The 57,671-nt window shown below is 57.6% G+C and carries 52 protein-coding genes (2 of these 52 cut by a window edge); 28 read left to right on the forward strand and 24 right to left on the reverse strand.

Features of this window, described 5'->3' with window-relative positions:
* From MHM37_RS09375 to MHM37_RS09390, 4 genes are all read left to right on the forward strand, one after another.
* Positions 1-775, forward strand: the 3' portion of a protein-coding gene (locus tag MHM37_RS09375) for a NarK family nitrate/nitrite MFS transporter (protein WP_139525252.1). 578 nt of this gene lie to the left of the window's left edge; only the last 775 of its 1,353 coding nucleotides appear in the window; its start codon lies off the left edge, out of view; its stop codon occupies positions 773-775.
* Between the two features lie 78 nt (positions 776-853).
* Positions 854-2,119, forward strand: coding sequence for a nitrate regulatory protein (locus MHM37_RS09380; RefSeq protein ID WP_153842220.1), 1,266 nt, complete (start codon positions 854-856; stop codon positions 2,117-2,119).
* 76 nt (positions 2,120-2,195) lie between these two features.
* Positions 2,196-2,882 carry an SDR family oxidoreductase gene (locus MHM37_RS09385; protein ID WP_239296438.1) on the forward strand — a complete coding sequence of 229 codons (687 nt, stop codon included), beginning with the start codon at positions 2,196-2,198 and terminating at the stop codon, positions 2,880-2,882.
* Positions 2,883-2,992: 110 nt separating this feature from the next.
* Positions 2,993-3,985 carry an LLM class flavin-dependent oxidoreductase gene (locus MHM37_RS09390; RefSeq protein WP_239296440.1) on the forward strand — a complete coding sequence of 331 codons (993 nt, stop codon included), beginning with the start codon at positions 2,993-2,995 and terminating at the stop codon, positions 3,983-3,985.
* Between the two features lie 10 nt (positions 3,986-3,995).
* Here MHM37_RS09390 and MHM37_RS09395 read toward each other — a convergent pair whose 3' ends face one another.
* Positions 3,996-4,628 carry a LysE family translocator gene (locus MHM37_RS09395; RefSeq protein ID WP_153842218.1) on the reverse strand — a complete coding sequence of 211 codons (633 nt, stop codon included), beginning with the start codon at positions 4,626-4,628 and terminating at the stop codon, positions 3,996-3,998.
* Between the two features lie 109 nt (positions 4,629-4,737).
* On the opposite strand from MHM37_RS09395, the gene MHM37_RS09400 reads away from it, so the two are divergent.
* Positions 4,738-5,241 (forward strand): GNAT family N-acetyltransferase, encoded by a 504-nt coding sequence (locus MHM37_RS09400; RefSeq protein ID WP_239296442.1) that lies wholly within the window; start codon positions 4,738-4,740, stop codon positions 5,239-5,241.
* A 187-nt stretch (positions 5,242-5,428) separates the two neighbouring features.
* Positions 5,429-7,084 (forward strand): diguanylate cyclase, encoded by a 1,656-nt coding sequence (locus MHM37_RS09405; protein ID WP_239296444.1) that lies wholly within the window; start codon positions 5,429-5,431, stop codon positions 7,082-7,084.
* On the opposite strand, the gene MHM37_RS09410 is transcribed toward MHM37_RS09405, so the two are convergent.
* On the reverse strand, positions 7,062-7,628 hold the full coding sequence (locus MHM37_RS09410; protein WP_239296446.1) for a DUF1415 domain-containing protein: 567 nt from the start codon (positions 7,626-7,628) through the stop codon (positions 7,062-7,064). The genes MHM37_RS09405 and MHM37_RS09410 overlap by 23 nt on opposite strands.
* Positions 7,629-7,718: 90 nt before the next feature.
* Entirely contained in the window at positions 7,719-8,387 is a 669-nt protein-coding gene (locus MHM37_RS09415; protein ID WP_139525242.1) for an FCD domain-containing protein, read from the reverse strand.
* 188 nt (positions 8,388-8,575) lie between these two features.
* On the opposite strand from MHM37_RS09415, the gene MHM37_RS09420 reads away from it, so the two are divergent.
* The 9 genes from MHM37_RS09420 to MHM37_RS09460 all read left to right on the forward strand — a co-directional run bounded on the left by MHM37_RS09420 (position 8,576) and on the right by MHM37_RS09460 (position 19,548).
* Positions 8,576-9,133: a chromate transporter gene (locus tag MHM37_RS09420; RefSeq protein WP_139525241.1), complete on the forward strand. Its 558-nt coding sequence runs from the start codon at positions 8,576-8,578 to the stop codon at positions 9,131-9,133.
* Positions 9,130-9,660, forward strand: coding sequence for a chromate transporter (locus MHM37_RS09425; protein WP_139525240.1), 531 nt, complete (start codon positions 9,130-9,132; stop codon positions 9,658-9,660). The genes MHM37_RS09420 and MHM37_RS09425 overlap by 4 nt, the downstream gene beginning before the upstream one ends.
* A gap of 124 nt (positions 9,661-9,784) precedes the next feature.
* On the forward strand, positions 9,785-10,765 hold the full coding sequence (locus tag MHM37_RS09430) for a tripartite tricarboxylate transporter substrate binding protein (protein ID WP_239296448.1): 981 nt from the start codon (positions 9,785-9,787) through the stop codon (positions 10,763-10,765).
* Positions 10,766-10,834: 69 nt separating this feature from the next.
* The gene (locus tag MHM37_RS09435; RefSeq protein WP_239296450.1) at positions 10,835-11,305 is read left to right on the forward strand and encodes a tripartite tricarboxylate transporter TctB family protein; all 471 of its coding nucleotides are present in this window, start codon (positions 10,835-10,837) and stop codon (positions 11,303-11,305) included.
* A 16-nt stretch (positions 11,306-11,321) separates the two neighbouring features.
* Positions 11,322-12,827 (forward strand): tripartite tricarboxylate transporter permease, encoded by a 1,506-nt coding sequence (locus tag MHM37_RS09440; protein WP_239296452.1) that lies wholly within the window; start codon positions 11,322-11,324, stop codon positions 12,825-12,827.
* Between the two features lie 32 nt (positions 12,828-12,859).
* Positions 12,860-14,467 (forward strand): gamma-glutamyltransferase family protein, encoded by a 1,608-nt coding sequence (locus MHM37_RS09445; protein ID WP_239296453.1) that lies wholly within the window; start codon positions 12,860-12,862, stop codon positions 14,465-14,467.
* Positions 14,468-14,573: 106 nt separating this feature from the next.
* The gene (locus MHM37_RS09450; RefSeq protein ID WP_219862998.1) at positions 14,574-16,415 is read left to right on the forward strand and encodes an ABC transporter ATP-binding protein; all 1,842 of its coding nucleotides are present in this window, start codon (positions 14,574-14,576) and stop codon (positions 16,413-16,415) included.
* Positions 16,416-16,548: 133 nt separating this feature from the next.
* Entirely contained in the window at positions 16,549-18,231 is a 1,683-nt protein-coding gene (locus tag MHM37_RS09455; protein WP_153842209.1) for a methyl-accepting chemotaxis protein, read from the forward strand.
* Between the two features lie 165 nt (positions 18,232-18,396).
* The gene (locus MHM37_RS09460; protein ID WP_153842208.1) at positions 18,397-19,548 is read left to right on the forward strand and encodes an EAL domain-containing response regulator; all 1,152 of its coding nucleotides are present in this window, start codon (positions 18,397-18,399) and stop codon (positions 19,546-19,548) included.
* Between the two features lie 78 nt (positions 19,549-19,626).
* Here MHM37_RS09460 and MHM37_RS09465 read toward each other — a convergent pair whose 3' ends face one another.
* The gene (locus tag MHM37_RS09465) at positions 19,627-21,882 is read right to left on the reverse strand and encodes an ATP-binding protein (RefSeq protein WP_239296454.1); all 2,256 of its coding nucleotides are present in this window, start codon (positions 21,880-21,882) and stop codon (positions 19,627-19,629) included.
* A gap of 25 nt (positions 21,883-21,907) precedes the next feature.
* The gene (locus MHM37_RS09470; protein WP_239296455.1) at positions 21,908-22,414 is read right to left on the reverse strand and encodes a molybdopterin-dependent oxidoreductase; all 507 of its coding nucleotides are present in this window, start codon (positions 22,412-22,414) and stop codon (positions 21,908-21,910) included.
* Between the two features lie 155 nt (positions 22,415-22,569).
* Here MHM37_RS09470 and MHM37_RS09475 point away from each other — a divergent pair, with 155 nt between their 5' ends.
* Positions 22,570-23,286, forward strand: coding sequence for a response regulator transcription factor (locus MHM37_RS09475; protein ID WP_139525230.1), 717 nt, complete (start codon positions 22,570-22,572; stop codon positions 23,284-23,286).
* Between the two features lie 99 nt (positions 23,287-23,385).
* On the opposite strand, the gene arfA is transcribed toward MHM37_RS09475, so the two are convergent.
* The 3 genes from arfA to MHM37_RS09490 all read right to left on the reverse strand — a co-directional run bounded on the left by arfA (position 23,386) and on the right by MHM37_RS09490 (position 27,410).
* Positions 23,386-23,715 (reverse strand): alternative ribosome rescue factor ArfA, encoded by a 330-nt coding sequence (gene arfA, locus MHM37_RS17180; protein WP_239296456.1) that lies wholly within the window; start codon positions 23,713-23,715, stop codon positions 23,386-23,388.
* 127 nt (positions 23,716-23,842) lie between these two features.
* Positions 23,843-24,727, reverse strand: a complete 885-nt coding sequence (cobA, locus tag MHM37_RS09485; protein WP_139525229.1) for a uroporphyrinogen-III C-methyltransferase — start codon at positions 24,725-24,727, stop codon at positions 23,843-23,845.
* A complete protein-coding gene (locus MHM37_RS09490; RefSeq protein WP_239296457.1) occupies positions 24,687-27,410 on the reverse strand; it encodes a nitrate reductase in 2,724 nt (907 codons plus the stop codon). Before MHM37_RS09490 ends, cobA begins: the two co-directional genes overlap by 41 nt.
* 634 nt (positions 27,411-28,044) lie before the next feature.
* Here MHM37_RS09490 and MHM37_RS09495 point away from each other — a divergent pair.
* From MHM37_RS09495 to nirD, 3 genes are read left to right on the forward strand one after another with little or no spacing between them, the layout of a single operon-like run.
* Positions 28,045-29,352 carry an FAD-dependent oxidoreductase gene (locus MHM37_RS09495; RefSeq protein WP_139525227.1) on the forward strand — a complete coding sequence of 436 codons (1,308 nt, stop codon included), beginning with the start codon at positions 28,045-28,047 and terminating at the stop codon, positions 29,350-29,352.
* A 17-nt stretch (positions 29,353-29,369) separates the two neighbouring features.
* Entirely contained in the window at positions 29,370-31,895 is a 2,526-nt protein-coding gene (gene nirB / locus MHM37_RS09500; RefSeq protein WP_239296458.1) for a nitrite reductase large subunit NirB, read from the forward strand.
* A 28-nt stretch (positions 31,896-31,923) separates the two neighbouring features.
* The gene (gene nirD / locus MHM37_RS09505; RefSeq protein WP_153842204.1) at positions 31,924-32,298 is read left to right on the forward strand and encodes a nitrite reductase small subunit NirD; all 375 of its coding nucleotides are present in this window, start codon (positions 31,924-31,926) and stop codon (positions 32,296-32,298) included.
* Positions 32,299-32,386: 88 nt separating this feature from the next.
* Here nirD and MHM37_RS09510 read toward each other — a convergent pair whose 3' ends face one another.
* Together MHM37_RS09510 and MHM37_RS09515 are read right to left on the reverse strand one after the other, a co-directional pair.
* Positions 32,387-33,223 carry an alpha/beta hydrolase gene (locus MHM37_RS09510; RefSeq protein WP_058578652.1) on the reverse strand — a complete coding sequence of 279 codons (837 nt, stop codon included), beginning with the start codon at positions 33,221-33,223 and terminating at the stop codon, positions 32,387-32,389.
* Between the two features lie 46 nt (positions 33,224-33,269).
* Positions 33,270-33,824 carry a GNAT family N-acetyltransferase gene (locus MHM37_RS09515; protein WP_239296459.1) on the reverse strand — a complete coding sequence of 185 codons (555 nt, stop codon included), beginning with the start codon at positions 33,822-33,824 and terminating at the stop codon, positions 33,270-33,272.
* A gap of 129 nt (positions 33,825-33,953) precedes the next feature.
* Between MHM37_RS09515 and MHM37_RS09520 the strand changes: the two genes are divergently transcribed.
* Positions 33,954-34,892 carry a cation diffusion facilitator family transporter gene (locus MHM37_RS09520; RefSeq protein WP_058578654.1) on the forward strand — a complete coding sequence of 313 codons (939 nt, stop codon included), beginning with the start codon at positions 33,954-33,956 and terminating at the stop codon, positions 34,890-34,892.
* A 44-nt stretch (positions 34,893-34,936) separates the two neighbouring features.
* Here MHM37_RS09520 and MHM37_RS09525 read toward each other — a convergent pair whose 3' ends face one another.
* The 4 genes from MHM37_RS09525 to MHM37_RS09540 form a co-directional block, all read right to left on the reverse strand.
* Positions 34,937-36,433, reverse strand: a complete 1,497-nt coding sequence (locus MHM37_RS09525; RefSeq protein ID WP_058578655.1) for an alanine/glycine:cation symporter family protein — start codon at positions 36,431-36,433, stop codon at positions 34,937-34,939.
* Between the two features lie 90 nt (positions 36,434-36,523).
* Positions 36,524-37,291 (reverse strand): metallophosphoesterase, encoded by a 768-nt coding sequence (locus MHM37_RS09530; protein WP_054641358.1) that lies wholly within the window; start codon positions 37,289-37,291, stop codon positions 36,524-36,526.
* Positions 37,292-37,334: 43 nt separating this feature from the next.
* Positions 37,335-38,138 (reverse strand): alpha/beta hydrolase, encoded by an 804-nt coding sequence (locus tag MHM37_RS09535; protein WP_139525221.1) that lies wholly within the window; start codon positions 38,136-38,138, stop codon positions 37,335-37,337.
* Positions 38,139-38,201: 63 nt separating this feature from the next.
* Positions 38,202-39,914 (reverse strand): thiamine pyrophosphate-dependent enzyme, encoded by a 1,713-nt coding sequence (locus tag MHM37_RS09540; RefSeq protein ID WP_239296460.1) that lies wholly within the window; start codon positions 39,912-39,914, stop codon positions 38,202-38,204.
* A 574-nt stretch (positions 39,915-40,488) separates the two neighbouring features.
* Between MHM37_RS09540 and MHM37_RS17105 the strand changes: the two genes are divergently transcribed.
* Complete coding sequence (locus MHM37_RS17105) at positions 40,489-40,611, forward strand: hypothetical protein (RefSeq protein WP_255303821.1); 123 nt, start codon at positions 40,489-40,491, stop codon at positions 40,609-40,611.
* A 54-nt stretch (positions 40,612-40,665) separates the two neighbouring features.
* On the opposite strand, the gene speG is transcribed toward MHM37_RS17105, so the two are convergent.
* Together speG and MHM37_RS09550 are read right to left on the reverse strand one after the other, a co-directional pair.
* Positions 40,666-41,220: a spermidine N1-acetyltransferase gene (gene speG / locus MHM37_RS09545; RefSeq protein ID WP_139525219.1), complete on the reverse strand. Its 555-nt coding sequence runs from the start codon at positions 41,218-41,220 to the stop codon at positions 40,666-40,668.
* 124 nt (positions 41,221-41,344) lie between these two features.
* Positions 41,345-42,703 carry an FAD-dependent oxidoreductase gene (locus MHM37_RS09550; protein WP_231125514.1) on the reverse strand — a complete coding sequence of 453 codons (1,359 nt, stop codon included), beginning with the start codon at positions 42,701-42,703 and terminating at the stop codon, positions 41,345-41,347.
* Here MHM37_RS09550 and ltaE point away from each other — a divergent pair.
* Positions 42,702-43,712 carry a low-specificity L-threonine aldolase gene (ltaE, locus tag MHM37_RS09555; RefSeq protein ID WP_239296462.1) on the forward strand — a complete coding sequence of 337 codons (1,011 nt, stop codon included), beginning with the start codon at positions 42,702-42,704 and terminating at the stop codon, positions 43,710-43,712. The genes MHM37_RS09550 and ltaE overlap by 2 nt on opposite strands.
* 40 nt (positions 43,713-43,752) lie before the next feature.
* On the opposite strand, the gene MHM37_RS09560 is transcribed toward ltaE, so the two are convergent.
* On the reverse strand, positions 43,753-44,364 hold the full coding sequence (locus MHM37_RS09560) for a LysE family transporter (protein ID WP_054645171.1): 612 nt from the start codon (positions 44,362-44,364) through the stop codon (positions 43,753-43,755).
* A 117-nt stretch (positions 44,365-44,481) separates the two neighbouring features.
* On the reverse strand, positions 44,482-46,461 hold the full coding sequence (gene fhuB, locus MHM37_RS09565; protein ID WP_239296464.1) for a Fe(3+)-hydroxamate ABC transporter permease FhuB: 1,980 nt from the start codon (positions 46,459-46,461) through the stop codon (positions 44,482-44,484).
* 161 nt (positions 46,462-46,622) lie between these two features.
* Here fhuB and MHM37_RS09570 point away from each other — a divergent pair, with 161 nt between their 5' ends.
* From MHM37_RS09570 to fhuF, 3 genes are all read left to right on the forward strand, one after another.
* Positions 46,623-47,183 carry a cytochrome b/b6 domain-containing protein gene (locus MHM37_RS09570; protein WP_239296466.1) on the forward strand — a complete coding sequence of 187 codons (561 nt, stop codon included), beginning with the start codon at positions 46,623-46,625 and terminating at the stop codon, positions 47,181-47,183.
* 62 nt (positions 47,184-47,245) lie between these two features.
* Entirely contained in the window at positions 47,246-48,013 is a 768-nt protein-coding gene (locus tag MHM37_RS09575; RefSeq protein WP_239296468.1) for an ATP-binding cassette domain-containing protein, read from the forward strand.
* A 110-nt stretch (positions 48,014-48,123) separates the two neighbouring features.
* Positions 48,124-48,897, forward strand: a complete 774-nt coding sequence (fhuF, locus tag MHM37_RS09580) for a siderophore-iron reductase FhuF (RefSeq protein ID WP_239296470.1) — start codon at positions 48,124-48,126, stop codon at positions 48,895-48,897.
* 8 nt (positions 48,898-48,905) lie between these two features.
* On the opposite strand, the gene MHM37_RS09585 is transcribed toward fhuF, so the two are convergent.
* Positions 48,906-50,561, reverse strand: coding sequence for a multidrug ABC transporter permease/ATP-binding protein (locus MHM37_RS09585; protein WP_239296472.1), 1,656 nt, complete (start codon positions 50,559-50,561; stop codon positions 48,906-48,908).
* A gap of 156 nt (positions 50,562-50,717) precedes the next feature.
* On the opposite strand from MHM37_RS09585, the gene MHM37_RS09590 reads away from it, so the two are divergent.
* Together MHM37_RS09590 and MHM37_RS09595 are read left to right on the forward strand one after the other, a co-directional pair.
* Entirely contained in the window at positions 50,718-51,584 is an 867-nt protein-coding gene (locus tag MHM37_RS09590; protein WP_239296474.1) for a LysR family transcriptional regulator ArgP, read from the forward strand.
* Between the two features lie 160 nt (positions 51,585-51,744).
* A complete protein-coding gene (locus tag MHM37_RS09595; RefSeq protein ID WP_239296476.1) occupies positions 51,745-53,541 on the forward strand; it encodes a diguanylate cyclase in 1,797 nt (598 codons plus the stop codon).
* 12 nt (positions 53,542-53,553) lie between these two features.
* Here the strand turns inward: MHM37_RS09595 and MHM37_RS09600 are convergent, their stop codons facing one another.
* The 3 genes from MHM37_RS09600 to MHM37_RS09610 form a co-directional block, all read right to left on the reverse strand.
* The gene (locus MHM37_RS09600; protein WP_239296477.1) at positions 53,554-54,285 is read right to left on the reverse strand and encodes a hypothetical protein; all 732 of its coding nucleotides are present in this window, start codon (positions 54,283-54,285) and stop codon (positions 53,554-53,556) included.
* Between the two features lie 42 nt (positions 54,286-54,327).
* Positions 54,328-54,885, reverse strand: coding sequence for a cytochrome b (locus MHM37_RS09605; protein ID WP_239296478.1), 558 nt, complete (start codon positions 54,883-54,885; stop codon positions 54,328-54,330).
* An 88-nt stretch (positions 54,886-54,973) separates the two neighbouring features.
* Positions 54,974-55,846 (reverse strand): LysR substrate-binding domain-containing protein, encoded by an 873-nt coding sequence (locus MHM37_RS09610; protein WP_239296479.1) that lies wholly within the window; start codon positions 55,844-55,846, stop codon positions 54,974-54,976.
* Between the two features lie 134 nt (positions 55,847-55,980).
* Between MHM37_RS09610 and MHM37_RS09615 the strand changes: the two genes are divergently transcribed.
* Positions 55,981-56,859, forward strand: coding sequence for a DMT family transporter (locus MHM37_RS09615; RefSeq protein ID WP_239296480.1), 879 nt, complete (start codon positions 55,981-55,983; stop codon positions 56,857-56,859).
* On the opposite strand, the gene MHM37_RS09620 is transcribed toward MHM37_RS09615, so the two are convergent.
* Both MHM37_RS09620 and MHM37_RS09625 read right to left on the reverse strand, forming a co-directional pair.
* A complete protein-coding gene (locus tag MHM37_RS09620; RefSeq protein WP_239296481.1) occupies positions 56,842-57,321 on the reverse strand; it encodes a hypothetical protein in 480 nt (159 codons plus the stop codon). The two genes, MHM37_RS09615 and MHM37_RS09620, sit on opposite strands and share 18 nt — an antisense overlap.
* A 138-nt stretch (positions 57,322-57,459) precedes the next feature.
* Positions 57,460-57,671: the end of an RsiV family protein gene (locus tag MHM37_RS09625; protein ID WP_139525662.1), read on the reverse strand. It continues 577 nt past the right edge of the window; 212 of the gene's 789 nt are visible here — the last part of the coding sequence; its start codon lies beyond the right edge, outside the window; the stop codon is at positions 57,460-57,462.

Raw genomic sequence — 57,671 nt, forward strand, 5'->3', positions numbered from 1 at the left:
GTTCTTTACCGGTATTGCCTACTGGCTGTTCACACAAGACGCCCCCAATGGCAACTTCAGCGAGCTGCGCGCACGCGGTGAGCTGCCACCCGCTACCGGTGAGCACGGTGCCGCCCAAAGCTTCCTGGCGGCGGCGAAGGATATCCGCGTATGGGCACTGTTCGTCGTGTATGGGCTCTGCTTTGGCGTCGAGCTAACGATCAATAACATTGCCGCCATCTACTTCTTCGACAAATTCGATCTGACCCTGGCGACCGCTGGGCTCATTGCCGGACTCTTCGGCTTGATGAACATCTTCGCTCGCACACTGGGCGGCGTGTTTTCCGATCTGTTCGCCAAACATGGTGGGCTCAAAGGGCGCGTTCGCTGGCTTTTCATAGCGCTGGTGTGCGAAGGCATTGCCCTAGTGGCGTTTTCCCAAATGCACGTGCTCAGCCTAGCCATTGGCATCATGCTGGTATTTAGCCTCTTCGTGCAAATGGCCGAAGGCGCCACCTTTGGCGTCGTGCCCTTTATCAACAAAAAAGCCCTGGGGGCCGTGGCCGGTATCGTAGGGGCCGGCGGCAACGTGGGCGCGGTGTCTGCGGCGTTTCTGTTTCGTAGCGAAAGCTTGAGCTACCAGCAGGGCCTTTTCTACCTGGGCCTGACCGTGTTGGTACTAGCGTCTTGCGTACTGGTGGTGCGTTTTAGCGAGGCCACCGAAGCCGAAGAGGCCAGCGCATACCGTGATGCCGTCGGCGACGATACGGGGGCAGGTGCTCTCTCACTACGCTAATATCGATGAACACTACCCCTGCAGGCGCGCCACTGCGGGGGCGTTTGACTTTTGGCGGCGAGTATCAAGGAAATCACCATGTCTTCTGCCCAACAGCTTCTCTTTACTGCCCTGCGCTGCGACATCGATAACCTTCACCATCTCGCTACGACCGTGGATATCGTGAGCGATATCAGCCAGTTCATTCATGTGCTGCAGCGCGAACGCGGCGCCTCGACGATTTACCTGGCCTCACAAGGTAAGCGTTTCAAAACCCGCCGAACGACCTACGTTCAACATAGTCAATCGGCCGAAGCCTCGATGCGCCTGCGTTTAGAAACGTTCAGCCAGGAAGCTCGACCTCAAGCCACCGCACGCTTGCTGCGCCGCATTGCCAGCGTTTGGCTAGCGCTGGATGAGCTCGATGCCCTGCGTCGAGCCATCGATACCTTTCATATTTCACCGGACGCGGCCACGCAGGCATTCAATCACCTGATTAGCGGTTTATTGGCGATCGTCTTCGAGGCCGCAGACACGGCTGTCGATCCAGACATCACCCGCGCTCTGGTAGCCACGTTCCACCTCATGCAAGGCAAGGAGCTTGCCGGACAAGAGCGTGCCTGCGGTGCCTTTGGGTTTACCCTAGGCCATTTCGATGACGCTCATCGCACGCTGCTCAACGAACTCGTCGAGTCCCAGCAACGCTGCTTCGATACGTTTGCCGAATTCGCCACCCCAGAAGCACTGAGCGCTTGGGAACAGTCGCTTTCGCCCCGAACGCTGGCCGGTATTAGCCAGCTACGCGACATCGCCTGCCAACGCTCGGAACATCGAACGGCGTCGGGCAACACCTTGGGGGAAACCTGGTATGAGCTGACGACCCTACGAATCGATACCATCAAAACGGTGGAAGACACGCTCAACACGCAGCTCATGGCCCTATGCCACCATAAAATCGCCCACGCACAAGCGGCGCTGGATCACGCCTCGGCCACACCCGACAGACCACTTCCAGCCCCCTGCGAACAGTTGCTGGCGCTTAGCCCCTCTCAACCGCTGGGCGATTTGACCGCCACTGCTCTCCATTCGCCGCTGAGTCGTTCGCTGCTGGAATTGACGCATGCGCAGTCGAGTCGTCTGCAAGGACTCAGCGACGAACTGGAAAACACGCGCAAAGCGCTGCGCGAGCGAAAGCTGATCGAACGAGCCAAAGGCCTCATCATGGCCCATCAGTCGATGAGCGAAGAGGAGGCTTACCGATTTTTACGCAAAACGTCGATGGATCAAAGCAGAAGCATGGCCGATATGGCACGCTCGATCCTAGATCTCTCTGCCATGCTGCAACGACAGCAAGATACGCCCTAGCGCCGGCGCTCGTTTGCAACTCCACTGGGTTTTGGCCATGCTGAAGGTTCATGTATGACAGCAAGGAGAGCCAACGATGCAAGACCGCGTACTGTTAATTACCGGCGCTTCCAGCGGCATTGGCGCGGCCACCGCCCGGGCAGCGGCCCGAGAAGGGTATCAACTGGTGCTGGCCGCGCGTTCTGCCGATAAGTTGACCTCCCTTTCCCAAGAGCTCGGCCCAGAGAACGTGCTCACGTGCGACGTCGATGTCACCGACTTACACCAGCAGCAAGCCATGGTGGAGCACGCCATTGAAACGTTCGGCCGTATCGACGCGGTATTCGCCAATGCGGGCCGCGGGGGCTCGCCCGGCGGTTTTAGCAGCGCCGACCATAACGCTTGGCGGGAGATGATTCTGACCAACATTTACGGCGTTGGCCTAACCTTGCAAGCCTGCCTGCCGGAGCTGAAACGCCGTCAAGGACACGTGCTGCTGACCGGTTCGGCTGCGGGACGCACGACCATCCCCGGTTCTATGTACAGCGCCACCAAATGGGCGGTCACGGGCATTGGTTACAACCTGCGCGAAGAGTTGCGCGGCTCCGGCATGCGGGTCACATTGATCGAACCCGGTATGGTCGACACACCGTTTTTCGACGAGCCGCCCGAGTATGCGCTGCAAGACCGCGATATTGCCAATGCGGTGATCTACGCGCTCGCTCAGCCGCCACACGTGGATGTCAATGAAATCTTGGTACGCCCGACGCCCCCCAAAGAGTGACCCCAACGCCACGGCGGTTGTAATTGCACTTGGCCGCCCACATAAACGCTGCATTATGAAGCGTGCTAACAAAAATAGCCCGCTGACCATGCACGTTTATTAGGTGATTTATGAGCCAACTTGCGAGCACCGCCCTCTCCGTTCTGGATCTTGCGCCCATTCGTCAAGGCGGAAGCGCAGGCGAAACGTTCCGTGACAGCGTATCACTGGCCCAGCATGCAGAATCGCTGGGCTATCGGCGCTACTGGCTAGCCGAGCACCACAACATTGCCGGTATCGCCAGCGCCGCCACCTCGGTCTTGATTGGTCACGTGGCGGGGCAAACGTCCACGATACGCGTGGGTAGCGGTGGCATCATGCTGCCCAATCATCCACCGCTGGTCATTGCTGAGCAGTTTGGCACGCTTGAGACGCTCTATCCTGGGCGCATCGACCTGGGCCTTGGCCGAGCCCCTGGGTCGGATGGGGCGACCATGCGAGCAATGCGCCGTCACGCCCATGCAGGTGTCGACGACTTCCCGGAGCGGTTAGAAGAGTTGCGCCGCTATTTAGACGACGAGGATCCCCGCCAAACCGTCAAAGCCGTGCCCGGCCAGGGCACACACGTACCCATTTGGCTACTGGGTTCTAGCGGCTACAGTGCCCAGCTTGCGGCGAAGCTGGGCCTGCCCTTCGCATTTGCCGCCCAGTTCGCCCCGGGTTATCTGTTCGAGGCACTCCGCCTCTATCGAGACAACTTCCGCCCCTCCGCGCATTTAGAGTCACCCTATGCCATGGTCGGCTTGCCGGTCATGGCGGCTGATAGCGACGAGATGGCGCACTACTTGGCCACCACCGCCCAGCAAAAATTCTTGAACCTGATCCGGGGGAAGCCGACACAATCGCTGCCACCGGTCGATGCCTTGGATTGGTCACCCATGGAACGCGCCCAGGTGGAGCAGTTTTTGGGAGCAGCCATCATCGGTGGCCCAGAAACGATCAAAGCACAGCTAGCCGCGTTTCAAGAACGCACGGGGGCCAACGAGCTGATGATCAATAGCGATTTTTACAGTCACGCGGATCGCTTGCGGAGTTATGAGATCGTCGCCGAAACAGTTCGTTAAACTGTCTGCCTTAACCTTTAGCGACCAGAAAAGCGCCTGCTGCGAACATCAGCGAACCGGCCGTGCGGTTGGTGCCTTTTTGTGCGCGCTCGGACTGAAAGAAGCGGCGTGCGGAAGACGCACATGAGGCGACCAACATCAATCCCATCATCAGCCCCACCAGCGTCAACCCGACCGCCAACACCATATCGCTGCGGTCGAGCGCGGTGAGATCGATAAAGGTCGGTAAGAAAGCGATATAGAACAGAATGACTTTCGGGTTGGAGGCCGAGATCATAAAACCTTGCAGAAAACTCTTTGCAGCATCACGACGCCAAGCGCCACGGCTGGCTGGGAGGGCGTCGAGCGTTTGCGGGGATACCTCGGCGGTCCACATTTTCCAGCCCAAATAGAACAGGTAGATGGCGCCAGCGTAGCGCAGTAGAGTAAAGGCGTCTCCCCAGTGTTCCGCCAGCGCCGCCAAACCGTAAAACGCCAGCAGCAGGTAAATCACATCGCTGACCGTCATTCCCAAGGCTAACGGGATACACGAGCGCGCTCCCGATGCCATTCCCTTCGCCAGCAGGGCAAAAATACCCGGTCCGGGGGTCACGGCGAAAACGAAAATCGCCAGAAAATACGTCAGAGCACTCTCAACGGTCATGGTCTTGCCCTCTTGCGGTCCAGTGGTTCACTTATCAACGTACCCGTCGCGCAGATACGCATTAGAGTGTGCTAACGTTGCGCATGACGACACCCATGGAAGACACCTTATGTCCAGCCTTCAGTTTTCGCCGATGACCGCCAAAGAGTTCGCGCTCTTCTGGCCTACGTTTCAAGCCATTGTAGCCGCCCAGGAAACCTACGCGATAGACCCCCACATTAGCCAAGAGGCAGCGTTTGCGCTGTGGTGTCAAACGCCACGTCTTAGCATGGCGGTAAAAGATGAGCAGGGAACACTGCTGGGCAGCTACTACTTGAAGGCCAACGCCGCAGGCCCCGGCCAGCATGTATGTAACTGTGGTTATATGGTCACACCGCAAGCGCGGGGCAAAGGGGTGGCAAGCGCCATGTGCGAACACTCACAGCAAGAGGCCCTGACGCAGGGGTTCAAAGCCATGCAGTTCAACGCCGTCGTCGCCAGCAATCACGTGGCCGTAGGCTTATGGCAACGCCTTGGCTTCGAGATCGTCGGTACTGTGCCAAACGCCTATCAGCACGCTTCATTAGGGTATGTGGATACCCATGTCATGTACAAAGCACTAACCCCGCACTAACCAAGCGCTTCTACCCTCGATCAACATAGGTTATTTTCTACCCCTTGAAAGAGACCTTCTCATCAGGGATAACGGTTAAGCATGAGCAGGGCATTTTTAATCGAGCCTCCGTTGACCCTATCGATTCGTGCCATAACAAAAATTACGTTAGGGTGACTCTCTTGACGACGACTCGCTTGGCCTATCGATGCCTAATCACCCTTCACTGCTGACGCGTATCTCTTTGCGCACCCGCATCATTGGCTTGATCACCTCGTTAGTGATTGCCATCACGCTCCTGCTGAGCTGGGTCGCTTCCCGCGAGGCGGCGCTACAACTCGAGGAAAATATCGGGTACCGCAGCGCTGATACCGCGTATCAAATGGTGGATAAACTCAGCCGCAGCATGGATGCGCGGGTTAAAGAGGTGCGCCTACTGTTGGGCATCAAAGAGTTTGCCGATCGCACCGATCCCTCCTCGGTGCGCGCCCAGCTCGAACATCTGCAGCGTAACTATGACGTGCCGTCTTGGATTGGCGTAACGAATGCCAGTGGCACGGTGATCGCCTCCACCGGAGGACTTCTCGAAGGATCGTCGATTGCCCAGCGGCCGGTATTTATCGAAGGGCGACAAGCGTTATGGGTGGGGGATGTTCATGATGCCGTCATGCTATCCCAGCTACTCCCCAACCCCACGGGCGAGCCCATTCAGTTCGTCGATATCGCCGCTCCGCTCACCGATTCGAGGGGCATCTTTACTGGTGTGCTCGCCGTCCATCTCAGCTGGGAGTGGGCAAAACAGGTGAAAAACTCAATGCTTTCACCGCAACTGCGGGCCCAGCAAACCGAACTACTGCTGCTCTCCTCGCAAGGCACGGTGATTCTTGGACCCACTGAACTTGTCGGTGAATCGCTGGCGTTCATGGAAGGGACCCTCAGCAGCGCCACGCCCAAATGGTCCATCGAAACCTGGCCAGATGGGCAGCGTTACGTCACGGGAATAGCGCGTAGCCAAGGGTTCGGAGACTTCCCAGGTTTGGGCTGGGTTGCTGTGAGCAGGCAGCCCGTGAGTACTGCTTTCGTGCCGGTAGACCAGCTTTACGAACTGATTCTCGGCACGGGGCTACTGGTGGCCTTGATGTTTTCCATCATCGGCTGGATCGTGGCCGCTCGTTTAGTCGCACCGCTCACGCGGCTGGCGCGCGCGGCTGACAACATCCAGACGGCCACCAGCCGCAGCGAATTGACGCTGGAAACCGGCTCCCCCGAGCTCAAACGGCTATCGACGTCCATGCGTGACATGGTCGAGCGCTTGATCGATCAACGCCGCACCATCAGCCGTTTGGAAGACTTGGCCAATACCGACCCGCTGACGGGGCTGGCTAACCGCGCCTTCCTCAACCACTACCTGCAGCATACGCTGCCCGAGGCACGTCGACAGCACCAAAGCGTCATCGTACTGCTCTTCGATCTCGATGGCTTTAAACGGGTCAACGATGAGCTTGGCCATCATGCGGGGGATTTACTGCTGATCGAGGTCACCCAACGGCTCAAGTCGACGTTGCGCAGCGGTGACGTAGTGGCACGTCTAGGCGGAGACGAGTTCGTGATGATTCTTAAAAGCACCACAGAACAAAGCGCCCATGTGGTGACGGATGTCAGCCAGCGGCTACTGCAGCGTATCGCCAGCCCGGTACTGCTGCCTGGAGGGCACCAAGCGCAGGTAGGTTGCAGCCTGGGAGCAGCGTGGTGGCCGCAACACGGCCACGATATCGAACACGTCATGCAGCTAGCCGATATGGCGCTCTATCAGGCCAAAAGCAAAGGTAAACACCGATTGGTCATTTACGGGGAATCGTCTTGAAACATTCCTGCAACTGCGCTTCAGCGACATCGCTGCCCAGTGCAGTCAAGTAGGCAATGTTTCGTTCAGGGATGGCGGCCGAATCTCCGTAAAACGCGATGGCTCGCTCGACGCTAGCCTCGCGCAGTACGTGCACCATGGGATAGGGCGAACGATTGGAGTAGTTGGCGGCATCGTCGGGGTCTGCGCCATCGAAGCAGTAGTCAGGGTGAAACGTGGCCAACTGATACACACCGTCGTAGCCTAGTTCGATCAATAGATTTTCCGCCAGCTCGACGTAATCCAGATAGTGGTCGAAACTTTTAAACAGCGTCGGAAACGTCAATAAAGTCGTCTCTGTTTCAGGGTGCTCGTCGAGCCAAACCATCTCGGCAGCCAGCTCCTCCAACGCTACTTCCACTTTTTTAGAACGCACCACCTCCACACGTATCGTGTCGTTCTCTAACTCCCGTTTGGCAAAAGGGCAAATCTCGTGTCCTACGATAAACCGGCGCACCCAAACGAGTGTCTGCTCCACGATTTGCTGATCGGCGTCTTGCGTCATCTCCACTCCCACATTGGCCTGCTGTCAGCACTTTTTAGGTGGCGAGTGCCTCGCGCTGGCCACCAGTGTACAGCGAAGTTCACTACCCCGTCAGGCGTGCTGCTGATAGCGAGCCAGCGCGACCTCGTAGGATTTATGAATATGATCATCCATCAATGCCCGGGCAGCACGCGCATCGCGCTTGAGCGCCAGCTCCACCAATTCGTGGTGCTGCTCATCCAGTTCTTGTCGAATGGTGGGCATCTTGGGGCCTAAACGCCGGTATCGATCGAATTGGTCGTGCAACTGCTCGATGAACCGCAACAGCCACACCGAGCCGCAAGGCGCCACCAGGGTCCGGTGGAAGTGGGTGTGCAGACGCTCCCACTCCTCGCCTTTGTCCAGCGTAATATCCGCTCGCTTCAAGCGGTGCGCCGCCGCCAGCAAATCGGCTTCCCACACAGCATCGCCGTGGGCAATGGCGCGCTCTAGCGCCATTCCTTCCAACTCGGTGCGAAGGCGCGCAATGTCATCGAGCTCTTCACGGGTAAGCTTGGGTACCCTAAACCCTCGCTGATTCTCTTGAACCAGCAAACCATACGCTGCCAGTTTATTCAGCGCCTCACGCAGAGGGCTGAGCCCCACCTGATACTGCTCTTTGAGCGCATTGATGGCGAGCTTTTCGCCTGCTTTGAAGCGCCCCCCCACCAAGTCTCGACGCAGCACATCGTAGATAGAACTAGAGGCGCTGCTGGTGGGAAGCTGCACGTGCTTATTCATTTCGGCGTCCTTTTGCGTCACATCGCAAGGCTTCGGTTATCGGAACGTCCAACACTAGGTGTTGACGCCTCTTGGTAGGCTCACCTATATTCTATTTTAGACAAAATAATCGATTTTTTAACCAACAAACGATAAATAGGGACATTTATGCTGTTGACCTCATCGATCTCCTTACAGGCGCTGACTGCATGAAGCAAACTGCACTCTTTTGGGCTTTTTTCCGCGTCGGTATTTTCGGTTTTGGCGGCGGCCCGGCCATGATACCGCTGGTCAGAGCGGAAGTCGTGACACGCCACCAGTGGCTGACGGATGAAGAGTTTGCCGATGTGTTGGCCATTGGCAATACCCTACCCGGGCCTATCGCGACCAAAATGCCCGGCTATATCGGCTATCGAGTCGCGGGCATCAGCGGCTGTGCTGCCGCGGTGATCGCCGTCATTCTGCCCATGATCGTGGCCATGATCGTGATGCTTGGCATTTTTAGCCGCTACCGCGACGTCGCCTGGATTCGCGGTATGGGGCAAGCGGTCATTCCCGTGGTCATGGTCATGATGGCGCAACTGACCTGGGACTTCTTCGATAAGTCCAAAGCCGCCCTTGGCTGGTGGGTCAGCATTGTGATGGCGGTCGCGTCGGGTGCGGTGATTTACTGGCTCGGCGTGCACCCTGGCTGGGTCATTGGAGCCATTCTACTCACGGCACTGCTACGCCCTTCGCGTAAAAAACACGTGGAGGGCACCGCATGATTTACTGGGATCTATTTCTAGCGTTTTTCATCCCCAACATCATTGGTTATGGCGGCGGTCCTGCCATCATTCCGCTTATTGAAGCCGAGGTCGTCGGCCGCTATGGCTGGATGACTTCACAAGGTTTTGCCGAAACCCTAGCCCTTGGCAACGCGCTGCCTAGCCCCATCGCCACCAAAATGGCGGGCTATGTAGGTTACGAGGTAGCGGGCATCGGCGGCGCATTCGTCGCCGTGGCCGCCACGGTAGTTCCTTCACTGCTGCTCATGCTTGGCGCACTCGGGCTTCTATATCGCCACCGCGACTCCCCGCGCGTCAAGCGCATGAGTCAGTGGGTACGCCCCGTCATCGCCATGATGATGGCGTGGCTCACCCTCGGCTTTTTTATGGAAAGTATCGACGCAAGCGGCGCACTCCACACACTGCTCTTGGGTGTCGTGGCGGCTCTTGCCCTGGTGCGCTTTAACACTCACCCCGCCTTTGTCGTTATCGGCGCCTTGGTTTATGGAGGGCTCTTTCTCGGCTGACCTGTTGTGCACTAAAGACGATTCACTGCAGACAATAAGAACCCAAAATGGGACCACGCGCTCACCTCACCGCTGCTTGACGCAGCGGATCACCACACCAACCCCATCAAAAAGGTGTATAAAAATGACGCGTTCTAAACTTGCTCTAAGTACCACACTCGCCGCCATTGGGCTGACGTCCAGCCTGGCGCTCCTATCCACTGCCCACGCGGATTATCCCGAGCAGGATATTCGTTTGATCATTCCTTATGGGCCCGGTGGTGCCACGGATATTATTTTCCGTTTGGTATCACAAGAAGCAGAGCAGCACTTAGGTGCTTCGATCGTTCCGGTAAATATGGCCGGGGCGGGCGCAACGCTTGGGTCACGCAACGTCAAGGACGCCACGCCCGATGGCTACACGCTGCTGGGCAGCCATGACACCATTGCGCTTTCAAAGCTCGCCGGTACCGTCGATTACTCCTACGACGCGTTTGAGCCCATCGCCCTACTCACACAAACCATCAATATTCCAACCACGTATGCCGGACACCCCGTAGAGAGCGCGGCAGATATTGCTGACTACGTACGCGAAAACCCAGGCCAAGTTCGTTTCAGCATGATTCCAAGCTCTACCGATCATTTCTTTTGGGCACAGTTTTTCCAAGAGGCTGGCATCGATATGGCCGATGTTCGTCTAGTGGGCTACCCCGACACTGGCCAACAAGTATCGGCATTGATGGCAGAGGAAGTGGACTTTGCCATGTTCAACCTGCCTTCTGGGGGCGCTTTTTATGAAGATGGTACGTTCAAGCCTCTCGGGATTGCGCATCCCGAGCGTTTAGACAGCATGCCGGATGTAGCGACCCTTCGGGAGCAAGGTATCGAGATGGATCACTCCACCAGTCGCGGTATCTTTGCGCCCAAAGGCACACCTCAAGAGGTACTGGATGCCGTCGCAGAGGCCTATGGTCAAGCACTGGAGGAGGAGCAAGTACAAAGCCGAATCGAGAATGAGTTCGGCTCGGTTGTACGCTTCCTGGCAGGCGAGGATTACCAAGCGTTCTTAGAGGAAAACGAGGCGGCGCTTTCGGCGGCGGCTGAAAACATCGATTTCCAAAACTAAGCGTTTCGACGTCATTTCTCGCTCATGCTCCCAGGGCAACGCGCCTGGGAGCACCTGGAGGCTATGCTAATGCTAACGCTTACCAAAGACCGCGCGCTGGCGCTCGCGCTGCTTGTAATGGTGGCTGTCATGTGGGTGGAGTCGAGCTCCATTCGCCCGCCGACAAGCTGGCAGCCTTATGGGTCTGCCCTGTTCCCACGCATGTTACTCGTCACGATCGGGCTTTTATCGCTTTTGCTGCTGATCCGCTCTCTGTTCACCCGCGTTGCTCCCGTGGCGTCCTGGCGAATGGAGATCAGCGGTTGGTTCGCGCGGCGTAAGTACGTCGTAGCGCTCTTTATACTGTTTGGGCTTTATGCCGCACTGCTGCCCTTACTGGGCTATATCGTGGCCACCATCGGTTTTTTAGTGGCCTCTTTTGCTTTGCTGTTAGGCGTCGACACCAAGCGTAAATGGCTGATTAACCTAGGGATCAGCTGCACGTTCGTGCCGCTGGTATTCGTGATTTTCCGCTATGGCCTGAACGTATGGCTGCCCTAACGCTGAGGAACGACCAATGACTCATTTCTTTCTTCAAGCACTCAGCGAGGTCGGAAGCATCTCCGTCCTGGGCTTGATCATCCTCGGCGTGCTGTTCGGTATTGTCGGGGGGAGCATCCCGGGCTTTACCGTGACCATGGCCATTCTAGTGGTCTTCCCTTTCACCTTTGCCATGGACCCGGTTAGCGGCGTATCACTCATGGTCGGCGTGTTTGTCGGCGGATACTCAGGCGGTATCGTATCGGGTGTCATGTTGGGTATACCGGGGACACCTTCATCGATAACGACCGTTTATGACGGCTATCCGATGGCCCAAAAGGGCGAACCCGGCAGAGCCCTAGGCATTGGCGTGATGGCCTCTTTTCTGGGCACGATTATCAGCGTGGCCGTGCTGGTCTTCTTTGGACCGCTGATTGCCAGTTTCAGCATGAATTTCCGCCCTTGGGAAATTACCGCGCTGATTCTCTTTGCCCTTACTCTAGTAGCCGGGTTATCGAATGGCGCGCTCTTGAAAGGCCTCTTGGCCGCCGCGCTAGGCTTGTTGATTACCACCGTCGGCTATGACCGCAACAGTAACCTGCGATTTGATTTTGACCTGCCTGCGCTTAGCTCGGGATTTGAGATGCTACCCGTAATGATTGGCGTCTTTGCCTTCTCCCAACTGCTCGGCAATATCGAAAAAATGCGCGACGGCCCTGACGGCGGCAAGGGCGTGGATACGAACGTGGCCATTCCTTACCGCCAGATCATGAGGGATATGGCGGGCCAAAAACTCAACACCCTACGCTCGTCATTGATCGGCAGCTTAATCGGCGCGCTACCGGGCACCGGCGGTACCGTTGCCAACTTTGTGAGCTACGATCAGGCGAAAAAGTTTTCCCGCCATCCTGAAACGTTTGGCACCGGAACGCCTAACGGGATCGTTGCCTCTGAGGCCTCCAATAGCGCAGTAGCGGGCGGCGCGTTCGTACCGACGTTAGCACTGGGCATACCGGGGGATCTTCCAATGGCCATCATGATGGGCGTGCTGATTCTTCACGGCATTACGCCAGGCCCGATGATGTTTGAGCAAAACCCCGTTTTGGTCGGCGCCATCTATGCAAGCCTCTTGATCGGTGCGGTAGTGATGGTGCTGTGTAATCTGCTGCTGGTGCGCTGGTTCGCCAAAATTTCGTTAATTCCGCAACAAATATTGGTGCCCATCGTACTGATGCTCTGCGCGATCGGCGCCTATGCACTCAATAACAACCTCTTTGATATCTGGGTGCTGTTTATTTTCGGGATCGTCGGCTACTTGCTGTGGAAGGCGGGGGTTCCTCTCACACCGCTCATTCTCGGCGTGGTGTTGGGCAATAACTTGGAACGGCAGCTTTTCCGGGCGCTCGAACTCGACCCTAACTGGCTCACCTTTCTCACGCGGCCACTCTCTGCCCTGTTCTTAGTGTTGGCGGTCGCTTCGGTCGTCTTCTCGCTCTATCAAGACCGCAAACTGAAACGCCTAAAACCCGCGACATCCCAATAGTGATGACTCATCGACGCAAAGGATTCTACAACATGCATAACGACGCTCTCTATTACCCTAGCGCCTCGCGGCGTATGGCTACCTTTGGCAAGCGTGGCATGGTCGCCACTTCTCAACCGATTGCCGCTCAGGTCGGTATAACTATGTTGCAGCAGGGCGGCAACGCCATTGACGCCGCGATTGCCACGGCTGCCGCACTGACCGTCGTGGAGCCGACCTCGAACGGTATTGGCAGCGACGCGTTTGCGATCGTATGGGTCGATGGGAAGCTACACGGTCTCAATGCCAGCGGGCCTGCCCCCCAGGCGGCCACGATCGAGGCCCTCGAATCTCTGGGGTATGACACCATGCCCAACCACGGCTTGTTACCAGTCACCGTGCCCGGCGCCCCTGCCGCCTGGGCGGCACTCTCCGAGCGCTTTGGCAAACTGCCGTTTGCCGATCTGCTCGCCCCGGCCATTGCACTGGCGGAAGAGGGATTTGCCGTGACGCCAGTGATCCATCAAATGTGGGAAGACGCCTTTCATAACTACGCCACTTACCCAGATGCGGCATTCAAGCCCTGGTTCGATACCTTTGCTCCCAAAGGCCGTGCGCCGCGTCCAGGCGAGCTATGGTCGTCACCCGGCCACGCAAAAAGCTTATCTGCCATTGCGGTTACCAAGGCCGAGGCGTTTTACCGTGGTGAGCTGGCTGAAGCCATCGATGCGTTCTCCCGCGAGCACGGTGGTTTGATTCGTAAAGAGGATTTAGCGGCGTATCAGCCCGAGTGGGTCGACCCGATCAGTGTGCGTTATCAGGGCCACGATATTTGGGAAATTCCGCCCAACGGCAGCGGCATGATCGTGCTGCAGGCACTCGGCATGCTGGAACGGTTAGACCCGTGCCCAGGGGATGCCGTTGAAACCCTGCATCGTCGGATCGAAGCCACCAAGCTTGCCTATATGGATGGCTTCAAACACATCACCGAACGCAGTGAGATGGTGCCTACCACCGAGCAAATGCTCGACGATGCTTACCTCAAGGCACGCGCGGCGCTGATCGGTGAACACGCGGTGGATCCTGCCCACGGCAACCCATTACAGGGAGGCACCGTTTATCTCGCCACCGCGGACGACGATGGCAATATGGTGTCGTTCATCCAGAGTAACTTCAAAGGCTTTGGTTCTGGCATGGTAGTACCCGGCACCGGGATTAGCCTACAAAACCGCGGTTGGTCGTTCTCGCTAGATCCTGAACATGCCAATGCACTGGCCCCCGGCAAGCGCACTTATCACACCATCATTCCGGGCTTCATCACCAAAGATGATCAGGCCGTTGGGCCCTTTGGTGTGATGGGCGGTTATATGCAGCCCCAGGGTCAGGTGCAAGTGGTCACGTCAATGATCGAGGATCAGTTGAATCCGCAAGCTGCGCTGGACATGCCGCGCTGGAAATGGACCACGGGTAGAACGGTCGAGGTGGAAGCCGACTTCCCCAACCACTTGGCACTGGCGCTCGCCCGGCGCGGCCATAAGATCGTCAAGGTAGCCGACTCCATCAGCTTTGGCCGTGGTCAAATCATTCTCCGCGACCCTGTTACTGGCGTGCTGCAGGGCGGCACCGAACCCCGCACCGATGGGGCAGTACTGCCGCTATAGTGCTTTTCAGCTCATCACCTGCTGCCCGAGTAAGGGCAGCAGGCTGGCTATCAACGCCAAAGCACCGCATCATGGCAGCCTATTGAATTGATGCTGCTACGCCACGATGCCGTACTCTCCTTCTTCTGCCTCCCCATTTAATCGCTTTTTCAGCGTGTTTCGCTACAGTCGCCGTGCTCTGTTTCTGGTATGGGAAACCTCACGCTGGATGATGCTGGGCTTGGCGCTTTGTACGCTGGTGGCAGGCGTGCTGCCCGCGGTGGCCGCCTATGTGGGTCAACTGATCGTCGATGGCGTGTTGGCGGCCATGGAGAGTTATGAGGCGGCCCGTCAACCGGATGTATGGGTAACGCTAATGCCGGTACTGGGCCTAGTAGCGCTCGAAGGCGCTATCATTGCGTTGATGGCGTTAGCCCAGCGTGGTCTCTCGGCCCAACAGTCGCTGTTAAGGGCATTGCTCGGTCAGAAAGTGAACGTCATGATTCTGGAAAAAGCGGGCACCCTATCGCTTAGCCAGTTTGAAGACTCAGAGCTTTACGACCAGCTCACTCGGGCTCGGAGAGAGGCCTCGACCCGCCCACTGGCATTGGTCAATAAAACCTTTGGGCTGCTGCAGAATGCCATTTCACTTGGCAGCTTTGCTTTTCTACTGGTGCAGTTTTCACCCTGGGCGCTACTGATCTTAGTGGTGGGCGCGCTACCGGTATTTTTCTCCGAAGCGAAATTCTCTGGCGATGCTTTCCGACTATTTCGCTGGCGTTCACCGCAAACCCGCATGCAGATGTACCTAGAAACCGTACTGGCCCGAGAGGATAGCATCAAAGAGGTCAAACTATTCGGTTTGGAGTCGCGTTTCCTGCAGCGCTACCGGGATATTTTTCATCAGCTCTATGGCGAAGACCGCCGCTTGACGTTGCGCCGTGAAAGCTGGGGCTTCGTGCTGGGCCTACTCGGAACGCTAACGTTCTACGCGGCCTATGGTTGGGTCGTCGTCGAAACCGTTATCGGCGCGCTAACACTCGGGCAGATGACCATGTACTTAATGGTTTTCAAGCAAGGCCAAAGTGCGCTGTCGGCCAGCCTCACCGCCGTTAGCGGCATGTACGAAGATAACCTCTACCTTTCCAACTTGTATGAATACCTGGAACAGCCCACCGAGGCCGACGCTGGCCATGTGACCCAAGGTGCCGTGCAGGGCGACGGTCTACGTTTCGAGCAGGTGAGCTTTGCCTACCCCGGTGGCCATGACGTGTTGCATGATATTTCGTTGCATATCCCTCCCGGCAGTAGCCTTGCCTTGGTGGGCGAAAATGGCTCGGGCAAAACTACGCTGATCAAACTATTGACGCGGCTTTACCGACCGACCCGGGGACGCATCTTGCTGGATGGCAGCGATCTCAACGACTGGGATACCCAAACGCTCAGAGCAAGAGTGGGGGTCATTTTTCAAGATTTCGTACGTTACCAGCTAAGCGTGGGTGAAAACCTTGGGGTAGGAGACATCGCGGCCTTCGATGATCAACAGCGCTGGCAACAGGCCGCCAAAGATGGCCTAGCCGATGGTTTCATCGCACGCATGCCCGATGGCTACCACACCCAGCTTGGACGCTGGTTCAAAAATGGCCAAGAGCTCTCGGGCGGACAGTGGCAGAAAGTAGCACTATCCCGCGCTTACATGCGCAAAGAGGCCGATATACTGGTACTGGACGAGCCCACCGCCGCGATGGATGCCGCCGCAGAGGCGGATGTCTTTGCCCGCTTTCGTGATCACAGCCGCGACAAGATGACGATTCTGATCTCCCATCGTTTCTCGACCGTCCGCAGCGCCGACCACATCATCGTCATCGACCAAGGGCGCATCATCGAGCGCGGTACCCATGACACGCTCATGGAGACGAACGGGCGCTATGCGGCGCTGTTTCGTTTGCAGGCAGAAGGGTATCAATGACAAATATTCACACTTTACCCCGAGCCATTGTTCAAACGTAAACAATAGTGACACCGGCTTGTCCGTTATCGCCAGCCCTTTTATCTAATCGTATAGTTGAAGCATCCCAAAAAAGGCACGGGGGTGCTGCAAAATGAAAACCATTCACAAAATCAGCTTTAAATACGCGGCTGCTTTTATCGTTGTCGCTTTATCGCTCTTAGCGGTCGTCATTGCCGATGCGATGCTCGTCAACATGGTCAAAGGCCGACTCAATACGTTTATCGAAAACTACATTCCTGCCATGTCGGCGACGCTCAATGCCGATCGCGACTTATACCAAGCGCGTGTAGCGCAAATGGAATACGTATTGACGGAGCCGAGCTCCGAAAAAAGTACTGAACTGCTTGCAAGCTATGAAGAGAATGCACAACAAGCCTATGACAGAATGCAAGTGTATGCTCAGAAAATGCAAAACTACCCTTTACTCACAGAACACCTGCAAAACTTTGAACCTCTTTATGACAGCTGGAGGGTGGAGAGCCAACGGGTCTTTGAATTATATAATGCGGGAAATATCGAAGCCGCTTTAACTGCATTATCGGGTAGCTCCCTCGAGAGTTTCGAGCGCCTTCGCGAACTGTACGACATCTCTGACCAAAGCATTGAACGGGCAACAATAGAGGCAGAAACGACCGTATTAAATAGAATCAAAGCTCAACAAACAGCGACACTCGCTTTTTCGGGCATCGTCTTTTTAGTTGTCTTATTGATTGCTTTCATCGGCCCTAAATTGATGTCTAAAGCGATACGACAAGTGAGCTTCCGAATTAAAGAAATTACCGATGGCGATGGCGATTTAACCGCGCGTATTCATAATCAGCGTAAAGATGAGCTGGGAGAACTGGCGGTAGCGTTCAACGCCTTTATCCAGCGTATCGATGAGACCCTGCAATCCGTCAGCAGCAGCACGATTAGCTTACAGCACGCGTCAACGGAAATCGCTAAAGGCAGCCAAGAACTGGCCACACGTACCGAGCAAGCGGCTGCAAACTTACAACAGACGTCTGCCTCCATGGAGCAAATTGCCGCCGTAGTGAATAACGCATCCGACGCTGCCCAGCAAGCGAACCAGCTAGCGCTATCGACCCGAGACATTGCCCATCAAGGTTTGAATGCCATGCAGGGCGTTCAGAAAACCATGGGCAGCATTAGCGAGTCGTCCGGCCAGATCAGTGACATCGTCACCATGATCGAAAGCATTGCCTTTCAAACCAATATATTGGCTCTCAACGCCTCGGTCGAAGCAGCCAGAGCAGGAGAGCATGGCAGAGGCTTTGCCGTGGTGGCACAAGAGGTACGCATCCTGGCAAGCCGCACGAGTGAAGCGTCGAAGAGCATTTCCGAGCTCATTAGCACGTCGGCGGAACGCACCCACTCCGGCGTCTCGCAAGTAAAAGCCGCCAGCGACACGCTGCACAGCATGATGCAAAGCATCGAGCGGGTTGCCGATGTGGTGGCAGAAATCAGTGCCGGGGCAAAAGAGCAAAGCGTGGGCATTGGTCAAGTCAATGACGCGGTGAACGAACTCGATAGCATGACGCAGCACAATGCATCGATGGTGGAGGAGTCTAGCGCTGCCGCTGCGGAACTGCGCGAGCAGGCAGATCGACTCAGTACGCTGGTGGGCTCCTTCAAATTGAGCCACAGTGATTCGAACGTTGATTCGAAGCGTCAAGCTTTACTTGATCAAACAATGAAACGCACACTACCTTTATCAACTACAGTGCCTAAGAATTTAGTGAGTCGCCCAGCCCCTCAATGGGAGTCTTTCTAATGTCATCAATGATACTTCTCGTTTGAATTAACGGCGTTTCCATGCGTCTTCGGGTTTCTCCCCTGGCCCCCGAAGGCGCTTTTGCACTGCCGGGACTGGCCATGCGTTTGTTGAGCAGCACTACACCACTGCCCTACAAACGCTTCTTATATGCAAGGACACATCATGCCTCCCAGTGCGTTAGTGATCGATGATGACGTCGATATACAGTTGCTTGGAAAAATGCTGCTGAGCCGACATGGGTTTGATGTCGCCACCGCCGGTTGTCTAGGAGAACTGGCGCGCCAACCTGGCCTTCTCAACACGCATCTAATCGTGCTCGATTTTGGCTTGGGTGACTTTACCGGGCTGGATATTCTCGACTATCTCTATGATCTCAAGATTCTTGCCCCTATCTTGCTGCTGAGCAGTTGTTCGGACGAAACGGCCGCCCATGCGATTGCCGAAGGTAAAGCCAAAGGGCTAAAGATGTTGGGGTTCCTCCCCAAAGCGAAGCTCATGACCGGGCTTGGCGACTTTATCGAACAGATAGAGGCGTCGCCGAAACCACCCTCGGTGGGGGAATTAGCCCAGGCCATCAAGCAGCAGCATATTTGCCTTGCGCTGCAGCCTAAGCTCTCACTGGCAACTGGCATCGTCGTGGGGGCTGAAGCGTTGGTGCGCTGGGAAGATCCAACGCGCGGAACGATTTATCCCGACAGCTTCATTCCTCTCGCTGAAAAAAGCGGGCTGATGGTACCCCTGACGTGGTGTATTCTAGAGCTCGCTTTTGCACAGCTGGCCGATTGGCACGCTCGGGGGCTGCCGCTGAGCATCGCCGTCAATGTGCCGGCCGCGTTCATCAAAGCCGAAAACATGCTGTCCATGTTCGACACGCTCTGTGGCAAATACCCTATCGATATGACAAAGGTCACATTGGAGCTGACGGAGTCGGTAGGCGTAGAGTGTCTGGGGTATGCTCGACACATTTTGGACGAACTGCGCAAACGAGGGTGCAAGTTAGCCCTAGACGACTTCGGTACCGGATACTCTTCGCTGACCCAGCTCTACCGATTACCGTTCGATGAATTAAAACTCGATCGAAGTTTCGTTTCTTTCATCGACAGCGAGCCCAACGCTCAGGCAATTACGCTCTCCATCGTCGAGCTAGGCGCGCGTTTGGGAATGAGTGTCGTGGCCGAAGGCATCGAAAACGCGGAGCAGCAGACACTACTCACCAAGGCAAAGTGTCCGGTTGGTCAAGGCTATTTCATCTCTCGCCCTCTTGCCCCCACTCAGTTCGAGAAGTGGTTAGGGCACCAAACGATGGTGGCCTAAAGCGCTTCGTCCTCACCCACCGAATATGTAGCGGCTGCTTTCAAAGCGACGTTGAATCAACTCTGGAAGCGGCAGTTCCTATATGGCTATCAAACCATGATCCAACAAGGCTTGCTGCGTGGTGAATTTCAGCGCTTCCAACGTATCTAAAAATCCCACGATCGATGCATCACTCTCCTGGTGAGCGCCTTTTTCCAAAAGAGCGGCTTGTTCAGCAATCGCAGCACAGCCCAGTGAGGCGGCGGCCCCTTTGAGGGAGTGTGCCTCTTTACGTAATGACTCATGGTCCCCTGCAAGCCAACATGCGCGAAGCCGAATCAAACGCTCCTCTAAGCGAGCTAGAAAGGCGTTCAGCAGCGCGTTGAGTGATACCGAGTCAAACGCTTCCTGCAGCTCAGCACATATTTTGCGATCTAGCAGGTCCAGCACACCACGCTCACTTACAAAGGAAACTGCTGCGCCCTTTTGCTCGCTGACGTCGCTGCCATGTCGTTCAAGACGCCCAATGCTGACGTTAGCGCTGGGAACAAAGCGGCTAATCAGCTGATACAGTTCTTCTCGCGTGAACGGTTTGTTGATCATGTCATCCATGCCGCTTTCGAAGCAGCGCTCACGGTGCTCGGGCATGACGTTGGCCGTCATGGCCACGATGGGAAGCCTCGGCAGAGCATTCTCCTTTTCGAAGGCCCGCCAGCGCAGCGTCGTGTCAGGGCCATCCAACACCGGCATCTGCATATCCATCAACACGAGATCGATGAGTGCATACTCCTCTTGAAGTTGCTGCAACGCTGACTGGCCATTCTCGGCAATCGTGACACGCTGCCCGAGCTGTTCCAGCATGACTTTCGCCACTGTCTGGTTGATCGGGTTATCTTCCACGACCAGGATATGATGATCGTCCACCAGCGTGGCTTGCTGTTCGCTGCGATGATAGACCTCCAAACCCTCTGTTGCCGGTAGCGCGACCGAAAACCAGAAGCGGCTGCCCAAACCTACTTGGCTGGCGACACCGATCTCGCCCTCCATGGCATGAACGAGCCGTTTGCAGATAGCTAATCCAAGCCCCGTGCCTTCGTGACGGCGCGCGATCGACGTATCTACTTGTGAAAAAGCGCAGAACAGTCTTGCTTGATCTTCTGCATCGATACCGCATCCCGTGTCTTGGACCTCGAACAGTACGTCATGCCCCTCCCCCGGTGCCGCATGAAACGTCACGGAGCCCTCCTCGGTAAATTTCAGCGCATTGTTGATCAGGTTCATGATGACTTGGCGAAGGCGAGCAATGTCGCCCATTACGAAGCGTGGCAGCGAGGGGTCGATGGAGTAATTGAACACGACCGGCTTACTCTTCTCTTGCAGCACATACCCCGTACAGAGCGCTTCGATACACTCATGGAGATCGAAGGGGCGAGCGTCCAAATCGAGCCGACCGCTCTCGATTTTGGTGTAATCCAGAATATCGTTGATCACGGCGCGCAAACTCTCGGCACTGCGTTTGAGTGCCGACAAATACGCGTAACCTCGGGGTGAATGCACTTCTTCACTCAGCAGATCGGCCATGCCGACCACGCCGTTGAGGGGTGTACGAATCTCATGGCTCATTACCGCCATGAACTGGGATTTGGCTTGGCTGGCGATTTCAGCGCGCTTGGCCGTCTCTTTTAGCTCTCGGCTCTTCACCTCTAGCGCTTGGGCCTTGCGAATACTGATTTTGCCTTCGATGAGCAGGGCGCGAACTAGCAGACCGCCCGATAACATGAGCGAGAGCAGAAGGATCAAAGCTAACCCATAAAGCTGGGTCATCTTTTCCCGCTCTAACGTGCGCAGTCGCGCAACGCTCGCATTGGTATCGATTAAGATAGAGCCTGTCATTTGTTGCAGACGGACCGTATGGTCGATTGCCCGACGGATCATCTCGTCATTTAAACGGCTTGAATCCTCCCAAAGGGGCTCGATCAATCGGTCGATGTCATCAATCACGGCGGCGGCTTTTTCGACCAGTGCATTGACGCCCTCGATTTTAGACACCGCCAAATTTATCTCTCCCTGCTGGAAGAGCGTTTTCCGACTAAACAGTATTTCAAAGCGTAGCAATAGGTCTTCTGCCGTCGCACTGCCTACTTGGTTATCCACCAGCAACAAATGAAACTCGCGCACTTCCCTATCGAACTGATACCCCGTCCATACGAGGTTTTCCAGTAACCGATTTTCGATGGCGTGTTGCCGCTGGAAAATCACGCCGCCTGTGATGATGGCCGACAGAAAAAAGAGGATCGCTGAAAACGTCGCGACCCTCACACGACGCGAAAAGTAGTGTTTCAAGACAGGCAACATGGTCTTTACCTAGACGTCGCGACGACTACTCGACCTCGATCCGCTTGATTTGCCAAACCGAGCGTGTAAGGACTTCTTCGTTCAACAGCGCAGGAGTTTCATCGAAGGGATAAATGATGAACAGCGGCCCATGATCGCGCACTCTCAATGGCTGCCCATCGGCGCGCATCGCTAAAATGACTTCATGATCATAAAAATCGCTAACCGGCACCTTAGAGGAGTAGTCGTTGAGCGCCACGACGTTGAGCTGCTCGCCATCGGCCCCCACAGCTTCCAATAACGCCCTTCCCAACGGCCCTTCAAAGCTCACCACCCCATCGTGCCAAGGCGTGCTAGTGTTCGTGGTACGCTGCGTCAATGCTTCCAGCATAGCTTTATCGAAATGTGCTTCGTCACCGACGTTAGTTTGGGAAATGTTGCCCGCCACTTCTAAAATCACCGTGCCAGTAGGCGCATCGAGGGCTTGCGCAGCGTTGAAGACACATGTCCCCACTAAAATGAGAAGAGTTTTATTAATCAGACGCTTAGCCATTTTATACCTCCTAAATGATGAACGAAGTATAGCGCTACGACTTAAGCGTTAACTGTAAACCTTTGTGTCGTTCCCCCTACCTAAACTAGAATTAACGCATGAGTTTTCCATCCATGGTGTGAGGTTGATCACACGATAAAAATAGGTAACTCACTATGCATATCGGTGTGCTGGAAGATGATCTCGACCAACAGGCATTTATTGAGCAGTGTTTGCTATCAGCAGGGCATCAGGTCTCTCTTTTTGCTAGGGCAAGTGAGCTCAGGCGCGCCACGCAAGAGCAGCGCTTCGACTTTCTGATTATCGACTGGCGACTGCCCGATGGGTGCGGCATGGACGTGGTAAGCCACCTTCGTCAAAACGACGGCTGGCGTGGCCCCATTCTATTTATTACCGCCAGCCAAGGTGAAGACGACGTCGTTAAAGCACTGGAACAAGGCGCCGATGATTTTCTGGCGAAGCCGCTGCGCCCCAAAGAGTTTTTAGCCCGCATTAGCGCACTGGGCCGTCGAGCCGGCTACGATACGCCCCGCCCCTCCGTTTCCTGCCCGCGCGCTTTTGCGATCAACACCGACGAGCACACGATCAAAGTCGACGGTCACGCCGTGGAGCTAACCGAGCGGGAATATCGCCTAGCCACGCTGTTTTTTTCCAAAGTGGGTGAGCTGTTGAGCCGTGCACATTTGCTGGAGCTGGTTTGGGGCATTAAAGGTGACGTATCGACACGAACGGTAGATACCCATGTCAGCCGTCTTCGCCGGAAATTGGAGCTAGATGGTCGCCATGGGCTGCGCCTGCGCAGCGTGTATCAGTCGGGTTACCGTATGGAGGTGTGCAGCACCTCTGCCGTCGAACAGCGAGTCGCCAATTAAAAAAAGCCGACCTAGCGGTCGGCCAAAAGCTGATGAGAGTCTGCAGACTGGCAAATTGCCTGCAGCGATGCCTGGGGAAGGCATCGCCAAAACGCTGGTTCAAGCGGCTTGGCGATGCCCTCTTTGAGCATGACGCCCTTTACGAGAGTAGCTGCCCTTCCCTTTCTTCGGCGTTTGCTGCTGCATTTTGAACATAGGGGTACGTAACTGCGCTTTGAGCGCGTTTTCGCCAACCTTGTGTTTTTTCATAGAATACTCCTGGTTTATTAAGAGACGCTTAACCGGGCAGTGGAAGCCTTCGCTCCTATGAACATTCGCGTCGCCATCGGTTCCTGCCAGCACGGTAGTTTTCAACAAGCCCCATGAGATGCCGAATGGCCGACCGTACTGCTGCTGGCCAACATCGCGCTTAGAGACATCGTCGTGCACTCCTGACTCTCCTCTCCACGGCCTTGTTGATAGCATGTTAACGAATATGGGGAGAGCCTTTGAAGACTTCAACCCCAGCGTTTTAAACGCTTCGCAAAAGAACACGACTCGGCTATCAACGCTGCTTTCAGCACTGCGTTTGAGAGAGTCGAGCGGCGGGGCTGTGGGCCACCATGCTCACCACGCTGCCCACCATGATTAGGCAAGGCGATGGCAGCGGCCGAGCAGCGAGGCGTTCGGGTATGTCGGAAAGCGTGCCCACCAGTGACTGCTGCTCGGGCTGGCTGGCGTTGGCTACCAGCATGACGGGCCACGTATCGGGCAGACCCGCTTGGCGCAAGCCATGGCAAATGGCCGCCACTTTGGAAAGCCCCATGTAGAACACCAGGGTCTCGTCCTGACGCGCCAGCGACGCCCAGTCCGGCATCCCGCCTTCCCGGCATAGCTGCGCCGTAATGAAACGCACCTGCTGGGCGTGGCCGCGATCGGTGAGCGGAATCCCCATCCCCGCCGCTGCGGCGGAGGCGGCGGTAATGCCCGGCACGATCTCGGCGGGCAGCCCCGCCTCTGCCAGGGCTGCAAGCTCTTCGCCCATACGCCCGAAGACGCCGGGATCGCCGCCCTTCAACCGCACCACCGACTTGCCTGCCTGGGCCAGGGAGACGATCAGCGCACCGATCTCCGCTTGGGGCATGCTGTGATGCCCGCTGGCTTTGCCGACGTAGTAGCGCTCGGTGCCCGGCGGAACGAGCCCCAACACGTCGTCCCCAACTAGGCGGTCATACACGACCGCGTCTGCCTGCATCAGCAGTCGCGCGGCTTTGAGCGTCAGCAATTCGACATCGCCGCTACCCGCGCCGACCAAATAGACGGTGCCTGGCTGGCAGGCACCGCTGAGCGGCAAGCGCAAGCGTGGGGCGTTATCGCGGCTCAACGGCGCCCACGCCCGCTGGGCCAGACGCCACAGCGCATCAGGCCACTTCTGTGTTAGCTGTTTGCTTAGCGCGCGCATGAGGCCGCTCCTCTTCGAGTATCGCTTTTAGTTCGGGTAGGCAGCTGCCGCACTGGGTGCCGCAGGCCAATCGTGCGCCTAACGCTTCGACGCTGGTATCGCCTGCATGAATCGCCTTGACGATAGAGGCTTGGCCGACCTGGTGGCAGCTACACACCACCGGCCCCGTATCGACAGCGCCATCGTCGCATCCGGCCAGCAGGCGTCTACGGTGCCGTGTCTCCAGGGTAGCGTCATTGAAGCGCGCTTCAAGCCAGGCTAGCCCGGGCAGTTCGTCGGGGGGGCCCACCATCAGCCACCAGCAAAGCCGACCGTTCACCACGCCCGCTGCCCGCAGCCTGCCGGTTGCCGGGTCGTCACACCACAGCGAAGCGGGCACGCCGCACCACGCCGCCACCTGCGCCAGCCAATCCGCGACCGGCTGACTATCCGCCAGCTGCCACCGCGTGCAGCTGGCCATCGGGATCCGCGCCCAGTAATCGCTGCGACACCACGGCGACGATGGCGCATCCAACCCGTTGGCGAGCAGCAGCGTCGCCTGCCACGCAGCGGGAAGTTTGCTCACCGCCACCGCCCCCTGTTTGGCTTCCGGCTGTCCGGAGAGCGGATCCGTATACCCCTGAATCAATGCGCCGCTGCGCCCCTGCTTGGTAAAGCAGTCGGTCCAGTGCATCGGCACGAACACCTCGCCTCGGCGTTGGGCGTGGGAGACCCGAACCCGCCCACGGTACTCCCCGGCGGCAGCGGTCAACCTCGCCAAGCCTTGATCCGTCAAGCCAGCCTGGGCGGCATCCTCCGGGTGCAGCTCGATGAAGGGTTCGGCGCGGTGGTTCATCAAGCGCGGCGCACGGGCGGTACGCGTCATAGTATGCCACTGATCCCGTATACGCCCGGTATTCAAACGCAGCGGGTAGTCGTCGCTCAGCGCCTGCGCGGGCGGGCGCGGCGTAATCGGCAGCAGTTTCGCGCGACCGTTCGGCGTCGCAAACCGGCCATCTTCGAACAGCCTTGCCGTTCCACGGGGGGCCTGCTGAGTCACGGGCCACTGGATCGGAGCGAGCGCATCATAAGCCGATTGGCCCAGGCCTGCCAGCCCTGAGATGTCGAATAGCCGCTGGGTATCGCCGCTATTTTCATAGCCTGAAAGGCGCGCGTGCTCATCGAAAATCTCCCATGGCTGGGTGTAATCGAAGGCTTCGCCCCACCCTAAGCGTTTTGCTACTTCGCAGAGTATCCACCAGTCGTGCTTGGCCTCGCCAGGGGCCGGCAGCAACCCCCGCTGGCGGGAAATGCGCCGCTCCGAGTTGGTCACCGTGCCATCCTTCTCCGACCAGCCCGACGCGGGCAGCACGATATCCGCAAAGGGCAGCAGGTCGGTATTGGCGACGCACTCCGAGACGATCACCAGCGGGCATTTTGCCAGCGCGCGGCGCACTTTCTCCCCATCCGGCATACTCACTGCTGGATTGGTGGCCATCACCCACAGGGCGCTAATCTCGCCACGCTCTATGGCATCGAAGAGCTCCACCGCCTTGTAACCCGGGGCGTCCGGTAGTACGGGCGTTAAGTGCTGGGTAGTCCAGAAGCGGCTAACCAACTCACGCGCGCCCGGGGTGTGGTAATCCATATGCGCCGCCAGCTGATTGGCCAACCCGCCTACCTCCCGCCCGCCCATGGCGTTGGGCTGGCCGGTGATCGAAAACGGCCCCGCCCCCGGCAGGCCGATTTTTCCGCCCGCTAGATGGCAGTTGATGATCGCGTTGCACTTGTCGGTACCGCTGGAGGATTGATTCACCCCCTGAGAGTAGAGCGTGACCACGTGAAGCTGGCTGGCAAACCAGTAATAGAAGGTTTCCAGGCGTTCAGGATCCACATCACATTCGCGAGCAACGGCTTCCACGCTGCCTGCACTCTGCTTGGCAGCGCCCAGCGCGTCGTCTAACCCCTCGGTGTGGCGTTCTAAGTACACGGCATCCAATCGGTTATGGTCGTCCATCCACGCCAGCAGCCCGTTGAACAGGTACGCATCGCTACCCGGACGAATACCCAGGTAAAGATCGGCCATTTCACAAGTGTCGGTCACGCGGGGGTCGATCACCACGACCCGCATCAACGGGTTGCGCTCTTTGGCTATCTTCAAACGCTGATAGAGCACCGGATGATTCCAGGCAAGGTTGGACCCCACCAGCACCACCAGTTCCGCTTCTTCGAGGTCTTCATAGCTGCAGGGTACCGCATCGGCCCCAAAGGCGCGTTTATAGCCCGCCACGGCGGACGCCATGCAGAGCCGCGAGTTGGTATCCAAATGCGGGGTGCCCAAGAAACCTTTGAACAGCTTGTTGGCGACGTAATAATCTTCGGTCAGCAGCTGGCCGGATAAGTACGCCGCCACCGTCTGCGGGCCATGGGCAGTGCGCTGGGCCTGCAAGCGTTCGGCGGTGACGGTGAGTGCTTGCTCCCAGGAGACCTCCTGTCCATCCACGCGGGGCATCAGCAAGCGCCCCTGTGCGCCGAGCGTTTCGTGCAGCGCGGTGCCTTTCACACATAGGCGGCCGTAGTTGGCTGGGTGCTCGCGGTCCCCCTCGACGGCAATGAGCTGGCCGCTTTCAAGCGTTGCAGTCACGCCGCAGCCGACGCCGCAGTAGGGGCAGGTGGTTCGGGCGAGCCGATTGACCTGTGGCATGGCAGTTTCCTCCCGCGTTAAAAAGCAAAAAGCGCCCAAGCCAGCTTCAAAAGAAGCCTGCCTGGACGCCGTTGTCTCAGGGGCACCATTTACCCGGTGCCGTACTCATCAGTGATTTGCTGCCGTTGGTATTGTTCGACGCAATTTATGGTTGTGATCGTTATGAGCAAAGACCCTGCACTGAGCCGTTGTTCCTTGTTACTTGAACAAATGCAAACCCTGCGCCCACTCGGCCTTAAAACCATTAAATATTATAAAAACAATAACTTATAAACATGCTTGTATTTTCATTACTCGCTAAAGGAATGCTCTTTGTCGAATAAGCGGCTAAAGGGGGTGCATGAATCGTCGCTCAAGCACCAAAGTAGGGCACGCCCACTCAACTATGCGCGGCCCACCGAATCCTCAAAAACGCTTAATACGCTGATTAAGCTGAATTAAATCCACCTGCGGCAAGAGCTGGCGGGCTTTTTGCTGACCACTAGGATAAGACAGTTCGGCAACCAACGGCGGTTGCTGCGCGTTATCGACGACGCCAACGGGCAACGACGCCCCTGACACTCCCTTCTTGAGAGGGCTGTGCCAGGGGCGTTTTTATTTGCTGAACATGATGCTTCAACCAAAGGAGCTACCCATGGAAATCGCTTCCCGGTGCTCACAGACAGACCACCTCGTCATCATCGGTAACGGCATGGCGAGCCAGCGACTGCTCGACGCGCTGGTTCGACATCCCCAGCGCCCCCACCGCATTACGGTGGTGGGTGAGGAGCCGGTGCCTGCCTATAACCGTATTTTGCTCTCCCCTTTATTGGCAGGCGAACTGGCGCCCGAGGCGCTCACTCTGCAAGACGCCTCCTGGTACGCCGATAACGACGTCACGCTGATACTTGGCGACCGCGTGACCGCCATCGACCGCGAACGCCGCCTGCTCATCACACATCGCGGCAACACGTTACGCTATGACCGCTTGGTCTTGGCCACTGGCTCGCGCCCCGCGCTGCCAGCGGTGCCCGGCATCACGCTCGACGGTGTTCACACGTTTCGCGACCTGCGCGACGTCAGCGCCTTGGAAGCCATTGCTCGGCAAGGCGGCAACGCCGTGGTGATTGGCGGCGGCTTGCTTGGGCTGGAAGCCGCCGAAGGGCTGCGCAAACGGGGCGGACGCGCGCTCACCGTCAGCGTTTTGCAGCGCAGTCATCGGTTGATGAACCGTCAGCTAGACACCACCGCCGCTCAGTTGCTGGAAGCCACGCTGCGCGAACGCGGCATCCTCATTGAAACCGGCGCATCGCTCGCCGCCTTGGAAGATAACGGTCGAGGACAGGTGCAGTCGGTCACCCTGAGCGATGGCCGAAAGCTTCCTGCCGATAGCATCATCGTGGCGGCGGGCATTACCCCGAATGCGGAGCTAGGACAGCAGAGTGGACTCGTCTGCGATCGCGCCATCGTCGTGGACGGCCACCTGACCACTTCCGACGCCCACATCCATGCGCTAGGCGAATGCTGCCAGTTCGAGCAGCACACTTACGGGCTGGTGGAACCGATTTGGCGGCAGGTGGACGTGCTGGCCGCCGTGCTGTGTGGTGAAACGCCCGCGGCGTATCAAGAAGCCCCCACGGCCACCAAACTCAAGGTCAGCGGTGTCAGCCTGTTTGCCTTTGGCCCCACCGAGGCCGCCGCCAAGCACGAAGAACTTCGCTACCAAGACCCAGAAACCGGCGACTACTGCCGCTTACTGCTCCAGCAAGGCCGCCTCGTCGGCGCGGTGCTGTATGGCGATACCCGCCACGGCCCCTGGTACTTCGAGCAGGCGCTGGCCGCGACCGATTTAACCGCGTGCCGCCACCTGCTTCTGTTTGGCGCCACCGATGCCCAAACGGCGCTCGATGCGCATCTCGACACCTCGTCACCCTCTTTATCTCTCCCCCGTGAGGCGGCTTAGCTATGGTGAATCACACAATGTCTACTCCCACTACGTCTTCCAACAAACAAACGCTGATCATTGTAGGTAACGGCATGGTCGGCCACCATTTTGCCGAACAGCTGGTGGAAAGCGGCGCGCTGGCCGGGTTTGACGTCACTATCTTTGGCGAAGAGCGCCATCGCGCTTACGACCGGGTGCATCTATCCGAGTACTTTAGCGGGCGCGACGCACAGTCGCTGGCCCTGTGTGATGCCGATTACTACCGCAGCCACGGCATTCGACTACGCAGCGGCGAAGCGGTCACCTCGATCGATCGCGAACAGCAGCGGGTGGTGACCGAACAAGGCCACTACGCCTATAACCAGCTCGTGCTGGCCACCGGCTCTTTTCCCTTCGTACCGCCCATTCCCGGCAACGACAGCGACGGCTGTTTGGTCTACCGCACCCTGGATGATCTGGATGCCATTCAGGCAGCGGCCAAAAACGCCACCAACGGCGTGGTGGTCGGTGGCGGCTTGCTCGGCCTGGAAGCCGCCAACGCGCTGCGCGGACTGAACCTGGACACCGCCGTGGTGGAATTCGCCCCGCGTTTGATGCCCATGCAAGTGGATAGCGAAGGCGGCGAGCTGCTCAGAGAGAAAATCGAAGCCCTGGGCGTTCAGGTCCTCACCGAGCGTGCGACTCAACGTATCGAACCCGGCGACACCAGCCGCCTACGCATGGTCTTCCAAGACGACAAGGTGCTGGAAACCGACCTGATCGTCTTCTCCGCCGGTATTCGCCCGCAAGACAGCCTCGCCCGAGAGTGCGGTTTGAGCATCGGCGAACGCGGCGGCGTGGTGATCGACGACCAGTGCCGCACCAGCGACCCGAACATCCTTGCCATTGGCGAGGTAGCGCTGTGGAATCAGAGTATCTTCGGCCTCGTCGCCCCTGGCTACCAAATGGCCAAAACGGCCGTCGCCACGCTAACGGGGGGCGATGACCGTTTTAGCGGTGCCGACATGAGCACCAAACTCAAGCTGCTGGGTGTGGATGTCGGCTCCATTGGCGATGCCCACGGCAACCAACACCCTGGCGCCCGCATGTTCCGCTACCTCGACCCGCTCACCCAGGTCTACCGCAAACTGGTCGTCACGGGCGACGGTAAGAAACTGCTGGGCGCCATGCTGGTAGGCGATAACAGTGTGTATGACACGCTGCTGCAGTACTACGCCAACGGTATCGAGCTGCCTAAGGAACCCGCATCGCTCATTTTGCCGCAACAAAGCGGTGCCGCCCCAGCCCTGGGGCCGGATGCCCTGCCGGACACGGCGATGATTTGCTCCTGCCACAACGTGACCAAAGGCAGCATCTGCAGCGCCATCGACGCGGGCGCGGCGTATCTTGGCAGCGTCAAAGGCGCGACCAAAGCCAGCACCGGCTGCGGCGGCTGCGCGGCGCTGCTCAAAAGCGTGGTGGACCACGAACTGGAGGCCCGCGGCGTCGAGGTGGATACATCGATCTGCGAGCACTTCGCCCATACCCGCCAAGGGCTTTACGACATCGTGCGTGTCGAAGGCATCAAGACGTTCAGCGAGCTGATGGAGAAGCACGGCAACGCCGAGACGCACCAACTAGGCTGCGATATCTGCAAACCGGCGGTGGCCTCGATTCTCGCCTCCTGCTTCAACGAGCCGATCACCGATGCCGCCCACGTGCCGCTGCAGGATACCAACGACACCTTCATGGCCAATATGCAGAAAAACGGCACCTATTCGGTGGTGCCGCGCATTGCCGGCGGTGAAATCACCCCGGATAAACTGGTCGTTCTCGGGCAGGTGGCCCAGAAATATCAGCTCTACACCAAGATTACCGGCGGGCAGCGCATCGACCTGTTCGGCGCGCGGCTGGAAGACCTGCCGGCCATTTGGGGCGAACTGATCGAGGCGGGCTTCGAGACGGGCCACGCTTACGGCAAATCGCTGCGCACCGTGAAATCTTGCGTCGGCAGTACCTGGTGTCGCTACGGCGTGCAGGACAGCGTGGGCATGGCGATTCAATTGGAGAACCGCTACAAGGGCCTGCGTGCCCCGCACAAGATCAAGTTTGGCGTTTCCGGCTGTACCCGGGAGTGCGCCGAAGCGCAGAGCAAAGACATCGGCATCATCGCCACCGAAAACGGCTGGAACCTCTACGTGTGCGGCAACGGCGGCATGCGCCCGCGCCATGCGGAACTCTTCGCCACCGATTTGGATGACGAGCAGCTCTACCGCACCATCGACCGCTTTTTGATGTTCTACGTGCGTACGGCCGACCGCTTACAGCGCACCTCGGTATGGCGGGAAAACCTGGAAGGTGGCCTCGACTACCTCAAAGAAGTGATTCTGGAGGATAGCCTAGGCCTAGGTGACGAGCTGGAGCGTCAAATGCAGCACGTGGTGGAGAGCTACCAATGTGAGTGGGCCAACGCCATCAGCGACCCCGAAAAGCTCAAGCGCTTTAGAAGTTTCGTCAACGATACGCGGCCCGACCCCTCCATCATCATGACGTCGGAGCGCGGCCAGCTCCGCCCTGCGTAATCCAGTGACCACCGAATCGAGGATGACCATGACCGCCACCGCACTCAAACCAACGAACCGCAACGCTACTTGGCAACCGCTCTGCACCAAAGCAGACCTCGTGGCGTTTTCCGGCGTCGCCGCATGGCTGACGACATCGGCAGGCCCAGCCCAAGTGGCGCTGTTCTATCTGCCCGGCCACGCCCAAGAGCTCTATGCCCTGGATCACTTCGACCCTTTCTCGAAGGCCCATGTGATTGCCCGTGGCATCGTCGGCGATATCAAAGGCAGTCCCGTCGTGGCCTCGCCACTCTACAAACAGCACTTCCGCCTAGAGGATGGCCAATGCCTGGAAGAAGATGAGGTAAAGCTGCGCACTTGGCGCGTCGCTTTCAAGGGAGATAAGGTGTGGGTGGAAGGCTAGCCAAACGCATGCTTCTACAGCGCCACCCTGCCATGCAAACAGCCGCACCGCCTTTCCAGGCGGCGCGGCTGTTTGAGAGGGACGCTCTTTATTGATCCAAAAACCGGATCAGCGCCTGGTTGAATGCCTCGGGATGGGTGGCGTTCAGCCCGTGTGGGCCGCCCTCGATCACCTCTAGCGACGCGTTGGGTAGCAGCTCAGCGGCGCGTTTGCCGCTCACTTCAAATGGAACGATGCCGTCAGCATCCCCGTGTAAGACCAGCGCCGGAATGTCGATCTTGGGTAAATCCTGGCGAAAATCGGTGTAGCTAAACGCCTTGATACAGTCGTACGTCGCCTTAGGCGAGGCGAACGCCGCGATATCGCGGTGGTAAAGCCGGTTCGGCTCGCTGATCAGGTCGCTGTTGTCGTTGGCGGTAAAGAAATTCTTGGTGAAATCGTCCAAGAACGCGATACGGTCGCCTTGCACCCCCTGCAGGAACTGGTCGATGGTGGCATCGTCCAGCCCGCCTTCCGGGTTATCGTCGGTTTTATACAGATAAGGCGGCACCGCCGCAGCCAGCACCGCTTTACTGACACGCTCGGTGCCGTAGCTCGACAAATAGCGCGCGACTTCGCCGCCCCCCATGGAAAAGCCCACCAGGGTCGCATCGTTGAGATCCAGCACGTCCAGCAGCTTTTTGAGATCCGAGGCGAGTGTATCGTAATCGTAACCACCATCCGCTTGCGTCGAGCGGCCAAAGCCACGGCGGTCATAGGTCACCACTTTATAGCCTGCTTCCACCAACGCGGGTACCTGCTTCTCCCAGGAGCGCCCACTCAATGGCCAACCGTGGATCAGTACGACCGGTTTACCTGCCCCGTGAACCTCGTAATAAATCTCGACCGGTGTGCCCTGCTCGGTGCCTGCATTCAGAAATGGCATCGCATCAACCTCCTGGTTTGGCGTTTACGGAAAACGTCATTCAAGGCTAGTACAACGTGTTATTAGCTGCCAAACCATGGGACAAGGCAGGTGAGTACTCGAATATCCAGCAATCTCTAGGCGCTCCACTTACCCTGGAGTAGCCAGGCAATCGCTTCTGGGCGGTAAATCCACCTTTTGCCAGGACACGTTGGGAAGCTGCGTTGTCCACCGCCACGACGGCTTCCAACTGCGTAACACCGTACACGCAACGCGCCTCCGTCAGCAGGTGTTTAAGTGCGCTCTGCGCCACCCCCCGACCACCGGCACCCTGCGCAATCCGATATCCCACCCAGGCATGATCATCGGCAATGTTACGTAGGTTAGCGCGTCCCACGATGACACCTCGCTGGCGAATGATGAGCGGATGCATCTTGCGGTGCGCATTGAGTGCTAAACAATCGATGATGTGTTTAGCCACCCCTTGTAAGGTGTAAAAGCACTCGGGCCTGGCCTCGATATGCTGCTCGAACCACGCACGCTCTGCGCGCTCGAACTGCAGCAGCTCAACCGCATCTTCGTGCGTTAACAAATGGAAGGTTACGTCTTTGACATGGCGCATCTCCACATCCCTCCTTGGGTGCAGTGCAGGGGTAAGCTCATGGCGGGGCATAAATCACTGACATTCCCTAGCGTGATATTGCTATGCTTGCCAGCCTCTTGATTCGGTAGGCATGGGAGCCATACGTTCGTGAAGACAGAATCCAGTACCTTGGCCTTTTCCGCCTTCATGGCACTGCTGATTGGCTGTGCCGGTATTGTGGCCACCTTGGCCTCGAACTCCCAAGCCATCCTATTGGACGGCTTGTTCAATCTTATCTACTTTAGCGTAGCGCTGGTGACCATCAAGGTCAGCAAGCTGGCCAGTCGCCCAGATAGCGAGTCGTACCCCTTTGGTTACAGCTACTTCGAGTCGCTGGTTAATTTATGCAAAGGTTTGCTGATTTTGGGGGTATCCATCTTCGCGCTGGTAGATGCCGTGGCCGCTTTGCTGACGGGTGGGCGGGAGATTTCTGCAGGGCTTGCGGTAATGTATGCGCTGTTTGCGACCGCCGCTTGCTCGCTCACTGCCTGGGTCATGCAGCGTAGTCAACGCCATGTCAGTAGCCCCTTGGTGGCCGCCGACAAACTAAACTGGCTGGTCAATAGCGTGATTTCAGGGGCCGTACTGGCGGCTTTTTGCCTAGTGATGCTGTTTGATCGTCTCGGCTGGCGGACTGTTCTTCCCTACATCGATTCGGTCTTGGTCATTGCGGTCGTCGTCCTCTGCCTGGGGGTCCCCGTGCGCATGGCATCGCAAGCGCTAAGAGAGCTGCTCAACAAAACTCCGGAAGAAGCCGTCGCCGAACCGGTGCGCCAAGCCGTTGCCCGTGGCCTTGCCGATATCGACACCCTGGAAGTGCGCGTGCGTATGGTGCGCCCCGGCCGCCTGCTCTACGTCATCGTCCATGTGGTGCTGCCCAAGGGCCTCCCCGAAGCGACACTGGCGAAACAGGACGCGCTGCGTCAGCGCATCGACGAAGAAGTACGCCGCGACTATTCGCCCGTGGTGTGCGACGTGGTCTTTACTGCCGACAACCGCTGGGCGGCGCCCTCTTGTGGGCTGTTGGTAGAGAAACCTGCTAGCTAACCCCTAACACGTCAAGAGCGGCTCGAAGGCCGCTCTTGACGCGCTTACCGATCGACCGGCTTTTCATCTTTTACCGGCCACACATCCTCATCCACCAGCTCTGGATTTTTGAGTATGGCGGGGTCGAACAGCGGTTCCTCGATGCCCTGTCTCCGCTGACGTTCGTAATCCTTCAACACCGAGACCGCAATCGGCGCCATCAGTAGAATGGCAAACAGGTTGGTCGTGGCCATCAGGCCCATGGCGAGGTCGGCAAAATCCCAGACCACGCTGAGTTCAGCGACAGAGCCCAGCAACACCATGGCGATGATAACGATCTTGAATGCGCCCACCGCTTTTTTGGCGTGGCGGCGGAACAGGTATTCGATGTTTACCGAAGAGAAGGAGAAGTTGGCCAAAATCGAGGTAAAGGCAAAAAACAGTATGGCAATGGCAATAAAGATCTCACCAAAGCCCCCTAGATGATCCACCATGGCATCTTGGGTAAGCTGGATGCCCTCGATGCTCTCCCCCGGCGACTCGGATAGCAGCCGTTCATAAACACCGGAAAGCAGAATCACCACCGCCGTGCAGCTACAAATCACGATGGTATCGACAAACACCCCAAAGGATTGCACTAACCCCTGGGCTGCTGGATGCTTCACAGTGGCCTGGGCCGCCGCATTGGGGGTCGAGCCCATACCGGCCTCGTTAGAAAAGAGGCCGCGCTTGATGCCGTTTTCCATGGCAGCCTTGATGGCGTAACCCGCCGCGCCACCGACCGCCGGGCCTAACCCAAAGGCACTCATCACGATCAACGACAGCATGTCGGGCACGGCGGAGAGGTTGGCAAACAGAATCCATAGCGCCACCAGCAGGTAGGCAATGGCCATGACCGGTACGATTTTCTCAGCCGTGCGTGCCACCGACTTTAACCCGCCATAGATCACGACACCTGCCAGTGCCGCAATAACCACGCCGGTCAGCCAGTTAGGAATGCCAAAGGCACCGCTCATGCCCTGGGCGATGGTGTTGGATTGCGCCGCATTGAATGCCAGTCCGTAGGCAATGATCAAGAACACCGCAAACAGCGACCCCAGCCAGCGCCAACCCAGACAGCGCTCGATATAGAACGCAGGGCCGCCGCGAAAGACCCCATCTTCGTTGCGGTGCTTGTACACCTGCGCCAACGTCGACTCGATAAACGAGGTCGCAAACCCCACCAGAGCCGTCACCCACATCCAAAAAATCGCTCCCGGCCCGCCAATCCATAGTGCCAGAGCGACACCCGCCAAATTACCGGTTCCGACCCGCGCCGCCATGGAGGTCGCGAATGCCTGAAAACCACTGATGCCATCTCCCGCTCCGCGCGCGGTAAAGGTCACGTGGGCCATGTGCCGAAACATGCGAAACTGCATCCCGCGCGTCATGATCGTGAACAGCAGGCCTGCTCCCAGTAGCAGGTATACCAGGATATAGCTCCAGATAAAGTTGCTGATGGGCATCATGACGGCATAAAGGCCGTCGCGAAGTGGCCCTAGCACCGTTTCTAATAATTCCATGGCCTTTCACTCCCTGTGGTTATATGAGCAACTGTCATCGTCACAAGTAGGAGTGTAGCTAGGTTATAGAGCAGCGCGTCATTTCAGCCCTTATTCACCTACCGTGACCACCCAATCAGGCCGAAACAGCGGCGGCGAAAACTCCTCTGGATAACCGCCCGGGTTGGCGATAACGCGGGTGCCATCGCACCACGTATCCACCGGCTCGTGAACGTGACCATGGATCCAGAGATCCATCTTGCCCATTAAGTGCGGCAAGTGGGAGGCAAAGGCTGGGGACAACGAATCGCCTAAGTACTGCTCTGGAATACAGCGATGTAAGGGCGCATGGTGTGTAATCACCACGCGGGGGCCATCAAAAGCTTGTTGGAGTTCATCTTGCAGCCACGTCAGTGCTTCCCGGTGCATGTATTGGCTGGCTTGAGGCGTGAACACTTGGCCGGGGGCCGTGGTAATGATGCGAAAATCAGGCATGTAACGCAGCGCTTTAGACTCGGTATCGGCAGGGTTCCGTGTGGGGTCATCGGCATAAAGCGCGAAATCCGTCCATAGCGTGGTGCCATAAAAGCGCACGCCTCTTAGGGTCACGCAGCGATTATCCAGCAGTTCGATATCATACCGAGCGGCTTCCAGCGCTAACTCTTGGCGCAGCAGCGGCATGCAGGTGCCATAGAACTCATGGTTGCCCGGCACGTAAAGAATCGGCAGGTCGGGAAACTGCTGGCGTGCCCACGCCAGCCCTTCTGCTCTTCGATGAATATCCCCTGCCAGCACCACCACATCCGCGTCGGCAGGGGGCAGCTCGCGGTGACCATCAAAATGCTCTAAATGAAGATCGGATAAGACTCTTAAACGCATAGAACGTCTCACGTGGTGCCTACATGGGCTTGGTATCGGGTCGTCAATCGTCAAGGCGAAAAATAAACTGACGGATGAACTCCACCACGACGGCTTCGGCCTCCCGGTGTGGCACATGACCGATGCCGGGTAACATTTCGCAGTGGGCGGGGCCTTGGGTGTAGCGGGCAATGCGTTCAGGCTGACGGTGAGAGCCGTATTCATCCTTCTCGCCATGCAGCACGAGCGTAGGGCACCGCACACGTTCAAGCGCAGGAGTGAGGGACCACGCCGCAAATTCGGGGCTTAGCCAAGTATCCGTCCAGGCATCGAACACCCAACGGGCTTTGTTGCCGTGGTACTTGACCAGCTTAGCGAACTGTTCCGGCGTCTGAAACGTCGCTTTTGCCTCTTCGATCCCTTGTCGCGTGCGATTTTCATTGAACGCTTGGGCGGCGATAGTGACGAGCCCCTGGCACTGCGAAAAATAATATCCGGCGCAGTGCACGGCCATACAGCCACCCACGCTATGGCCTAACGCAATAAAGCGAGTCACCTGTAGCGCATGACAGATGGCCGCAAAGTTGCCCCTCGCTTCATCGTCGATAAAACTGAGCGGCAATGGTGTTGAAGATGCATCGGAGCGGCCAAAGCCGAGCCGGTCATAGGCAATGACCCGTTGCCGCGTTGCTGCGCATAATGCTTCGGGGAAGTTGCGCCACAAATCCACGCATCCGAGAGAGTCGTGAAACAGTAGGATAGGAACCTCTGACCGTATGCGATCTGGTTCCCAAGTGCGCGTAAATAAACGACCGTTGGGGGTACTCACCCAACGGTCATAGTGATGAATAGCTGGCGTTAGCGTCATAGCATTGCTCTTGATATTGTCAGTGTGTCATGCGCCACTGCCAACATAGCATGCGATAACCCACTAGCGTTTCAAGAAGTTGCTTTTGACTAAGTGAACGACCTCATCCATGCGCCCGCTCAACACGGCTTTAGCGGAGTAGAGGGCGGTCGAGGCGACCTGCCCGGCCTCGACCTTGGGGGGCATCACCAGCTCCATGGGATTCACCACCACATCCAACAAGGCAGGCCCCGGCTGGGCGAGCCACTGGCTAATCGCGACGTCCAGCTCGTCTTCTTGCTCGACTCGGCGGCCCCATAATCCCATGGCAGCGGCAACCTCGCCAAAGTTGGGGTTTTCGAGCTCGGTGTAGGCATCGAGCATTCCCTCTACTTTTTGTTCTAACTCCACAAAGCTCAAGGAACTGTTGTTATACACCACGATTTTTAGCGGAATTTGCTGCTGTACCAGGGTCAATAAATCCCCCATCAGCATGGTTAACCCGCCATCCCCGCACATGGCAATGACTTGGCGGTGGGGATGCGCGAGCTGAATACCCAATGCCTGAGGATACGCATTGGCCATGGTGCCATGCTGCAAGCTCGCGAGGGTGCGGCGCTGCTGGGAGGCGCGAATATGGCGCAGCATCCATACGTTGACACTGCCAGTGTCTGCCGTAAACAGTGCGTTCTCTGCCGCGTGACGGTCAATCGCCAACGTCAGCTCTTGTGGGTGGATCACTTGGCTATCATGACTTCCATGGGCAGACTTTTCCAACGACTTGGCGTAGCGCTTGCGGCACTTCTCTAGCCAGTGACTGCGCGTATTTTCCTTAACGACTTGAACGAGCGCCTCGCAAGTATCCCGCGTACTGCCGACGATGCCCACGTCCACCGGATAGCGCTTGCCAATTTGTGCGGGATCTCGATCTACCTGAATGATCGTGGCGCGCTCCGGATAGAACTGAGTGAACGCGAAATTACAGCCGAGTAACAGCAGCGTGTCGCACTCGGCCACTGCATGGTAGCCGCCCTCAAGACCATAAACGCCCGTCATTCCCACGTGATAGGGATTGTCGTACTCCATGAAATCTTTTGCCCGGGATGTCCAGGCAATCGGTGCTTGCAGCTTTTCGGCAAGCGCGATCACCTGCTCCCGCGCATCGTCGCAGCCAGCGCCTGCAAAAATAGTGATGTTGCCGCCTTTATTGAGCTGCTCGACGGCGGGCACTAGCGACTCTGCCGTCGGGCGTACCGAGTAGCTAAACCGGTGCGTGCGATAGCCCAGCTGATTCTCCGGGGTTTGTGTCATCACATCACCTGGCACGATAAGGACCGCGACGCCACCTCTGGCAAGCGCCGCTTGGGCGGCTAACGCGGCCATGCGCCGCGCCTGCTCGGCGGAGACGACGGTTTCGCAAAACACGCTGTACTGCTTGAAAATAGCGCTTTGATCGACTTCCTGCGGGAACTGACTGCCCGTTTCGCCTAGCGCGATTTGCGAGGCGATAAGCACGACAGGTGAACCATTGCGATGCGCATCGAACAAGCCGTTCACGAAGTGCAGGCTACCAGGGCCACAGGAGCCTGCGCAGAGCGCTAGCTCCTGTGTCATATAGGCTTCGCCACCGGCGGCAAAACCACCGACTTCCTCGTGGCGAACGCCCACCCACTGGATATCACTTTGCCGTAGGGCGTCCGTAAAGTGGTTCAACGTATCGCCCACCACACCATAGCAGCGCTTGGCGCCGGCGCTTTGCAGGGTTTCGACGATGATCTCAGCAACGTTTGCGCTCATGTGCGACTCCTTTCGCGGGGGAAATGGCACGTCCACCACCAAGCCTAGACCGAGACGATGAGTTTTGCCGGGCGGTCAGAGAGTAGCGCACCATGCTGCGTCGCAGCATAAATGGGTCTACACTGAAAAGGGTGCCCTATAGGAGGACCCTGCGATGACCAACTCGAGCGTCATCACACCCGTGAGCGATGAGGTGCTAGCGTTTTGGCAATGTCAGGCGTATTGGCTGCGCGCCGCCAACGATGCCATCGCCGATTTTTACGGATAGCCAGCGCTTATGCGCCTGTATTTGCCTACTTAGACGAAAAGATAACCTGCAAAGCCGACACAGCGTGTCGGCTTTTTTATATTATGAAAACCTTTTCCATTCAATGATCTAACAAGCATCTTCGTATTGACGCCCCTTTTTGTAAGCTATCTCTTACGCGACATGGCAAATCACTTACATCTTTTGGACTAGAAACGCTCTGCAAAAGCGCCTAATATTCATATCACAGCTATCTTACTGCACTGCACAAAGCAAGCTGCGTATAACAAAAACGATTCCTCTACCTCTGCACCAGGAGTGTTCGCCATGAAGGATGCCATTACTCATAATGCGGCCATGGAAGTCGACGTCATGGAAGTCTGGGCAAAACGCGCGCAGCAGCAACGCGCCGCGTTCGACGCCCTCGCTGCCTATATGCGCCAGCAGTAAGGCACTGACTACGTCTTGGTCAGCGCCTTTGGCAAACGACCAAGACGTGGGGTGTCATGACTCCCAACCGCCCTCGTCAATGGGCTGCTGATCCAACTGCGCCAGATACGTCTCCTGCAGGATATACATACGTTTGACGTCACGGTATTGGCCGTTGATGAAGAATTCCTGTACCAAGTGGCCCTCTTCGATGAACCCGCTCTCCTCGTAGAGATGGATCGCTTTGACGTTCTGTACCGCTACGATCAAGTAGACCTTGTGCAGATTCAAAATCGTGAAGGAGTAGTGCAGCGCTTGGCGAATCAGTGAGCGTGCGAACCCTTTGCCCTGGTGCTCTGGGGTAATGATGATCTGAAACTCGGCGCTGCGGTGGATGTAGTCGATTTCGATCAGTTCCACCAAACCAATCGCGTTACCGGCGCTGTCTTCGGCTACGAAACGCCGTTCGGCGTTGTCGTGTATATGCTTGTTGTACAGCTCTTCGAGTTCATCGAAAGATTCGTAAGGCTCCTCGAACCAGTACGACATGATGCTCTGGTTGTTATTGAGTTCATGGACGAAGCGCAAATCATTGCGCTCCAGGGCACGAAGGAACAAAGCGGGACTCATGGTCGACACTCTCTTAATTCCTCAAACGAGACAATGCCATCACACGGGCAATGTGGCAGGTCAGTCATTTTAACGACAGGATTGACGCAACTGGGTGTGTTAGCCCTCGTAGTGTAGCGTTTTATTAACGGCGCGTTGACGCCATCGAAGGCTCTCGCTGAAAGGAGAACAACGCCCCAAGGGGGTGCTCGCGACCTTCGATCAGTGCACGCAGCAGTTGGGCACCTATCATGCTATACGTGATGCCGTTACCGCCGTAGGCCATGGCGAAATGCACTCGAGGACCTAGCGCCTCGTGAGGCCCGAAATAGGGCAAACCGTCGTCGGTTTCCGCGAACGTGCCACCCCAGCAAAACGTCGGATTGATCTCAAGGTCAGGCCACAGTGTTTCTACCTTGGCCGCCAGCGTTCGCGCTTTTTCCATCACCCGTGCGTCCCGACGCTCGGCAATGTCTTCATCGTCATCCTCTCCGCCGATCAATAACCGCCCTTCTTGCGTGGAACGCAGGTAGAGATACGGTCGTGCGGACTCCCACACCAGCGTGTGTCCCAGCTTGCCCAATACCTCGCTAGGCAAGGGGTCGGTCACAAACGCATAGCTACTACGATTGGCAGCCACTGGCGCTGGCAACCACGTTTGGCTTTCGTACCCAGAAGCGATAATGACCTGTTGGCAACGCAGCGTAGCCCCATTACGAAGCCGAACGTTGACGCCGTCGTCATCAGTTATCAGCTGCTCCACCTGGGTGCGATCGAACACTTGGCTGCCCCGACGGACGACGTTTTCCAGTAAGTGATATGCCATGCGGTATGGGTCGATACGGGCGGCCAACGAGGACAGGATCGCCCCTGGCGCTGAAAAGCCGTAGTCAGCCTCAATCGCACGCTGTTCCAGCCAAGCGACATCGAAGCCGAAGCGCTTGCGCATCGCAAGCTCAGCCTTCAACGCGTCGACATCCGCTTCTTGGCTCGCGAAGTAGAGGCTCTTCTGGCGACTGAAAGCGACATTACCCAACTCGGCAGCCAAGCGCTCTAGCGAGACAATCGCCTCGGCGCAGCTTCGATAGGCCATCACGGCATTGGCCTCACCGTACTGCTCGGCCAAATGCACCATATGGGTGTCGATTTCATACTGCAGTAGCGCCGTACTGGCCGCAGAGCTTCCCCACCCTACATCACGCCTCTCGAGCACTACGACGCGATGGCCGTGGCGGCTTAGCTCGTCGGCGATCAAAGCACCGGTAATACCGCCGCCAATAATCACTGTTTCCGCTTGCAAATCCTGGTTAAGCTGCGGAAAAGGGGTCAATAATCCATTTTTTACCGTCCAGAACGGATAACCACTTTTAAGATCCATCTTATTGCCTATGCTGGATTGCCACACGGTCAGACCGGGCAGATAAACGTTGGGTGTCGCACCCATTAACCATAGTGGATGATTGGCAGCGTGCCCTGTCTCTGCCTCAACCAGGAGTCGTTCCATGAAGATTGATTTAAGAAGCGATACGGTGACACGCCCTACCGCCGCCATGCGAGACGCCATGATGGCGGCCCCGCTGGGCGACGACGTATGGGGCGACGACCCGACGGTGAACGCCTTTCAAGCCACGCTGGCCGAGCGTGCGGGTAAAGAAGCGGCGCTGCTGTTCCCCAGCGGCACCCAGAGCAACCTGGTGGCTTTGATGGCCCACTGCGAGCGGGGTGATGAGTACATCGTCGGCCAGAACGCCCATACCTATCGCTACGAAGGGGGCGGTGCCGCGGTATTGGGCAGCATTCAACCCCAGCCGATCGAAAACGCCCCAGACGGCAGCCTGCCTCTCGACAAAATCGCCGCCGCCGTCAAGGCCGATGACTTCCACTTTGCCCGTACTCGACTCTTGGCGCTGGAGAACACCATAGGTGGCAAGGTACTGCCTGCCGAGTACGTGCAGCAGGCCACCGCGCTGGCCCGAGAACATGGTCTGGCTACCCACCTAGACGGTGCCCGGCTATTCAATGCCGCCGTGGCCACGGACACCTCTCTCAAACAGCTTTGTCAGCCTTTCGACAGCGTGTCGCTATGCTTCTCGAAGGGGTTAGGCACGCCCATGGGCTCGGCACTGGTGGGCTCTCAGGCATTGATCGACCGGGCTCGACGTTGGCGAAAGGTCGTGGGTGGCGGTATGCGCCAAGCAGGCCTCATCGCCGCCGCCTGCCAGCACGCCCTGGATCACCAAGTGGCAGATTTGGCTCACGACCACCGTCGTGCGGCACGCTTGGCCGAAGGTTTGGCAGCCTTTTCCGCCATCGAGGTGACCTCCCAGGCCACCAATATGGTATTCGTGCGCATCGACCCAGCGCATGTCGCGCCGTTGGCTAAGTGGCTCAAGGCGAATGGCGTGCTGATAGAACTTCTTTACGCTACGCGCATGGTCGTGCATCGAGACATTAGCGACGACGATATCGAACAAGTGCTGACCATCGTCCAGCGCTACTTCGATCAGGCGTAGCCGGAGGATGCGTTTCTTGCACGTTGCTTAAACACGTTGCTTAAAACAGTACCGAGTCGAACGCAAGGTGCACTGCGATGGCCGCCATCATCAGGCCGATCAGCCCATCGATGGTGCGCCATGCGCCGGGACGGGAGAGCCATGGCGATAGCGCCGCCCCGCCCCAGGCCAACAGGCTGAACCAGAGAATCGACGCTGTCGACGCCCCCGCGACGAACACGCCAGCACTCTCCTGCTGGGCACCAATAGCGGGAATCAGCAGCAGCGTATCGAGGTAGACCTGCGGGTTGAGCACCGTCACCGCTAGTGTCGCCAGCAGCACACTGCGCAGGCTGCGGGCTTTGACGCCGTTGACTTTCAAGCCTTCACGGCCGCTGACTGCACGCCATAGCGCTTGTGCCGCCAGCCAACTCAAGAACAGCACGCCCACCCAGCGCATGGCTTCCATGGCGCTCGGCATGGTGAGCAAAAATGCGCTGGCACCAAACATGCCGGCCGTCAGTAGCACGACATCCGCACTCATGCACAGCCCCGCCGACCACCAGTGGTATTCGCGGCGAACGGCCAGCCCCAGCACGTAAGCGTTCTGCGCCCCAATCGCCATGATGATGCCGCCACACACCACTAACCCCGTTAGGTAGCTTTCCCACATTGCCGTTCGCCTTATGCTTGAGTAAAGATGGCGCTAGGGTAAGGGAGAGCACACATAAACAAAAATCATCTTGCTAATGATGCATTAGCAAAATTCATAAATGCCGAGACTACGTGCTCATAACCGCCGCAGCCCCCACATGAAGTAGGCACCGCCCAGCAACGATGCTACTAAGCCTGCCGGAATCTCATAAGGGAACATGATCTGGCGGCCCACCCAGTCGGCCAATACCATCAACAACATACCGATCAAGGCAGCGCCTACTAAGTGCTGGCGGGCGCGGGAGAAGCCCAGTAGCCGAGCCATGTGCGGGGCTAATAAGCCAATGAAGGAGAGCGGCCCCACCACCAGGGTGGCGCAGGCGGTGAGCAGAGCGACCAGCAGCAGTAGCGCTAGGCGCGCATGGTTTAAGCCAATGCCCAGTGAACGCGCGGTAGCGGCGCCCATCGGCATGATGTCTAACCAGCGAGTGAACGGCAGCGATATCAGCGCTAGTGCCGCTGCGATTCCTCCCACGAGCAGCGCACTACCCACCTCCACGTAATAGGTAGAGCCTGCCAGCCAGGCGATGACTTGCTGTCCGCGCGGATCACCACCTGCCAGTAGCACACTGCGCACCGCATCGAACAGCGCGCTAATCGCCACACCGCTGAGCAGGAGCCGCTCCGGTACGAAACCACTTTTACGATTGAGCATTACCAATACTAGTAGCGTCGCCAGTGCCCCTAGCGTTCCTATCGCCACTAATAGTGCATGACTGGGGGCAGGGAGTAGATAAATACCCAAGATCAGCGCAATAGCACAGCCACCGCTAATACCCAACACTTCGGGGCTCGCCATGGGGTTGGCCGAAAGGCGTTGAAGAATGGTCCCCGCTATTGCCAGCATCAAACCGCTAGCCGCTGCCGCCATTACGCGCGGAAAGCGCCACTCAATCACCCCCCAATTCGTCGGGGCGATGATGCTCCAGCCGTTGGCCCCTTGCCCCACTAAATGGCCCACCACCATGGCCGCCACCAGCGCCAGCAGTAGCCCTGTGATTAAACGGTGGGGCGCAGCGTGACGCGTGATCACCACCCCAGATGCCTGGGGCGGACGGTCCCCCTGCAGCTTAAGGCGGGGAATCAACCACATGAGTAGTGGCGCGCCTAACGCTCCGGTCACGGCCCCGGTGGGAATTAGCGTCGCTACCATGCCGGAAAAGCGCTGCAGCAAGAGATCCGTGGTGGCCAGCAGCACAGCGCCTAATAACGTCGACCAAAGTATGCGCGCGCGCAATGTGCGTGCTCCCGCCATACGGACGATATTGGGAGCCGCTAACCCTATGAAGCCGATGATCCCGACCACGCTCACCACGCTACCGGTGAGGAAGACCGCCAGCCCTAACCCGGCAAAGCGCAAATGCTTGAGCGAAATCCCCAGGCTTTTGGCGCTGGCGTCGTCAAGCTCTAACACGGCTAAAGGGCGAAGCAACAGCCACGCGGCCAAACCGCAAAGAGCCAGTCGTGGCGCCAGTGACGCCACGCCATCCCAGCCATTCTGCGCCAGAGAGCCTGCCCCCCAAATCAGCAGCCCCGCCAGGGTTTCATGATTGAACAACAGCAAGGCTGTAGAGAGCGCGCCCAGATACAGATTGACCACCAACCCCGCCAGCACCACCGCGATGGGCGCCAATCCACGCCGCCACGAGAGTGCAAACACCAGCCCCATAGCGGCAGCGCCACCTAGCAGCGCAATCCACTCACTGCCTATCGCAAGCATGCCGGGGGCCAATAGCGTCACCGCCATCAGCGCCAAGTTGGCGCCCGACGCCACGCCCAAGGTGGTGGGCGATGCCAGCGGGTTACGGAGCACCTGTTGCATCAGCACCCCAGCCAGCGCTAGACCGCCACCGGCTAATAGCGCAATGGTAAAGCGCGGCCACCAAGCGAAGTGCAGCAGCAGCTCATCGACGTTATCGAACGTGGGAGACAACAGCGCCTGTGCGCTCTGCGCGATACCGCCCTGCTGCTGCAAGCTCAGCCACAGCAATACCATCAACGGCAAGCTCAGCAGTAAGCAGATAGGAGCGGGAGAACGGCGACGCATCAGGTGCATGACAATATCCCGTCAACGAGGACAGCGGAAGCACGGGCAGGCATTGTCATGGGCGTGACCTTGGCAATCGAGAAAGCAGAAAATAAATCAAAGGGCGAGATTCTAAATGATAAGTATTCACACTACAATCTTGTCCAACGCCCAGACTCATGAGCCTCATTATGTTGAAAGCAGTGTCAAACTCTGCCGCCTTGCCCAACACATGGCGAGATACGCCCTTTCGCTACGGCCTGGTCAGCCGCTCGTTTCACTGGCTCACGGCGCTGTTGGTACTCACCCAGTTTTTCGTCGTGGCCATGTGGCGTGTGTTGGGCGAAACGAGCGTGACGTTAATGCTGTCACGGCTAGCGCCACACGGTGCGATCGGACTACTGCTAATGGTCATCACTTTAGGGCGATTACTTTGGTGGTATAGCCAGCGTCATCAGCGGCCGCAGCCACCGAAAACGCTACGTGGCCAACTGGCGCGCATCGTGCATGGGGCGTTTTATGCCCTGTTAATGCTGATTGCCAGCCTTGGCTTAATCAGACAATACGCTGGCGGCTGGCCACTCAAGGCGTATGGCTGGGAGCTGATTCCTGGTGCAGAGAACGATATTCCGGCGCTCATGCTCCCTGCCGACCTGCTGCACAGTCCGCTCTCTTGGCTACTGCTTCTGCTGGTGGCCGGGCATATCGTCATGGCCATTATAGGCGGCCGGTCACGGAAAATTTCTAAATGATAACTATTAGCGATACAATATATCATTCATTTGCTCAATGCCCGCTTGGTCAGGAGTGACGCATGTTTAACGTTCAGGGTGCCACCTTCGCCATCAACGGCAAGCCCCTTCTTCAACCGATTCACCACACCTTTGAAGAAGGCAAGGTGTATGGTCTGATTGGCCATAATGGCTCTGGAAAATCGACGCTGATCAAGCTGCTGGCCCAGCAGCAGCCCGTCAGTGAAGGCGAAATTCACTTTGATGAACGCCCTTTACAGGCGTGGGGGCATCGCGAGTTTGCCCGCCAGGTCGCCTACCTGCCCCAGCATCTACCTAGCGCCGAAAACCTCACTGGCCGTGAATTGGTGGCGTTTGGGCGTTACCCCTGGCACGGTCTACTGGGTCGCCATAATCAAAAAGACAAAAAGGCGATCGAGCGGGCGATTGCCCTCACCCACACGGAAGCCTTCGCTGACCGCTTAGTGGATACGCTCTCGGGCGGAGAGCGCCAGCGGGTATGGCTGGCCATGCTGATTGCCCAGGGCAGCCGCTTTCTACTGTTGGATGAGCCGCTCGCGGCGCTGGATATCGCCCACCAAATGGAAGTATTGGCGCTGATTCGTAAGCTCTGCGACGAGCTGAACCTGGGCGTGATCATCGTTCTTCACGACATTAACATGGCCTCACGCTATTGCGATGAACTCATGGCGCTTCACAGTGGCCGCCTGCTGGCCCACGGCACGCCCGATGCCCTGATGCAAAATACCACCTTAGAAGCCATTTACGGCCTACCCATGCAGGTCATGCAGCACCCCAATGGCGGACACCGCATAGCCGTGGCGCAATGAACGCCACGGCTGGAAGAAGAGTCGTTCTCAATTAACTCTTCAACTGATAAGCATTATCGCTTATGCTGAGACTCCACTCACGTGCGCTTATCACGTCTTGGAGTTCGGTTATGCCTCTCGCTTTGCGCCAACCCGACACCGTCTTGCCACTGTCTCTCGCTGATTGCTATCAAGGGCCGCTTGAGCATTTTACGCCGCCATTGATCGAAGGAGCGGTGCCACAGGGGGCTATCAAGGCGTCTCGCTGGCGCAATGCTGCGCTGCTCGAAGAGGACATGGCGCGCTACGCCAGCCGCTACCCGAATGGAGACAAGCGCGCCATCGCCTCGCTTTGGTCGAAATGGCACTTCAGCACCCTTACCGTTCCCACGCTGACCGCTCATCTGCTGCTCAATCGCGACCTACCCGTTGGGCTGGATGATCTCTATGTGATTCAAAATGAGGGAGGCTGTACTCAAGGGCTTTGGCTACCCCATGAAGGCGAGCGTTTTACTACGCTGGACACCGCTGCTCGCTTTGCCACGCTCATCGAGCAGCACTGGGCCCCGCTCATCGAGCGCCTCTCGGCCATTTCCGGGGCCGCACCACGGGTATTTTGGAGCAACGCAGGCGGCTACGTGGATTACTACGTCAATGCCCTGGCAGCACACCCGCTGGTCAACCAAGAAGCCCTGGCCGCCACGCGTGCACTGCTGGAATCGCGCACCCTCAACGGACAGCGCAACCCGTTGTATGAGCCAGTACGTACGTACCAACCCAGCGGCAGCGGAGAGGTCAAGCGGGTGCGCAAGCTCTGCTGCCTGCGCTACCTGCTCGATGAGTTTGACGTATGCGGTAATTGCCCACTAGAAGGGTGCGACCGCCAAGCGCGTCGCAAAGGATAAGCCGCTCGTTACGAGCTGATCTGCGCCACCGCATCTTCACTGGCCTGTGCCCGCTGCTCTCCCGTCAGCTCACTCAGCTGCCCCTTGGACATTTCCAGTAAACGATCCGCATGGACGAAGTAGCTGTCGTCATGGCTAATGGCAAACACGGTTTTGCCCATCGCTTTCAAATGGGGTAACAGCTCGCGGTAAAACAGCCGCCTGAACTGCGGGTCTTGGTCGGCCGCCCACTCGTCCAGCAGCAGAATATCCCGCTCCTCGGCAATCGCCAGCAGCAGTGCCAAACGCTTGCGTTGCCCTTGCGAGAGCTGTGTATTCACCACGCGATCAGCCTGCCACTCCAGCTTCTGGTGCATTTGCAGCCGCTCGAGCCAGGTCGTGACCAGCGCGGGGTCGGCCACGCGGCCACCCGGCCCCATGGCTTGGTCGAACTGGTGGAAATCGGTAAAGACGCTGGCAAAGCGCGCCCGAAACGCCGCCCACTCTGGTGGGCCAAGCTCCTTGCCATCCACGCTGATTTGGCCACTTTGCGGGCGGTACAACCCTGACAGCAGGCGCGCCAGCGTCGATTTTCCGCTGCCGTTGCCGCCAATCAGAAACACCTGCTCGCCACGCGCCAGCGTAAGATTGAGCGGCCCCACCTGGAAGCCTTCACCCCCGGAGGATGGCGTGTAGCGATACACCACGTTGGTGAGCGTCAAGCGCTGCCAATCGTGGAAGCGGTCCTCCACCTCGAAGCCCGGCTGGTACTCGGCCAACGCCAGGCTGGCCAGTTTATCGAACGCCACCTGGGCGCTGATCAGTGTAGGCCATGCCCCCACGGCCTGAATCAAGGGCGTGCGTAAAAACAGCAGGGTCAAAGCAAAAGTGGCCGCCACCGCAGGACTTGCCCACCCCAGCACGTTGGCCATGAAAAACACCACGCCAATGGCGCCCAGCATCATGATGTTGGACCAGTTATTGGCGCTGAGGTGGTAGGTGTCTGCGCGAATAATATGATGACGGTACGCTTTGGCGTTCTCCGTGTAGGATTCATCAAAAAAGCGCCGTGCGCGGTCACGGTTAAGCGCCAGCTCTTTGCGGCCTTCTATCGCCGATTGATAATCCTTATACAGCCGATCCTCGCTTTCGCGCACCTGATGAAAGTGGCGATACACCTTCGACACCAGCACCCAGCCAACGCCCATGGTGAAGGCCATCCAGAGCACGGTAATCACCACCATCTGCGGTGAGAGCCACGCAAGGTAAGCCACCGAGGCCAGCGTGAGTACCACGCCCTGCACCAGCTCCGGCAGGCGAACGAAACCGATGGTGATATTGCGAACATCGCTGGAAAGACTTGCCAGCAGGGTGGCGTTACCTAGCTGCTCTAACCGTTCGATATCGGTATCCAGAATCCGCTTCACCAGCCGGGAGCGCAGGTCGAAGACGAAATGGTGGCCCAACAAGGTGAGCGCTAGCTGTGTGCCCAGCGTGACCGCCAGCAGCAGCGCCAATAGCCCTAAAAATTGAGGCAGCGCAGAGAGGGCACTACCCGCTTCGATCAGCCGCTGGTTGATGAACGCAATCACCCCCACGCCCAGTCCGGCGCTCATCATGCTCAGCGCCAGCGCGCCCAAAAACGGCCAGCGGTAATGGCGAAACACCACTCGCAATAATTCCATACCTCATCCCCTTTACGCACAGGCGGCGAATTGTGACGCACTTCTCTGCCAAGTCAAACAAAGAGACTGATTTTCATTTACGCAGTTTGGCTCACGCGCCTTTACTCATCGCGGCAGTGTTGCTTAACTGCCCTAGCCAACCACTGAGAGAACGCCATGGTGGATTACAAATTACTGCATGCCCTAGCCACCGTGGTGGAGTGCGGCGGCTTCGAGCGGGCAGGCGACATGATGGGCCTCTCGCAGTCGGCCATTTCACAGCGGATAAAGGCGCTGGAAGTCCGCTTGGGCCAGCCGGTGCTGGTGCGCCACCCCACGCTTGCACCCACGCCCGCAGGCCAGCGGTTGCTTGCCCATTATCAGCAAGTGCAGCTGCTAGAACGGGACTTACACGAGGCGCTTCCGACCTTGGAAAAAGCCGCGCCGCGACTGCGCATCGCCATCAATGCCGACAGCGTCGTGACTTGGTGGGCCGATGCCGTGGCGGATATTTGTCAGTCGGAAGGGGTGCTGATGGACTTGGTCATCGAAGACCAGGACGTTGGACTGAAGCGACTGCGCGATGGCGACGTGGCAGCCTGCCTGTGCGCCACTCCCCAGCCCATCGCCGGCGCTCGCTGCCTGCACGTCGGTGACATGCACTATCAGCCGTTGGCATCGCCCTACTACGTGGCACGCTATTTCCCGGACGGCCCAAGCCTGAATGCGTTTCAACACGCACCGGCCATCGTATTTGGCCCACACGACCAGCTACAGCATCAGTTTTTAGCGCAGTGGGGCTATCAGGGATATTTCCCCTACCATTTATGCCCCTCATCAGAGGGCTTCGTTCGGCTGGCAGCCGCCGGCATTGGCTATGGCATGATTCCCCAGCGGCAGGCCGCCGAGTCGCTACAGTCAGGTCAGTTGGTGAGCATTGCACCAGGGCATGGATTGACCGTCCCCCTATATTGGCACTTTTGGCGACACAGTGGGCAATTGATACAACGGCTGACCGAAAGGCTGAGCCATCTCACGCTTTAGCATCATTCTCATCTACTCGGGGACAAACGCGTCTACAATCAAAATGTTTTTAGAACGTTGTCATGCTGTTTGATAGGACGGGGCGTCATTATTTCGCCTTTTCGTTAGCGATCAGGGTTGCCTGAGCGGAGTAACAACAAACATCAAGAAAGCGAACGCTATGGATGCTAACGGTTGTTTGAAGCGCCTATTTGCCACTTTTCTTACGCTCTTACTCATTGCAGGCAGTCAGGTCAACGCTGCTGATACGCTGTCGGCGTCTCCCGAACACGACCGTTACTCGCTTAATGACGTGACCCGCTATTGGCATACCGATACCCCCCTGACGCTGCGTGATGTGCTAACCCGCACGGACGATTTTCAACCCGTTACAAGTGAATCTGATTTGCACTTTGGCTATACGCAAGGCGACACTTGGCTAACCACGCGCTTGCATAATCCCTCTCCACGCCCTGCCACGTGGCTGGTCACGTTCGAATACCCTTTTTTGGATCACGTCACGCTCTATACGCTGAGGGCGCACTTTACCGACGTGCAGCAAAGCGGCAGTGCCCTGCCGCTATCAGAGCGCGCCCTCGCTCATCGTCAGGCCATTTTTCCTGTGACCTTAGCAGGCGACGAAACCGTCACGCTGTATAGTCAAGTCTCGGCTGCCGGTAGCAAAGTACTGAATTACAGCGTCATGACGCCCGAAGCGTTCTACGCCCAAAACGACCGCCACAATTTTTGGCTCGCCACGTACTTCGGCATGCTGCTTGCGTTGGGGCTGTATAACTTTTTGCTTTTCTTTGGCCTCAAAGAACGCGTCTTTCTCTACTACTCGCTGTTTGCCTTCGGCTTCACGTTGGCGATTTTGACCTTCAACGGTTTGGGGACGCTGATTTTCTGGAGCTTTCTTGGTGAGCAGACTGCCCGGCTCGTCGCCATTGGTTTTACGTTTGCTTCGGCTATGGCCACGCTGTTTGCCCAAAGTTTTCTGAATACGTGGCGTTATAGCCCACGTTGGCACCGGACGCTCACGCGATTTCGCTTTGTGTGCTGGGGGGTGCTCATCACGGTATTCGTCATCCCTATCCAACCGGCGCTGATATTGATGGATATCGCAGGCTTTACGGCTGCCCTACTACTACTGGTTTGCGGACTCTATTGCTCATGGCGACGCGTCCCCAGTGCTCGCCTATTCGTTGTGGCATGGTCGATCTTTTTACTCGGCGCAGCCGTGTTTGCACTGCGTAATATGAGTATATTGCCCGCCAACTTCGTCACGCTCCACGGCATTCAGATTGGCTCCGCCATCGAAATGTTGCTGCTCTCCTTTGCCTTGGCGGCACGTTTCAATAAATTGAAGAGGCAAAAAGAGCAAGCGCAAGCCGATACCGTGGCGATGCTGAAAAAACAAGAGGCCATTTTAGAAGCCAAAGTGGCGACTCGGACCGAAGCACTAGAGAAGCTCGCCAATTACGACATGCTGACAGGGCTACTCAACCGGCACGGTTTAGTTCGGCATGCCGATGCTGCCCTGGCGCGTAGCCATACTCACGGGGAACCGCTTGCGCTCATCATGTGCGACTTGGATCGCTTCAAACCGATCAATGATCAGTATGGGCATGAGGCAGGGGATTTCGTGCTTCAGCAAGTAGCCAAACGGTTAGAACATATTGCACGCGAGGGAGATCACTGTGCTCGCTTTGGTGGCGACGAATTCATTTTGCTGCTGGAGAAAATTCAACACCCCAGCCTGCTGGAGGACATCTGCAGCCGCATCACTCAAGCCCTGAGCGACCCCATCAAACTACCCTGCGGAGCGATGGTCCATGTAGGCATCAGCATCGGCGTCAGTCTTAGCCATGCCGACAACGCCACTCTCGCCCAACTGCTCAAAGAGGCCGATCGCCAGATGTATGTTGATAAATCAAAGCGCTGCTCTCCTTACCGGTACTTCTCAACAGGCTGTTGACCGACCGACGCTTCACGCAAACGTTAACAGCAGCGTGCACGCAAAAGCCCCCGCTGCAAACGGCCAAAAACGACTACAGCGCTGTTCGGGTAGTTCCTCTTTCAATACGTTGAGAATCAAACCGCCTGCGACGAACGCATACACCAAGCTTGTGACGGCCTCAGCCACTTCGACCAGGACGCCCACGGCCCACCCGGCAACGATCGCCACTGCCAATATCCAGCGACCCTGAGTGGCATAGAGCGTGCGGTGATGCGAGGCTAGACCGTAGTCATTCACTAAAAAGTGGAACCCCATCGCCAAAAAAAAGAAAAGCTCACTGGGCAACTGGGTATTGCGATAAACGAGCAAATAGCCAAACAGCGCGTTATAAATGGCAAAGGCCACCACATGCACCCAGAAAACGCTTTTTTGATTCTCAACTCTCTTCGTGCCGGTCGACGCGATGGTTGGTTTCCGCGAGCGCCGTTTGACCCAGTGTTCCAATCCATAAAAATAAGCTAAACCGAGTAACGCCACGATATACGCGTTGTGCTCGAGTAAACCAAGCACGCCATGATCAGAGATGGCTCGATGAGCGGCATTGAGCTCTGGAAATATATGAATGAAGACATACCCGACCGAAAATCCGCCGGCAAACGAGAGCCAAGCGCTTCGTGGCAGGGTGTCCAATCGATGAAGTTTACCTGCGAATAAATGAATCGCTGCCAATGCCATGGCAAAGGCCAGCTGCAACACCTCCATACTTGACGCTCCTTGTCATTATCGCTTCCTTACGCACGACCGTTAATCAAACAGGCTCATGCGCTTCATGACGTTATCGCGCTTGATTCGCCAATGAAATAGCGCGCCCGCCACGTGCAGTGTGATCAATACGACCAGTGCCCAGCCCAAACGCTCGTGCCACATGAAGAGGGTGTCTGAGAGTGCTTCGTTCTTGCCTAGCAGTCCCGGCAAATGCCAGTGAAAGAACTCCACGGGAAAACCGCCCGTTGCCGTGGCGGCCCAGCCGATCAACGGCATCGCTACCAGCCCCGCGTAAAGCAAGTGATGAACGCTGGTGCTGAGGACACGCTCGAAAGCGTTCAAAGGCGGATCATGGTCCGGCACCACGAAAGCGACTCGCGTGATGATGCGAAGCGTCATCAGTAGCAGAATCGCTACTCCCAGCGTCTTATGGCTGGTATAGAGCACGTTGGTCAGCGTATTCCCGACCAGCGCCAAGGTGCGTTCATAGCCCAAAAACCCCAGTGTCAGGCCGCTCGCCAGCGAGAGCAGCACCGCCAGTGCCACCAGCCAGTGCAGCACCCGGTGTGGATAGATGTAGTGATCTAACTCGTGCATTCAAGACTCCCTGCCCAGCCATGTCGTCACCGTCAGCATAGTGCAACGTCGACCCGTTAGAAAAATAATGATTAGCCAGCGGTTTACCTTATAACGCTTCGCTGGGAGCCGCTAGCTGTTCTCGGATCAATTCTCCAAGCCGACGAGCGGGCTCGGAAGGTCGATGAGGTGCCCGGTGGAGCGCCAGCTCGATCATCGGCAGTGCTGGCAACCCGCTGCTCTCATCCAGCGGGCGCAGCATAGGCGTGAGCATGCTGCGCGTGACCACCACTACCGCCAGCCCTGCCGTGACAATCGGCGCTAGCCCCGCCATGGATTGGCTCGTATAGGCCACTCGCCAATCTCGCCCGGCGGCTTGCAGCGCCTGCTCGGCCACTTCGCGAAATACATCCGCGCCTGGAGTGTAAAGCGCCAGTGGAATGGGGTCACTCATGGAGGGCTGCTGATGCACCCCCACCGCCCAGACCAGCGGCTCACGGCGAATCACATCGCCCCCGGGCGAGTGCCGCTGGCGCGTCACCAGCGCCAAATCCAGCGCCGAGGCTTTCACCTGTTCGACCAAATGCGCGCTGGTCCCACACTGAACCGTCAGCCCCACGGCCGGGTAGAGCTGATGAAAATACGCGAATACCGACGGCAGCAACGAGGCGTAATCCTCAGGAATGCCCAGCGTAAGATCGCCGGTAATCTGGCGGGCCTGCATATCGCTCCAGGCGTCATCATTGAGGGCGAGCAGTTTTCGCGCATGGGCTAGCAGACGCTCTCCTTCTGGGGTAAAGCGTAGTCGCCGCCCTTCTCGTTCATGCAAGCTGACCGTCAACTGCGTCTCCAACCGCTGTAGCTGCATGCTGACGGTGGACTGCGTATACGCCAGCCGTTTGGCCGCAGCAGTAACGCTGCCGGTATCTGCAATGGCCACCAGCGTTCTCAACAGCGTTAGGTCAAAGGTAGGCGCCCTCATATATCACCATTGTCGATGTTATCGATCAAAAAAGATCGTTATCTTGATGTGTTTGTGATGAGTATGCTGCGCGTGATGAAGGTATTTCAAGGCTCGCTGCCACCAGGGTGAGTCAACACACAAGGAGACGCGCGATGCAGACCCGTCACTCATCGATTTTGCAATCCCCGTCCTACAGTATCGGTGCGGCCCTGGTGGCCGTCACATTATGGAGCATGGCACCCCTGATGGCGGAGCTTGCCCGTGCCACCGCACCCCTTCAGCTAACCGCGCTGACACTGTTGGCAGGCGCACTGGCGACCCTCCCGCTGAGTCGCCGCGTGCCGATGGCCCGCTGCGCGCTGAGCTGGACGCTGGGCGTTTGGCTAGGCATTCCGCTGCTGATCGTAGGCGCCGTCAGTAGCTACTTCATTGGTATGCGTCTTGCTCCCGCCGCAGAGGCGGCGCTGATCACCTATACATGGCCTGTACTGTTCGTCTTGTTGAGCCAGTGGAGCCGCTGGGGCCGATTGCATTGGGCCAGTGTGGCTGGGGCGCTGATTGCTTTTTCGGGCGCGGCTATATTGCTGCTGCCCCAAGCGCTCAACGGCGGCTTCGGTGGTGTGGCCTCGGGCTATGGGTTGGCCTTGCTTGCGGCGTGCTGCTGGGCACTCTACTCATGGCTGGGTCAAGCGGCTCCCATCGCATTGACGCCGCTACTACCGAGGTTGCTGCTAATAGCCTGCGCCTTCACCTGTATTGGGAGTGTCTGGCTCGAGGGCGACGTTGCGCTTCCTCGTGGTGAAGCGTTGGTGGCCGGTATCGCGTTGGGCTTGGGGCCCTACGGCATCGCCATGGTGGCGTGGGACAAAGCGCTGCGCTTTGGTCAGGCTAGCCTCGTGGGCAGCTTGGCTTACGGCGTGCCCATTCTGGCAGCGCTGCTGCTGGTCTTGGCCGGCATGAGCGTGCTTGACTGGCGGCTTCCCACCGCCGCGCTACTGGTGGTAGTGGGCTGCTTAAAGGCGGGCCGCTGAGGTGGGCATCATCATCTCGCTAAACAGCACGCTGGCCAGTAGCTCGGGCAACCAGGAGGGCGAAAAGGTCTCCTTTTCGGCGCTCTGCATCTGCGCGAGCGACCACCATGCAAAACGAGGCGCAGTGCCGCCGCCGTGGGCCAATAACCGCGTGCCTTGAAGGCTTCTGTGGGGGGTCGGCTGAGTGTCGGGGCAGCGCACAAGGAAAAAGCGCTCCTCGAAGGGCTGGCCTGCGCTATCGGCTTGTCGGCGCTGACGAAGTAATGGACCTAAAGGACAGACAAGCCCGACATCTGCATAAAGCAGGCGTATCGCTGCGGCTGGATAATCATCATCGTGTGCTAATGCGCTGCCCAATGGCGTCCAATGGTCAAGCGAATCATCGCGTTTGAGCAGCAAATGCCCCTTTGGGTCAACGACCAGTAGCTGCACCTGCCGAGCGGCTTGCGTATCGAGTGTCATAAGCGGTCCATGCCTATCGATCTAAGTGGATGAATAAAAAAGCAGCGGCCAGCACGTCTCATGCGGGCCGCTGCTTCTCAGCGTAGCCGATCATCGGCGATTTGTTTTAAGCCATTAGGCGCGATTGCTCGAGTCGCGTCATTGCCCTAGGTAGCGGGGCTTGGCTATCCCCGCCAACGCATCAAGAGGGAGGGTGAGCGTGGGTTGGCCCACCGCATAAGGCGCAATCTCATAGACGTTGTAGGTCACTTCCCAGCGATCCTCCAGCGGCGCAATGTTGCGACTCGGGCTAAGCGGCCAGTCAACGGCAAACTGCTCATCGAAGCCCGCCTCGGTGATCCAGCGCCGAT

The organism is Halomonas sp. MMH1-48 (assembly GCF_022348105.1).
In the GTDB taxonomy this organism is placed as follows: Bacteria; Pseudomonadota; Gammaproteobacteria; order Pseudomonadales; family Halomonadaceae; genus Vreelandella; species Vreelandella piezotolerans.

Coding starts and splice junctions, on each gene's coding strand:
- MHM37_RS09380 (WP_153842220.1), top strand. CDS start 854: ATGTCTTCTGCCCAACAGCTTCTCTTTACTGCCCTGCGCTGCGACATC.
- MHM37_RS09385 (WP_239296438.1), top strand. CDS start 2,196: ATGCAAGACCGCGTACTGTTAATTACCGGCGCTTCCAGCGGCATTGGC.
- MHM37_RS09390 (WP_239296440.1), top strand. CDS start 2,993: ATGAGCCAACTTGCGAGCACCGCCCTCTCCGTTCTGGATCTTGCGCCC.
- MHM37_RS09395 (WP_153842218.1), bottom strand. CDS start 4,628: ATGACCGTTGAGAGTGCTCTGACGTATTTTCTGGCGATTTTCGTTTTC.
- MHM37_RS09400 (WP_239296442.1), top strand. CDS start 4,738: ATGTCCAGCCTTCAGTTTTCGCCGATGACCGCCAAAGAGTTCGCGCTC.
- MHM37_RS09405 (WP_239296444.1), top strand. CDS start 5,429: ATGCCTAATCACCCTTCACTGCTGACGCGTATCTCTTTGCGCACCCGC.
- MHM37_RS09410 (WP_239296446.1), bottom strand. CDS start 7,628: ATGACGCAAGACGCCGATCAGCAAATCGTGGAGCAGACACTCGTTTGG.
- MHM37_RS09415 (WP_139525242.1), bottom strand. CDS start 8,387: ATGAATAAGCACGTGCAGCTTCCCACCAGCAGCGCCTCTAGTTCTATC.
- MHM37_RS09420 (WP_139525241.1), top strand. CDS start 8,576: ATGAAGCAAACTGCACTCTTTTGGGCTTTTTTCCGCGTCGGTATTTTC.
- MHM37_RS09425 (WP_139525240.1), top strand. CDS start 9,130: ATGATTTACTGGGATCTATTTCTAGCGTTTTTCATCCCCAACATCATT.
- MHM37_RS09430 (WP_239296448.1), top strand. CDS start 9,785: ATGACGCGTTCTAAACTTGCTCTAAGTACCACACTCGCCGCCATTGGG.
- MHM37_RS09435 (WP_239296450.1), top strand. CDS start 10,835: ATGCTAACGCTTACCAAAGACCGCGCGCTGGCGCTCGCGCTGCTTGTA.
- MHM37_RS09440 (WP_239296452.1), top strand. CDS start 11,322: ATGACTCATTTCTTTCTTCAAGCACTCAGCGAGGTCGGAAGCATCTCC.
- MHM37_RS09445 (WP_239296453.1), top strand. CDS start 12,860: ATGCATAACGACGCTCTCTATTACCCTAGCGCCTCGCGGCGTATGGCT.
- MHM37_RS09450 (WP_219862998.1), top strand. CDS start 14,574: ATGCCGTACTCTCCTTCTTCTGCCTCCCCATTTAATCGCTTTTTCAGC.
- MHM37_RS09455 (WP_153842209.1), top strand. CDS start 16,549: ATGAAAACCATTCACAAAATCAGCTTTAAATACGCGGCTGCTTTTATC.
- MHM37_RS09460 (WP_153842208.1), top strand. CDS start 18,397: ATGCCTCCCAGTGCGTTAGTGATCGATGATGACGTCGATATACAGTTG.
- MHM37_RS09465 (WP_239296454.1), bottom strand. CDS start 21,882: ATGTTGCCTGTCTTGAAACACTACTTTTCGCGTCGTGTGAGGGTCGCG.
- MHM37_RS09470 (WP_239296455.1), bottom strand. CDS start 22,414: ATGGCTAAGCGTCTGATTAATAAAACTCTTCTCATTTTAGTGGGGACA.
- MHM37_RS09475 (WP_139525230.1), top strand. CDS start 22,570: ATGCATATCGGTGTGCTGGAAGATGATCTCGACCAACAGGCATTTATT.
- cobA (WP_139525229.1), bottom strand. CDS start 24,727: ATGCGCGCGCTAAGCAAACAGCTAACACAGAAGTGGCCTGATGCGCTG.
- MHM37_RS09490 (WP_239296457.1), bottom strand. CDS start 27,410: ATGCCACAGGTCAATCGGCTCGCCCGAACCACCTGCCCCTACTGCGGC.
- MHM37_RS09495 (WP_139525227.1), top strand. CDS start 28,045: ATGGAAATCGCTTCCCGGTGCTCACAGACAGACCACCTCGTCATCATC.
- nirB (WP_239296458.1), top strand. CDS start 29,370: ATGTCTACTCCCACTACGTCTTCCAACAAACAAACGCTGATCATTGTA.
- nirD (WP_153842204.1), top strand. CDS start 31,924: ATGACCGCCACCGCACTCAAACCAACGAACCGCAACGCTACTTGGCAA.
- MHM37_RS09510 (WP_058578652.1), bottom strand. CDS start 33,223: ATGCCATTTCTGAATGCAGGCACCGAGCAGGGCACACCGGTCGAGATT.
- MHM37_RS09515 (WP_239296459.1), bottom strand. CDS start 33,824: ATGCGCCATGTCAAAGACGTAACCTTCCATTTGTTAACGCACGAAGAT.
- MHM37_RS09525 (WP_058578655.1), bottom strand. CDS start 36,433: ATGGAATTATTAGAAACGGTGCTAGGGCCACTTCGCGACGGCCTTTAT.
- MHM37_RS09530 (WP_054641358.1), bottom strand. CDS start 37,291: ATGCGTTTAAGAGTCTTATCCGATCTTCATTTAGAGCATTTTGATGGT.
- MHM37_RS09535 (WP_139525221.1), bottom strand. CDS start 38,138: ATGACGCTAACGCCAGCTATTCATCACTATGACCGTTGGGTGAGTACC.
- MHM37_RS09540 (WP_239296460.1), bottom strand. CDS start 39,914: ATGAGCGCAAACGTTGCTGAGATCATCGTCGAAACCCTGCAAAGCGCC.
- MHM37_RS17105 (WP_255303821.1), top strand. CDS start 40,489: ATGAAGGATGCCATTACTCATAATGCGGCCATGGAAGTCGACGTCATG.
- speG (WP_139525219.1), bottom strand. CDS start 41,220: ATGAGTCCCGCTTTGTTCCTTCGTGCCCTGGAGCGCAATGATTTGCGC.
- ltaE (WP_239296462.1), top strand. CDS start 42,702: ATGAAGATTGATTTAAGAAGCGATACGGTGACACGCCCTACCGCCGCC.
- MHM37_RS09550 (WP_231125514.1), bottom strand. CDS start 42,703: ATGGAACGACTCCTGGTTGAGGCAGAGACAGGGCACGCTGCCAATCAT.
- MHM37_RS09560 (WP_054645171.1), bottom strand. CDS start 44,364: ATGTGGGAAAGCTACCTAACGGGGTTAGTGGTGTGTGGCGGCATCATC.
- fhuB (WP_239296464.1), bottom strand. CDS start 46,461: ATGCACCTGATGCGTCGCCGTTCTCCCGCTCCTATCTGCTTACTGCTG.
- MHM37_RS09570 (WP_239296466.1), top strand. CDS start 46,623: ATGTTGAAAGCAGTGTCAAACTCTGCCGCCTTGCCCAACACATGGCGA.
- MHM37_RS09575 (WP_239296468.1), top strand. CDS start 47,246: ATGTTTAACGTTCAGGGTGCCACCTTCGCCATCAACGGCAAGCCCCTT.
- fhuF (WP_239296470.1), top strand. CDS start 48,124: ATGCCTCTCGCTTTGCGCCAACCCGACACCGTCTTGCCACTGTCTCTC.
- MHM37_RS09585 (WP_239296472.1), bottom strand. CDS start 50,561: ATGGAATTATTGCGAGTGGTGTTTCGCCATTACCGCTGGCCGTTTTTG.
- MHM37_RS09590 (WP_239296474.1), top strand. CDS start 50,718: ATGGTGGATTACAAATTACTGCATGCCCTAGCCACCGTGGTGGAGTGC.
- MHM37_RS09595 (WP_239296476.1), top strand. CDS start 51,745: ATGGATGCTAACGGTTGTTTGAAGCGCCTATTTGCCACTTTTCTTACG.
- MHM37_RS09600 (WP_239296477.1), bottom strand. CDS start 54,285: ATGGAGGTGTTGCAGCTGGCCTTTGCCATGGCATTGGCAGCGATTCAT.
- MHM37_RS09605 (WP_239296478.1), bottom strand. CDS start 54,885: ATGCACGAGTTAGATCACTACATCTATCCACACCGGGTGCTGCACTGG.
- MHM37_RS09610 (WP_239296479.1), bottom strand. CDS start 55,846: ATGAGGGCGCCTACCTTTGACCTAACGCTGTTGAGAACGCTGGTGGCC.
- MHM37_RS09615 (WP_239296480.1), top strand. CDS start 55,981: ATGCAGACCCGTCACTCATCGATTTTGCAATCCCCGTCCTACAGTATC.
- MHM37_RS09620 (WP_239296481.1), bottom strand. CDS start 57,321: ATGACACTCGATACGCAAGCCGCTCGGCAGGTGCAGCTACTGGTCGTT.